General features: G+C 68.1%; 56 protein-coding genes and 1 tRNA gene (1 of these 57 cut by a window edge). 23 read left to right on the top strand and 34 right to left on the bottom strand.

Going from position 1 to position 55495, the window contains the following annotated elements; genetic code table 11:
* The 3 genes in view from ABIB15_RS07060 to ABIB15_RS07050 are tightly spaced (at most 38 nt apart) and all read left to right on the top strand, a layout consistent with a single transcriptional unit that may run on beyond the window.
* Positions 1–993 carry the 3' portion of an ABC transporter permease gene (locus ABIB15_RS07060; RefSeq protein WP_354476381.1) on the top strand. Its footprint begins 303 nt before the window's first position, so the window shows 993 of its 1296 coding nt (coding positions 304–1296); the start codon falls outside the window, past its left edge; its stop codon occupies positions 991–993.
* Positions 994–1031: 38 nt separating this feature from the next.
* Positions 1032–2093, top strand: a complete 1062-nt coding sequence (locus ABIB15_RS07055; protein ID WP_354476379.1) for an FUSC family protein — start codon at positions 1032–1034, stop codon at positions 2091–2093.
* Positions 2086–3036, top strand: coding sequence for an alpha/beta fold hydrolase (locus ABIB15_RS07050; RefSeq protein WP_354476377.1), 951 nt, complete (start codon positions 2086–2088; stop codon positions 3034–3036). The genes ABIB15_RS07055 and ABIB15_RS07050 overlap by 8 nt, the downstream gene beginning before the upstream one ends.
* A gap of 9 nt (positions 3037–3045) precedes the next feature.
* On the opposite strand, the gene ABIB15_RS07045 is transcribed toward ABIB15_RS07050, so the two are convergent.
* A complete protein-coding gene (locus ABIB15_RS07045; protein WP_354476375.1) occupies positions 3046–3450 on the bottom strand; it encodes a hypothetical protein in 405 nt (134 codons plus the stop codon).
* A gap of 154 nt (positions 3451–3604) precedes the next feature.
* Here ABIB15_RS07045 and ABIB15_RS07040 point away from each other — a divergent pair, with 154 nt between their 5' ends.
* Together ABIB15_RS07040 and ABIB15_RS07035 are read left to right on the top strand one after the other, a co-directional pair.
* Positions 3605–4582, top strand: coding sequence for an NAD(P)H-quinone oxidoreductase (locus tag ABIB15_RS07040; protein WP_354476373.1), 978 nt, complete (start codon positions 3605–3607; stop codon positions 4580–4582).
* A 136-nt stretch (positions 4583–4718) separates the two neighbouring features.
* Positions 4719–5549 (top strand): UbiA family prenyltransferase, encoded by an 831-nt coding sequence (locus ABIB15_RS07035; RefSeq protein WP_354476371.1) that lies wholly within the window; start codon positions 4719–4721, stop codon positions 5547–5549.
* Here the strand turns inward: ABIB15_RS07035 and ABIB15_RS07030 are convergent.
* Positions 5463–6914 carry an MFS transporter gene (locus ABIB15_RS07030; protein WP_354476369.1) on the bottom strand — a complete coding sequence of 484 codons (1452 nt, stop codon included), beginning with the start codon at positions 6912–6914 and terminating at the stop codon, positions 5463–5465. The two genes, ABIB15_RS07035 and ABIB15_RS07030, sit on opposite strands and share 87 nt — an antisense overlap.
* A 152-nt stretch (positions 6915–7066) precedes the next feature.
* On the opposite strand from ABIB15_RS07030, the gene ABIB15_RS07025 reads away from it, so the two are divergent.
* Positions 7067–7660 carry a sulfite oxidase-like oxidoreductase gene (locus tag ABIB15_RS07025; RefSeq protein ID WP_354476367.1) on the top strand — a complete coding sequence of 198 codons (594 nt, stop codon included), beginning with the start codon at positions 7067–7069 and terminating at the stop codon, positions 7658–7660.
* A complete protein-coding gene (locus ABIB15_RS07020; protein WP_354476365.1) occupies positions 7657–8388 on the top strand; it encodes an FAD-binding oxidoreductase in 732 nt (243 codons plus the stop codon). Before ABIB15_RS07025 ends, ABIB15_RS07020 begins: the two co-directional genes overlap by 4 nt.
* A gap of 3 nt (positions 8389–8391) precedes the next feature.
* Here ABIB15_RS07020 and ABIB15_RS07015 read toward each other — a convergent pair whose 3' ends face one another.
* The 3 genes from ABIB15_RS07015 to ABIB15_RS07005 are packed head-to-tail and all read right to left on the bottom strand — an operon-like array spanning position 8392 to position 12039.
* Positions 8392–9009 (bottom strand): flavin reductase family protein, encoded by a 618-nt coding sequence (locus ABIB15_RS07015; protein ID WP_354476363.1) that lies wholly within the window; start codon positions 9007–9009, stop codon positions 8392–8394.
* 23 nt (positions 9010–9032) lie between these two features.
* Entirely contained in the window at positions 9033–11546 is a 2514-nt protein-coding gene (locus ABIB15_RS07010) for a DEAD/DEAH box helicase (RefSeq protein WP_354476361.1), read from the bottom strand.
* Positions 11539–12039, bottom strand: coding sequence for a nucleoside hydrolase (locus ABIB15_RS07005; protein WP_354476359.1), 501 nt, complete (start codon positions 12037–12039; stop codon positions 11539–11541). The genes ABIB15_RS07010 and ABIB15_RS07005 overlap by 8 nt, the downstream gene beginning before the upstream one ends.
* 99 nt (positions 12040–12138) lie before the next feature.
* Between ABIB15_RS07005 and ABIB15_RS07000 the strand changes: the two genes are divergently transcribed.
* On the top strand, positions 12139–13620 hold the full coding sequence (locus tag ABIB15_RS07000) for an SDR family NAD(P)-dependent oxidoreductase (RefSeq protein WP_354476357.1): 1482 nt from the start codon (positions 12139–12141) through the stop codon (positions 13618–13620).
* Positions 13621–13635: 15 nt separating this feature from the next.
* Here the strand turns inward: ABIB15_RS07000 and ABIB15_RS06995 are convergent, their stop codons facing one another.
* Positions 13636–14016 carry a hypothetical protein gene (locus tag ABIB15_RS06995; protein WP_354476355.1) on the bottom strand — a complete coding sequence of 127 codons (381 nt, stop codon included), beginning with the start codon at positions 14014–14016 and terminating at the stop codon, positions 13636–13638.
* A 140-nt stretch (positions 14017–14156) separates the two neighbouring features.
* On the opposite strand from ABIB15_RS06995, the gene ABIB15_RS06990 reads away from it, so the two are divergent.
* The 3 genes from ABIB15_RS06990 (at position 14157) to ABIB15_RS06980 (ending at position 15289) form a co-directional block, all read left to right on the top strand.
* Positions 14157–14480, top strand: coding sequence for a DUF7882 family protein (locus ABIB15_RS06990; RefSeq protein ID WP_354476353.1), 324 nt, complete (start codon positions 14157–14159; stop codon positions 14478–14480).
* A gap of 32 nt (positions 14481–14512) precedes the next feature.
* Positions 14513–14884, top strand: a complete 372-nt coding sequence (locus tag ABIB15_RS06985) for a hypothetical protein (RefSeq protein ID WP_354476351.1) — start codon at positions 14513–14515, stop codon at positions 14882–14884.
* A 198-nt stretch (positions 14885–15082) separates the two neighbouring features.
* Entirely contained in the window at positions 15083–15289 is a 207-nt protein-coding gene (locus ABIB15_RS06980) for a hypothetical protein (protein WP_354476349.1), read from the top strand.
* A gap of 115 nt (positions 15290–15404) precedes the next feature.
* Here the strand turns inward: ABIB15_RS06980 and ABIB15_RS06975 are convergent.
* The 12 genes from ABIB15_RS06975 to ABIB15_RS06920 all read right to left on the bottom strand — a co-directional run bounded on the left by ABIB15_RS06975 (position 15405) and on the right by ABIB15_RS06920 (position 24977).
* Positions 15405–15478, bottom strand: a tRNA-Ala gene (locus tag ABIB15_RS06975).
* A 404-nt stretch (positions 15479–15882) separates the two neighbouring features.
* Complete coding sequence (locus ABIB15_RS06970) at positions 15883–16866, bottom strand: hypothetical protein (protein WP_354476347.1); 984 nt, start codon at positions 16864–16866, stop codon at positions 15883–15885.
* A 5-nt stretch (positions 16867–16871) separates the two neighbouring features.
* Positions 16872–17258, bottom strand: a complete 387-nt coding sequence (gene rsfS / locus ABIB15_RS06965; protein WP_354476345.1) for a ribosome silencing factor — start codon at positions 17256–17258, stop codon at positions 16872–16874.
* A 35-nt stretch (positions 17259–17293) separates the two neighbouring features.
* On the bottom strand, positions 17294–18940 hold the full coding sequence (locus tag ABIB15_RS06960; RefSeq protein WP_354476343.1) for a hypothetical protein: 1647 nt from the start codon (positions 18938–18940) through the stop codon (positions 17294–17296).
* Positions 18937–19539, bottom strand: a complete 603-nt coding sequence (gene nadD, locus ABIB15_RS06955; RefSeq protein WP_354476341.1) for a nicotinate-nucleotide adenylyltransferase — start codon at positions 19537–19539, stop codon at positions 18937–18939. The genes ABIB15_RS06960 and nadD overlap by 4 nt, the downstream gene beginning before the upstream one ends.
* Before the next feature lie 12 nt (positions 19540–19551).
* Positions 19552–19746, bottom strand: a complete 195-nt coding sequence (locus ABIB15_RS06950; protein WP_354476339.1) for a hypothetical protein — start codon at positions 19744–19746, stop codon at positions 19552–19554.
* Between the two features lie 60 nt (positions 19747–19806).
* Entirely contained in the window at positions 19807–21090 is a 1284-nt protein-coding gene (locus tag ABIB15_RS06945; RefSeq protein ID WP_354476337.1) for a glutamate-5-semialdehyde dehydrogenase, read from the bottom strand.
* A gap of 49 nt (positions 21091–21139) precedes the next feature.
* Positions 21140–21958, bottom strand: a complete 819-nt coding sequence (gene proB / locus ABIB15_RS06940) for a glutamate 5-kinase (RefSeq protein ID WP_354476335.1) — start codon at positions 21956–21958, stop codon at positions 21140–21142.
* Between the two features lie 8 nt (positions 21959–21966).
* Complete coding sequence (obgE, locus tag ABIB15_RS06935) at positions 21967–23520, bottom strand: GTPase ObgE (RefSeq protein ID WP_354476333.1); 1554 nt, start codon at positions 23518–23520, stop codon at positions 21967–21969.
* Between the two features lie 141 nt (positions 23521–23661).
* Complete coding sequence (gene rpmA, locus ABIB15_RS06930) at positions 23662–23931, bottom strand: 50S ribosomal protein L27 (RefSeq protein ID WP_354476331.1); 270 nt, start codon at positions 23929–23931, stop codon at positions 23662–23664.
* Between the two features lie 30 nt (positions 23932–23961).
* Positions 23962–24270: a 50S ribosomal protein L21 gene (gene rplU, locus ABIB15_RS06925; RefSeq protein ID WP_354476329.1), complete on the bottom strand. Its 309-nt coding sequence runs from the start codon at positions 24268–24270 to the stop codon at positions 23962–23964.
* 161 nt (positions 24271–24431) lie between these two features.
* Positions 24432–24977: a hypothetical protein gene (locus ABIB15_RS06920; protein WP_354476327.1), complete on the bottom strand. Its 546-nt coding sequence runs from the start codon at positions 24975–24977 to the stop codon at positions 24432–24434.
* Positions 24978–25009: 32 nt separating this feature from the next.
* Between ABIB15_RS06920 and ABIB15_RS06915 the strand changes: the two genes are divergently transcribed.
* The gene (locus ABIB15_RS06915; RefSeq protein ID WP_354476325.1) at positions 25010–25285 is read left to right on the top strand and encodes a DUF4031 domain-containing protein; all 276 of its coding nucleotides are present in this window, start codon (positions 25010–25012) and stop codon (positions 25283–25285) included.
* A 5-nt stretch (positions 25286–25290) separates the two neighbouring features.
* On the opposite strand, the gene ABIB15_RS06910 is transcribed toward ABIB15_RS06915, so the two are convergent.
* The 5 genes from ABIB15_RS06910 to ABIB15_RS06890 all read right to left on the bottom strand — a co-directional run bounded on the left by ABIB15_RS06910 (position 25291) and on the right by ABIB15_RS06890 (position 31373).
* Positions 25291–26160 carry a WD40 repeat domain-containing protein gene (locus ABIB15_RS06910; RefSeq protein ID WP_354476323.1) on the bottom strand — a complete coding sequence of 290 codons (870 nt, stop codon included), beginning with the start codon at positions 26158–26160 and terminating at the stop codon, positions 25291–25293.
* 43 nt (positions 26161–26203) lie between these two features.
* Entirely contained in the window at positions 26204–26698 is a 495-nt protein-coding gene (locus ABIB15_RS06905; RefSeq protein WP_354476322.1) for a hypothetical protein, read from the bottom strand.
* Positions 26623–27459, bottom strand: a complete 837-nt coding sequence (locus ABIB15_RS06900) for a TIGR03943 family putative permease subunit (RefSeq protein WP_354476320.1) — start codon at positions 27457–27459, stop codon at positions 26623–26625. The genes ABIB15_RS06905 and ABIB15_RS06900 overlap by 76 nt, the downstream gene beginning before the upstream one ends.
* Positions 27449–28282 (bottom strand): permease, encoded by an 834-nt coding sequence (locus tag ABIB15_RS06895; protein ID WP_354476318.1) that lies wholly within the window; start codon positions 28280–28282, stop codon positions 27449–27451. The genes ABIB15_RS06900 and ABIB15_RS06895 overlap by 11 nt, the downstream gene beginning before the upstream one ends.
* A 265-nt stretch (positions 28283–28547) precedes the next feature.
* The gene (locus ABIB15_RS06890) at positions 28548–31373 is read right to left on the bottom strand and encodes an Rne/Rng family ribonuclease (protein ID WP_354476316.1); all 2826 of its coding nucleotides are present in this window, start codon (positions 31371–31373) and stop codon (positions 28548–28550) included.
* 380 nt (positions 31374–31753) lie between these two features.
* On the opposite strand from ABIB15_RS06890, the gene ABIB15_RS06885 reads away from it, so the two are divergent.
* Positions 31754–32353, top strand: coding sequence for a vitamin K epoxide reductase family protein (locus ABIB15_RS06885; RefSeq protein WP_354476314.1), 600 nt, complete (start codon positions 31754–31756; stop codon positions 32351–32353).
* On the opposite strand, the gene ndk is transcribed toward ABIB15_RS06885, so the two are convergent.
* Genes ndk through ileS form a run of 4 tightly spaced genes read right to left on the bottom strand, consistent with a single transcriptional unit; the run spans position 32350 to position 37865 of the window.
* Positions 32350–32769, bottom strand: coding sequence for a nucleoside-diphosphate kinase (gene ndk, locus ABIB15_RS06880; RefSeq protein WP_354476312.1), 420 nt, complete (start codon positions 32767–32769; stop codon positions 32350–32352). The two genes, ABIB15_RS06885 and ndk, sit on opposite strands and share 4 nt — an antisense overlap.
* Positions 32766–33179 (bottom strand): DUF4233 domain-containing protein, encoded by a 414-nt coding sequence (locus ABIB15_RS06875; protein ID WP_354476310.1) that lies wholly within the window; start codon positions 33177–33179, stop codon positions 32766–32768. The genes ndk and ABIB15_RS06875 overlap by 4 nt, the downstream gene beginning before the upstream one ends.
* Entirely contained in the window at positions 33176–34567 is a 1392-nt protein-coding gene (locus ABIB15_RS06870; RefSeq protein WP_354476308.1) for a bifunctional folylpolyglutamate synthase/dihydrofolate synthase, read from the bottom strand. The genes ABIB15_RS06875 and ABIB15_RS06870 overlap by 4 nt, the downstream gene beginning before the upstream one ends.
* The gene (gene ileS, locus ABIB15_RS06865) at positions 34560–37865 is read right to left on the bottom strand and encodes an isoleucine--tRNA ligase (protein WP_354476306.1); all 3306 of its coding nucleotides are present in this window, start codon (positions 37863–37865) and stop codon (positions 34560–34562) included. The genes ABIB15_RS06870 and ileS overlap by 8 nt, the downstream gene beginning before the upstream one ends.
* A gap of 665 nt (positions 37866–38530) precedes the next feature.
* Here ileS and ABIB15_RS06860 point away from each other — a divergent pair.
* The 6 genes from ABIB15_RS06860 (at position 38531) to ABIB15_RS06835 (ending at position 43835) form a co-directional block, all read left to right on the top strand.
* On the top strand, positions 38531–39805 hold the full coding sequence (locus ABIB15_RS06860; protein ID WP_354476304.1) for a quaternary amine ABC transporter ATP-binding protein: 1275 nt from the start codon (positions 38531–38533) through the stop codon (positions 39803–39805).
* Entirely contained in the window at positions 39805–40737 is a 933-nt protein-coding gene (locus ABIB15_RS06855) for an ABC transporter permease (RefSeq protein ID WP_354476599.1), read from the top strand. Before ABIB15_RS06860 ends, ABIB15_RS06855 begins: the two co-directional genes overlap by 1 nt.
* A 42-nt stretch (positions 40738–40779) precedes the next feature.
* Complete coding sequence (locus ABIB15_RS06850) at positions 40780–41676, top strand: glycine betaine ABC transporter substrate-binding protein (RefSeq protein ID WP_354476302.1); 897 nt, start codon at positions 40780–40782, stop codon at positions 41674–41676.
* A gap of 129 nt (positions 41677–41805) precedes the next feature.
* Positions 41806–42153, top strand: a complete 348-nt coding sequence (locus ABIB15_RS06845; protein WP_354476300.1) for a hypothetical protein — start codon at positions 41806–41808, stop codon at positions 42151–42153.
* Positions 42104–43387 (top strand): phosphotransferase, encoded by a 1284-nt coding sequence (locus tag ABIB15_RS06840; RefSeq protein ID WP_354476298.1) that lies wholly within the window; start codon positions 42104–42106, stop codon positions 43385–43387. Before ABIB15_RS06845 ends, ABIB15_RS06840 begins: the two co-directional genes overlap by 50 nt.
* A complete protein-coding gene (locus ABIB15_RS06835) occupies positions 43374–43835 on the top strand; it encodes a hypothetical protein (RefSeq protein WP_354476296.1) in 462 nt (153 codons plus the stop codon). The genes ABIB15_RS06840 and ABIB15_RS06835 overlap by 14 nt, the downstream gene beginning before the upstream one ends.
* Positions 43836–43911: 76 nt before the next feature.
* On the opposite strand, the gene ABIB15_RS06830 is transcribed toward ABIB15_RS06835, so the two are convergent.
* Genes ABIB15_RS06830 through ABIB15_RS06800 form a run of 7 tightly spaced genes read right to left on the bottom strand, consistent with a single transcriptional unit; the run spans position 43912 to position 52406 of the window.
* Entirely contained in the window at positions 43912–44568 is a 657-nt protein-coding gene (locus tag ABIB15_RS06830; RefSeq protein WP_354476294.1) for a response regulator transcription factor, read from the bottom strand.
* Positions 44565–46076, bottom strand: a complete 1512-nt coding sequence (locus ABIB15_RS06825; protein WP_354476292.1) for a sensor histidine kinase — start codon at positions 46074–46076, stop codon at positions 44565–44567. Before ABIB15_RS06825 ends, ABIB15_RS06830 begins: the two co-directional genes overlap by 4 nt.
* Before the next feature lie 52 nt (positions 46077–46128).
* The gene (locus ABIB15_RS06820; protein ID WP_354476290.1) at positions 46129–47397 is read right to left on the bottom strand and encodes an APC family permease; all 1269 of its coding nucleotides are present in this window, start codon (positions 47395–47397) and stop codon (positions 46129–46131) included.
* The gene (locus tag ABIB15_RS06815; RefSeq protein ID WP_354476288.1) at positions 47397–48959 is read right to left on the bottom strand and encodes a dipeptide ABC transporter ATP-binding protein; all 1563 of its coding nucleotides are present in this window, start codon (positions 48957–48959) and stop codon (positions 47397–47399) included. Before ABIB15_RS06815 ends, ABIB15_RS06820 begins: the two co-directional genes overlap by 1 nt.
* Positions 48956–49801: an ABC transporter permease gene (locus ABIB15_RS06810; protein WP_354476286.1), complete on the bottom strand. Its 846-nt coding sequence runs from the start codon at positions 49799–49801 to the stop codon at positions 48956–48958. The genes ABIB15_RS06815 and ABIB15_RS06810 overlap by 4 nt, the downstream gene beginning before the upstream one ends.
* Positions 49798–50766 carry an ABC transporter permease gene (locus tag ABIB15_RS06805; RefSeq protein ID WP_354476284.1) on the bottom strand — a complete coding sequence of 323 codons (969 nt, stop codon included), beginning with the start codon at positions 50764–50766 and terminating at the stop codon, positions 49798–49800. Before ABIB15_RS06805 ends, ABIB15_RS06810 begins: the two co-directional genes overlap by 4 nt.
* Positions 50763–52406, bottom strand: a complete 1644-nt coding sequence (locus ABIB15_RS06800) for an ABC transporter substrate-binding protein (protein WP_354476283.1) — start codon at positions 52404–52406, stop codon at positions 50763–50765. The genes ABIB15_RS06805 and ABIB15_RS06800 overlap by 4 nt, the downstream gene beginning before the upstream one ends.
* A 79-nt stretch (positions 52407–52485) precedes the next feature.
* Between ABIB15_RS06800 and ABIB15_RS06795 the strand changes: the two genes are divergently transcribed.
* The 4 genes from ABIB15_RS06795 to ABIB15_RS06780 all read left to right on the top strand — a co-directional run bounded on the left by ABIB15_RS06795 (position 52486) and on the right by ABIB15_RS06780 (position 55294).
* Entirely contained in the window at positions 52486–53109 is a 624-nt protein-coding gene (locus tag ABIB15_RS06795) for a TetR/AcrR family transcriptional regulator (protein WP_354476281.1), read from the top strand.
* 100 nt (positions 53110–53209) lie between these two features.
* Positions 53210–54103: a hypothetical protein gene (locus ABIB15_RS06790; RefSeq protein WP_354476279.1), complete on the top strand. Its 894-nt coding sequence runs from the start codon at positions 53210–53212 to the stop codon at positions 54101–54103.
* Positions 54104–54125: 22 nt separating this feature from the next.
* On the top strand, positions 54126–54947 hold the full coding sequence (locus tag ABIB15_RS06785) for a hypothetical protein (RefSeq protein WP_354476277.1): 822 nt from the start codon (positions 54126–54128) through the stop codon (positions 54945–54947).
* Positions 54948–55039: 92 nt separating this feature from the next.
* Positions 55040–55294 carry a hypothetical protein gene (locus ABIB15_RS06780; protein ID WP_354476275.1) on the top strand — a complete coding sequence of 85 codons (255 nt, stop codon included), beginning with the start codon at positions 55040–55042 and terminating at the stop codon, positions 55292–55294.
* Positions 55295–55495 lie beyond the last annotated feature (201 nt).

Raw genomic sequence — 55495 nt, 5'->3', positions numbered from 1 at the left:
CTGTCCGACGCGGACATCGACGAGATCCGTGCGGTCGAGGGGATAACGGATGCCCAGCCCCTCGTGTCCGTCCGGCCGGACTTCGTCGAGTGGCGGGACAACGGCCGGTTCCAGCTCTCGATCAGCCCGTTCAGTGCCGGGGTGACCCTCGACCTCGCCGCGGGGAGCGGCTTCGACCAGTCCAGCACGGAGTTCGAGATCGTGCTCCCGACGAGCTACGTCGACACGCTCGGCTTCGCGAGCGACGACGCGTCGGTGAACGAGATCGTGCAGATCGGCGTGACGGATGCCGTCGGCGAGCAGCACCTGATCGACGCCACCGTGGTCGGCATCCAGAATCCGACCCTCGTCGGCACGGGGGCCAGCACCAACACTGCGCTGACGACCGCGCTGTTCGATGCCCAGCGCACCGGGCTCCCCGAGCAGGCGTCGACCGAGTACGCCAGCGCGACGGCGAGATTCGACGCCGACGCCAGCGACGAGGATATCCAGGCGATCAAGGACCGCCTCGTGGATGCCGGCTTCGCCGGAACCACCGTCGCCGACCAGATCGGCACCTTCCAGAGCGTCGTCGACGGCATCATCCTCGTGCTCAACGCGTTCGCCGTGATCGCGCTCATCGCGGCCGGCTTCGGCATCATCAACACCCTGCTGATGAGCGTCCAGGAGCGGACGCGCGAGATCGGGCTGATGAAGGCGATGGGAATGAGCGGGGCACGCATCTTCGCCCTGTTCAGCACGGAGGCCGTATTCATCGGGTTCCTCGGCAGCGCGATCGGCGCGGGCGTCGCCATCGCGGTCGGGTCCGTGGTGAGCTCGGTGCTTGCCGAGGGCTTCCTGTCCGGGCTCGCCGGCCTGCAGATCCTCACGTTCGCACCGGCATCCATCGCCAGCGTCTTCGCGCTCGTGATGGGGATCGCGTTCCTCGCGAGCACCCTGCCCGCGTCTCGCGCGGCGCGGCAGAGCCCCATCGACTCCCTCCGCTACGAGTGAGCCACGGGCGCCCAGCCGCACGGCACTAGCCTGAGGGGATGCGCCAGCTTGCCTCGCTTCGCGCCTCGGCGCGCAGCCCGCTGCTCCAGGTGCTCAAGACCTCGGTCGCCGCCGTCTCGGCGTGGTTGTTGTCGAACCTGCTCCTGCAGCAGCCCCTGCCGATCTTCGCCGCCATTGCGGCGCTCCTCGTTGTGCAGCCCAGCGTCAACCAGTCACTCGCGAAGGGAATCGAGCGAAGCATCGGCGTGATCCTCGGGGTCGTGATCGCGTACTCCGCTGGCCTCGCATTCGGCAACGCGAGCTGGGTGGTTCTCGCTGTGATCGTCGTGTCGCTGCTCGTCGCCTGGGCACTCAAACTGACGCCCGGTTCGTCCAACCAGATCCCGATCAGTGCCATGCTCGTCCTCGTGATCGGAGCGCAGACCCCCGAGTACTCGATCGAACGGATCCTCGAGACGATCATCGGCGCCGTCGCGGGCCTCGTCATCAACGCGCTGATCGTTCCGCCCGTGCTCGTCGCGCCAGCGCGGCTCGCCGTCGGACGTTTGGAGGCGAGCGTCGCCTCGTCGCTGCAACGCCTGTCGGCCGCCCTGCGCTCCCCCGTCGACTCGTCCGAGCTCGAACTGATGATGACGGCGGCACGGGAGCTGCGACCGCTGCAGGCGAAGGCCGCGGGTGAACTGGACCGCGCCGAGGAGAGCCTCACCTTCAACCCGCGCGGCTCGCGGCACACGATCACGATCGAGCAGGACCGAGCTCTCCTCCTCCGGCTCTCCACCCTCGTTACACGAACTATCGGCATGACCCGGGCGGTTCGCGACAACTACGACCCGGCGCTCGTCGAGGATGCGACCGTCTCCCGCATCGCGCTCGAGCTCGACCGCGCGGCCCACGACGTGCGCCTCATGGCCGGCAGCGTCGGCGGCGCGAGGCAGGCGGGCGCACCGAGCGAACCCGCCCCGATCACCGCGGAGGTCCCCGCACTGACGGCCCCGCTCGTGATCTCCAGCCCGAACCCGCGCAATTGGATCCTCGTCGGATCGCTGCTGGAAGACCTTCGCCGAGTGCGCGAAGAGATCATCGGCGGACCGGATGCCTGAGCTCGCAGCATCCGCAGTGCACACCTACGCGCCGTACCGGGTCATCAGCGATCCCGCGATACTGGGGCTCATCGAGACGCGGGTGGAGGGCGAGCACGGCCACACCGTCGCCCGGCACCGTTCCGTGCGGACGTCCGTGCGGGCCACGATCTTCCTGCACGGCGCAGCGGGAGCGTGGACCACGTTCACTCCCCTGCTGCAGGCCGCGGCGGCCGACGGCATCCAGATCGAGAACCCGGTGCTGCTCGACCTGCCCGGGTGGGGCGAGGGCGCCCTCTTCCCCGGCGCGGACGACCTGACCGTCGACTCGTTCGGCGCCTTCGTGAAAGATACCGTCGAGGGCCTCGGTTTCACCGAGTGGGACATCGTCGGGCACTCGTTGGGCGGCTCCATCGCGATGCACATGGCCGCCGCGTACCCCGACCGGGTGCTCTCGGTCGGCATGGTGTCCGGCACCACATTCTCGGTTATTCGCAGTATCGATCACCCCTTCGCGAACTTCCGGGAGCTGCCCGCGTTCGTGATGCTCTGGCGCATCCTGCAGCTGCTCACGATCCTGGGGCGCACCGGCCGTGGCATCGTCCTCGGGCTCGGCGCGACCCCGGTTGCCCGGCTGCTGTTCACGCCGCTGTTCCGGCACGGGTACCGGGTGCACCGATCCGCCACCGACGCGACCGTGCTCGATCTGCATCCGCGGTCCTTCACGGGGGCCGCCACCGCGACGGCGGGCTACGACGCGCACCACTGGTGGGGGCGCATCACCTGCCCGGTGATCGCGCTCAAGGGCGACCGGGACATTTTCGTCACCGGCGCCGACTTCGAGGAACTCGCGCGAGTGGTGCCGACCAGCCGGCGTACTGTGCTGGAGGACTGCGGCCACTTCGGAATCATTGAGCGTCCGCACGCGGTGCTCACCGCTCTCGGCTACACCGGGCAGTTCTGACCGCGACGATCAGGGCCGGTCGAGCCAGGTGAGGCTCGCGAAGTCTTCGGCCGTGAGGCCCAGTGCCGTGGCCGAGTGCGCGACAAGAGAGCGCGCATCGCCGATCTCGATCCCGTCCCGCACAAAGACATCGAGACCGTGCGGGACGGAGCGGGAACCGGTCAGGCGCAGCACGAGGATATCTCGGTCGGCGCTGGAGCCCACGACGCTCCAGTGGCGTCGGCGCAGCCTCCTCCGGCCGAGCCCGCGGCGCACGAAACCGCTGCCGTTCCAGCGGTCGACCCCGAGGCGGTGCTCGCGCTGCCCACCGGACGAATTCCACGACACGTCATCACTGAGCACGAGCGGAGCATCCGAGATCAGCTCGAAGGCGATTACGGGGGCGACGCGCTCGCTCGACAGCCACTGCGGCATATTTGTGGCACGAACCTGCCAGGTGCCCAGAAGCAGAGACTGGAGCTGCTGCGAATCCCTGGGCGCGCTGCCTCTGCGGCCCCGCTCCCGCGCTCCGAACATATCCCCAGTCACAGTGCCAACCTAGCGCTGGGCGGTCGCGTACCGTGGAGACATGAGGGCGATTGTCATATCGGCTATCGGCGGTCCCGATGTGCTAGGGGAGCGTGAGCTACCCGACCCGGAGCCGCGGTCCGGCGAGGTGCTCATCGCCGTCGCGGCGGCCGGAGTCAACCGGGCCGATATGGTCCAGCGGCAGGGCTACTACCCTCCCCCGCCGGGTGCGCCGGATTGGCCGGGCCTCGAGGTGTCCGGCACGATCGTCCGGCTCGGATCCGGTGTCGCGGGTTGGAAGGTCGGCGACCGTGTCTGCGCACTGCTCGCGGGCGGCGGCTACGCGTCACTCGCCGTCGCGTCCGCGCACCAGCTCCTGTCTGTGCCGGAGTCGGTCAACCTGGTCGACGCGGCGGCATTGCCCGAGGCGCTGGCGACGGTCTGGAGCAACGTATTCCTGCTCGGCGGGCTCCGGGCAGGCGAGACGCTGCTCATCCACGGCGGATCGAGCGGCATCGGCACGATGGCCATCCAGCTCGCGCGGGCGTTCGGCTGCCGTGTCGCCGTGACCGCCGGGTCTGCGGCGAAGCTCGCCGCCTGCGAACAGCTCGGTGCAGACATTCTCATCGACTACACCACTGAGGATTTCGTCGACTCGATCGAGCGCGCGACGGATGGCGCGGGAGCCGACGTGATCCTCGACCCGATCGGCGGCGCCTATCTGGACCGCAACGTGCGCGCGCTCGCCCGCCACGGCAGAATCATGCTGATCGGAAACCAGAGCGGCGTGCCCGCCGAATTCGCGATCGGACGACTGATGGCCAGGTGGGGCAGCATCCACGCCACCAGCCTGCGCGCCCGGCCCGAGGCGGAGAAGGACGAGATCATCGCGAGCGTGCGGGAGAACGTCTGGCCACTCGTCGCGGCGCGGCAGGTCGTGCCCATCGTCGACCGCCGCTTCTCACTAGCGGATGCCCGGCTCGCGCACGAGCGCCTCGAGTCGTCGGCGCACATTGGCAAGCTGCTGCTGCTGCCCTAGCGGCTCCGGAGGCGACTCCGGACGCGACACAAGCGGGCAACTCGCGGATGGACTCACGAGCGTCCCCGGCGTCACGACCTTGAGGCGCACCAGGATCCTGACGGGCGCGGCCCACCGCACGACCTAGCATGGGCCAATGCCCACCACCGCGGTCGCGCTCCTTCGCTCGACCCACCCCGGCCCGGCCGTCGCCGTCACGCTCATTGCGATCGTGCTCGCCGCGGGAGTCGGCCTCGACGGATGGCGGCTGGCGCTCCTCGGAGTCGCCTTCGCCGCGAATCAGGCCTCCGTTGGGCTGTCCAACGACTGGATCGACGCCGAGCGCGACATCGCGGTGGGCCGCACCGACAAGCCGGTCGCACTGGGCTGGGTCAGTGCCGGCACCGTGCGGGGCATGGCGATAGCGACCGCCGTCGTCGCGGTCGCCGCCACGGCGCCACTCGGCTGGCGCGCGACCGTCGCCCATACCGCGTTCATCGCCTCGGCGTGGAGCTACAACGCCTGGCTCAAGCGCACAGCGTTCTCGGTGCTCCCCTACATCGTGAGCTTCGGGCTGCTCCCCGCCGTCGTCACCCTCTCGCTGCCGGAGCCGTCCTGGGCAGCCGCGTGGGCGTTGGGGCTCGGCGCGCTGCTCGGAGTCGCCGCGCACTTCGCCAACGTGCTGCCCGACCTCGATGACGATCGGGCGACCGGAGTACGCGGGCTCCCCCATCGCCTCGGACCGCGGCGCACCGGCATCGGCACCTTTGCGGCGCTGCTCGCCGCATCCGTGCTCGCTCTCGTGGGCCCGGGCGAGGTCGGAGTGGCTCAGTGGATCGGGTTCACCGCGACCGTGCTGATCGCCGCGATCGGCATCGCGCTCGTGCTCACGAGGGAGCCGTCACGTCTTCTCTTCCAGCTGATCATCGCCGCGGCGCTCATGAATGTCGTTCTCTTGGCCACCGCCGGCGCGAGCCTGCTCGCCTGACCCGGCAGCAGCACCGTCGGCCGGGGGAATGTTGCGGATGCCAATCGCCGACACCACCCCGCCGGCCATCAGCAGCACCGCCGTGACGACCAGCCCGCGCTGGAAGCCCCCGAGGTCGAGGTCGCTGCCGACGATCACGCCGAGCATCGCGATCGCGATAAGTCCCGCAATCCGGGCGAGGGCATTGTTCACGGCCGAGCCGATTCCGGCCTGCCGCGAGCTGATCGACCCGAGCACCGCGGCTGTGAGGGGCGCCACCGTGATCGTGAGCCCGAGGCCGAACACGGCGATACCGGGCAGCACCGCCGTGAGATAGTCGGCGGATGCGTCGATTCGCAGCAGGAGCAGGAATCCGACGCCGCCCAGAATCGGGCCGACAGTCATGAAGAGCCTCGGTCCGAATCGGCCGGCGAGTGAGCCGAAGAGCGGCGACAGAGCGATGTTCACCACCGTCACCGGGAGCAGTGCGGCGCCGGCGAGGGTCGCCGAGTAGCCGGCCGACTCCTGGAGGAAGACCGCGAGCACGAAGGTTCCCAGCGACAGGGCTCCGTAGATGAGAACGGTCGCGACGTTGCCCACCGCGAAGTTGCGAACCCGGAACAGACCCAGCGGCATCATCGGAGCCGGCGCGACGCGCTGCCGAACGATGAATCCGCCGAACGCGAGAACGCCGATGGCGAGCGGCACCCAGATGATCGGGCTGGCGAGACCGTAGGTGGCCTGCTCAATCAGCGCGAACACGGGCAGGCCAAGCCCGACGACGCCCAGAATCGCGCCGAGGTAGTCGATCGGCACCTCCCGCATCCGCTCGTCCCGCTCGCCCAGCAGAGCGAGCAGCCAGAGAGTCACGAGAATCGGCAGCACGTTGATGGCGAACACGAGCCGCCAGGATGCGAGGTCGACGAAGAGTCCGCCGAGCACCGGCCCGACCAGGAAGGCGGCGCTCGTCCAGGCCGTCCAGAGCCCGATGGCCGTGCCCTGCGCCGGCCCCCGGAAGGTGGAGAGGATGAGCGCGAGGGAGCTCGGCACGAGAAGCGCCCCGGAGACCCCTTGGAGAGCCCGCGCGACGATGAGGAACTCGCCGCTCGGCGCAAGAGCGCACAGGAGGGAGGTGATCCCGAAGCCGATGAGCCCGACTCGGAGCACCAGGATGCGCCCGAATACGTCGGACATCGACCCCGCGAGCAGCATGAGCGACCCGAGCGTGATGAGGTAGGCATCGACGACCCACTGCTGCAGCGACAGGCCGCCCCCGAGCTCGGCGGTGATCGCCGGGAGGGCGACGTTGATGACCGAACCGTCGAGGAATGCGACAAAGGAGGCAAGCACGGCGATCGCCAACACGAGTCGTTCGGAGCGGGTCACAGCGGCGCCGCGGGTGCTGTACCAGTCATCAGGCCAGCCTAGACGCGTCGCCAACCCTCCCACCAGCTTGAGCGCGTCTCTCCATCCGCCCGTGTTTCTATAGGCTGGTGCAGCACACTTCGCCACCGGGGCGAGTCGAGCAAGGAGGGCACGTGGGCATCTTCTCGCCCGGGTTCGGAGGCAAGCGGCGATCGGATGTGCCGGGCCTTCCTCCCGGCCAGTACCTCACCGAGAGCTTCCCGGTGCTCTCCGCCGGTGCGACGCCGCGCGTGTCGCTCGACGAGTGGGAGTTCTCGATCTCGACCGAGACGGGTGCGCGGCACCGCTGGTCGTGGCAGGAGTTCATGGCGCTCCCGATCGAGGATGTGACGACCGACATCCACTGCGTCACGAGCTGGTCGAAATTCGGCACCGGCTGGCGCGGCGTCTCCCTCGACACCCTGTTCGCCGACGTCGAGACGACGGCGGAGTTCTCGATGGCGTACTCCTACGGCGGCTACACCACGAACGTTCCGCTCGCCGACCTGCGAGGTGGCAAGGCCTGGGTGGCGTTCGAGTTCGACGGCGCCCCCCTCGAGCCGCAGCACGGCGGTCCGGCGCGCTTGCTGGTGCCGCACCTCTACTTCTGGAAGAGCGCCAAGTGGGTGCACGGCCTCAACCTCCTCACCGCGGACGAGCCGGGATTCTGGGAGCAGAACGGATACCACATGCGCGGCGACCCGTTCCTCGAGCAGCGCTATTGGTGAGCTGGGCGCCCGCGCGCGTCGTGTCGGTGCGGCGGGAGACGAGTGAGTCCAGAACCATCGGGCTCGACATCGAGGGATGGCCGGGGCACGTCGCGGGCCAGCACGTCGACGTGCGGCTGACGGCCGACGACGGCTACACGGCCGTGCGGTCCTATTCGATCTCCTCCTCCGCTCCGTCGGGGCGACTCGAGATCACCGTCGACCGCCTCGATGACGGGGAAGTGTCCCCGTACCTGGTCGACGAGCTGAGTGCCGGCGACCGCATCGAGATCCGCGGTCCGTCCGGCGGCTGGTTCGTCTGGCGGCCGGAGACGGATCCCGTTCCCCCGCCGCGCGCGCTGCAGCTCATCGGCGGCGGCTCCGGCATCGTGCCGCTCATGTCGATGATCCGCACCCACGCCGAGACCGCGAGCGTCACGCCGTTCCGGCTGCTCTACTCGGTGCGCTCCCCCGCCCTCGCGCTGTACCGCGAGGAACTGCTGCTGCTCGAGCGGGACGACGACGCCCTCGAGGTCGCCTGGGCCTACAGCCGTGAGACCCCAGAGGTCTGGTCAGCGCCACCGGCGCGCCTCGACCGCGATCGGACGGTCGCGGCCGCGTTCCCGCCGTCGATCGGCGCCGAGGTCTACGTGTGCGGGGCGTCACCGTTCGTCGAGTCGGTCACGCAGTGGCTTGTCGAGGCGGGCCACCTCGCGGACCACATCAAGACCGAGCGCTACGGCGGCTGAGAGTCAGGCGCCGGGGTCGAGCTTCGAGTCCTCGCTGAGGACGTGCCACGTGCGGTTGTGGTAGACGAGAGGGCGCAGCCTCTCGGCATCCGCCTCCGGGCTTCCGCGCTCCGGCGTGCGCGCCTCGAGCGCCTCGACGGCGAGCACGGTCGAGCCACCGGCCTCCATGCGGTCGACGACGCGCCCCCTGATCCAGACGGGCGCAGCGGTGAAGTACGGTTCGCCCGTCGGCAGGCGGGACCAGATCGAGGTGTCGGCGAACCGGTCGACGCCGCTCGTGGCGCCGAGGAGCGCGAGGTCGAGCTGCGCTGCGGTGAGCAGGTGCACGACGACCGTGTCGGCCCGCATGAGAGTCGGGGTGCTCGACGATAGGGCAGAGAGGGAGAACACCAGGAGCGGCGGTTCGGCACTCACCGAGAACACCGACGTCGCGGTCAGGGCGACCGGGCCGTCTCCGGCATCCGCGGTGATAAGGGCGACGCCGGCCGGATGCGTACGGAAGGCAGCCTTGAACTCCTCCGGCCCGAGCACGCTCTGGCCGTCGTCGAGCACGTGGATACGGCCCGTCGCCACTCCGACCGCGTCCACCTCGCGCGGCCCCGTTGAATCTCGGCGTTCCATCCTGGCTCCTTCGTCCCGTCCGGTCACGACATCCCGACCGACGTGACCCTGACTACTGCAACGCCTGCCGCGTTGGATTCTTCCAGATCCACGATCGCCGTGATCGACCAGTCGTGGTCGCCCTCGGGATCGGCGAGGATCTGCCGCACCGTCCACTCGGACGGCCCCTCCTCGACCACGAGCATCGCCGACCCGCGAGCGTCGCTGTGCGTGCCGATCTGATCGTGCAGGTCGAAATAGGGGTCGAGCGCGTCGGCCCAGGCGTCCGCGTCGAATCCGGATGCCGCATCGAGCTCGCCGAGATCGTCCCAGCGTTCGAGCGCGGCGAGCTGCACCCGCCGGAACATCTCGTTGCGCACCAGCACCCGGAAGGCGCGCGCGTTACCGGTGACGCCCTTGGGCGTCGGCGGGAGCACGGGCAGGTCGGGGTCGGCCCCGGGCACCAGGCTCGTCATCGCCTCCCATTCATCGAGCAGGCTCGAGTCGACCTGCCGCACGAGCTCGCCGAGCCACTCGATGATGTCGATGAGCTCCTCGGTCTTCACCTCGTTCGGGATCGTCTGGCGCGCGGCCCGGTAGGCGTCGGACAGGTAACGCAGCACGAGCCCCTCTGACCGGGCGAGCTTGTAGAAGTTGATGTAGTCGACGAAGGTCATCGCCCGCTCGTAGAGATCCCGGACGACCGACTTCGGGCTGAGCTCGAAGTCGCCGATCCACGGCTGCGACCGGCTGTAGGTGTGGAAGGCCTCGCCGAGCAGCTCCTCGAGCGGTTTCGGATGCGTGATCGACTCGAGCAGCTCCATCCGCTGGTCGTACTCGATGCCCTCGGCCTTCATTGCGGCGACGGCCTCGCCGCGGGCGATGAACTGCTGCTGCGAAATGACGGGGCGCGGGTCGTCGAGGGTGGATTCGAGCACGGAGATCATGTCGAGCGCGTAGGTCGGCGAGTCCTGCTCGAGGAGGTCGAAGACCGCAAGCGCGAACGGCGACAGCGGCTGGTTGAGGGCGAAGTTCGGCTGCAGGTCGACCGTGAGGCGGATGCTGGCCTGCCCGCCGATGCCGCCGCCGACCTGCTCGACGATCTCGGCCGTGCGGAGCGTGCGGTAGATCGCGAGGGCCTGGCGGGCCAGGGCGAGCTGGCGCTTGTACGGTTCGTGGTTGTCGAAGATGAGGTCGCGTGCGATCTGGAACGAGTCGCCGCCGCGGCCGATGATGTTGAGCAGCATCGAGTGGGTGACCTGCATGCTCGAGGTGAGCGTCTCCGGGTCCGCCGCGATGAGACGCTGGAAGCTCGGCTCACCCCACGAGACGAACCCCTCCGGGGCCTTCTTGCGCACGACGCGCTTGAGCTTCTTGGCGTCGTCGCCGGCCCGCGCGACCAGCCGCGCGTTCTCCACCTCGTGGTCCGGCGCCTGGCCCGACACCGTGCCGGCGGTGTCGAATCCCGCCCGGCCCGCGCGCCCGGCAACCTGGTGGAACTCGCGTGCGCTGAGCTGCCGCATCCGGGTTCCGTCGAACTTCGTCAGCGCGGTGAGCAGCACGGTGCGGATGGGCACGTTGATCCCGACGCCGAGAGTGTCGGTGCCGCAGATCACGCGCAGCAGACCCTGCTGGGCGAGTTGCTCGACGAGCCGGCGGTACTTCGGCAGCATCCCGGCGTGGTGCACGCCGATCCCCGCTCGCACGAGCCGGCCGAGGGTCTTGCCGAAGCTCGTCGTGAACCGGAATCCGCCGATCTCCTCTGCGATTCGGTCTCGCTGCTCGCGTGTGGCGACCTTGATGCTGGTGAGCGCTTGGGCGCGCTCGAGCGCCGCCGCCTGCGAGAAGTGCACGATGTAGATTGGCGCCTGTCCCGTCGACATGAGCTCCTCGACGGTCTCCTGCACCGGCGTCGTCTCGTAGTGGTAGTGCAACGGAACGGGCCGCTCGACCCCGGTGATGACGGCCGTGTCGCGATCGGTGCGCGCGCTGAGGTCGGACGAGAGCCAGCTGACGTCGCCGAGCGTCGCCGACATCAGCACGAACTGCACGCGCGGCAGGGTGAGCAGCGGAACCTGCCAGGCCCAGCCGCGCTGCGGGTCCGAGTAGAAGTGGAACTCGTCCATGACGACCTGGTCGACATCGCTGTCTGCGCCGTGGCGCAGCGCCAGGTTGGCGAGGATCTCTGCGGTGCAGCAGATGATCCGGGCGTCGGGGTTGACCGACGAGTCGCCCGTCACCATGCCCACGTTCTCCGCGCCGAACACGTCAACGAGGGCGAAGAACTTCTCGGAGACAAGCGCCTTGATCGGCGCCGTGTAGTAGCTGCGCTTGCCGTCGGCGAGGGCGGCGAAGTGGGCCCCGATGGCGACGAGCGACTTGCCGGTGCCGGTGGGGGTGCTGAGGATGACGTTCGCTCCGGAGACGATCTCTATGAGGGCCTCCGACTGGGCCGGGTAGAGGTCGAGCCCTCGCTCGCCCGCCCACTCCTCGAATGCCGCGTAGACGGCATCCGGATCATAGGTTCCCGGCGCCCGGGCGAGCAGCGGCTCAGTCATTCGCGTGCCCGTCGGCGGTGAGCTGCCAAGCGTCGTGCACGTAGTCCCAGAACCCGGCGACGTCGAGCTCGACCGGCACGATCGCGTTGGGTGCCCGGGCGGCGAAATCGACGACTGTCATGCCGGAGGTGAACTGCCCGCGGGTCTCGACCTCGACCCGCGCGGGCCGCGACCGGAACAGCTCGGGCCGCGCGATATCGGCGACGGCGCAGACGTCGTGCACGGCGTGCCGGTCGGATGCGGGAATCGTCGGCGCGGGCAGGCGCAGGTTGCCGAGTCCGGCCTCGCCGTGAACGTGGGCAGCGTTCTCGGCAGTCCGCATGAGGGGGTCGGCGACCCCCGCGGCGATCGGCACATCGACGAAGCCGAGGTGCTCCCGCAGGGCACGCGCACTGCTGGTGGTGCTCGCGAGGTCGACGTTTCCGCCCACGGTCGTGACGGCGACGAGCTCGAGGCCGGGATCGCAGTCGAGCAGGAGCTTCGTTCTGGTCATGTGTCCACCGTGCCACAGTCCCGTGCCCGCATCGCGCCACTGCCTGGCTGCTGCCCGGCGCCCGGCCAGGAAGGCACGGGCGGACGGGTACAATTCACTGTGACTTCGGAGACTGAAACGACGCCCTGGACGCCGGGCGGAATCGACCCCCGTGACCTCGCCCTCACCCTGAGCGTGCTCGCCCAGCTTGACAGCCTCGACGAGGAGCACCCCGATTTCATCGCCATCCGGCGGGCGACAGCACGGATGTTCAAGTCGGTGAAGAAGAACCGCCGGCTGGAGAAGCGGGCGGTCATCGCCGACGCCGACCGCGCCGTCGTCGCCGCGACGGCGACGGGCGCGCCGGACCGCATCGACGACGAGACGCGCGGCATCCCGCTCGCCGTCACGACTGGCGCGGTGACACCGGGCGTGCTCATCAAGTCGCGTCCGTGCTACATCTGCAAGCAGCGTTACACGCAGGTCGACTCCTTCTACCACCAGCTGTGCCCGGACTGCGCGGCTCTCAGCCATGCGAAGCGGGATGCCCGCACCGACCTGTCCGGGCGGTCAGCGCTACTGACCGGTGGGCGAGCCAAAATCGGCATGCACATTGCCCTGCGCCTGCTGCGGGATGGCGCCCACACGACCATCACCACGCGGTTCCCGCGCGATGCCGTGCGCCGCTTCTCGGGCCTGCCCGATTCCGCGGACTGGCTGCACCGGCTGCGGATCGTCGGAATCGACCTGCGTGACCCGGCCCAGGTCATCGGACTGACCGACTCGATGATCGCGGCCGGCCCGCTCGACATCCTCATCAACAACGCGGCCCAGACGGTGCGCCGGTCCCCCGGCTCGTACGCGCCCCTTGCCGAGGCAGAGGCCTCGCCGCTCCCCGACGGCGACCTGCCCGAACTGCTGACCTTCGGTCACACCAACGACGCCCACCCCCAGGCGCTGGCCGCGTCGGTCGGCGCGCATCCGATCCTCTCCGGCGCCGGCGGCCTGAGCGCCGCCGACCTCACCTCGCTGGCCATGGCGGCCGGATCATCGTCGCTTGAGCGGCTCGCCGCCGGCACCGCGATCGACGCCGGCGGCCTCGTGCCCGACCACCACGACACCAACAGCTGGACCCAGTTCGTCGATGGGGTCGACCCGCTCGAGATGCTCGAGGTGCAACTGGCAAACGTCACCGCGCCGTTCCTGCTCGTGAGCCGCCTTCGCCCCGCGATGGCCGCCGCGGACGCGGGCCGCAAGTATGTGGTGAACGTCTCGGCGATGGAGGGGCAGTTCGGGCGTGGGTACAAGGGCCCCGGCCACCCTCATACGAACATGGCGAAGGCCGCCCTGAACATGCTCACCCGCACGAGTTCCAAGGAGATGTTCGAGACCGACGGCATTCTGATGACGAGCGTCGACACCGGTTGGATCACCGACGAGCGGCCGCACCCGACGAAAGTGCGCCTCGCCGAGGAAGGGTTTCACGCCCCGCTCGACCTCGTCGACGGCGCCGCACGGGTGTACGACCCGATCGTGCAGGGCGAGCTGGGAAACGACCAGTACGGCGTGTTCCTCAAGGACTACAAGCCAGCAGCCTGGTGATCAGTACCGGGCAGCTCACGAGCCCGGGACGAACAATGCGACGATCAACGCGACGAAGATGAGCACGAACAGCGCCGGCGTCAGGATCCGCACGAGGTTGACCCACGGGCCGGCGGCGATCACCGCGGTGCCAAGCGCGCTCGTGGCGCCCAGCCGCTTGAGGTCGGCAGCGACGGCACCACCCTCATTGGCCGACGCGATCTGCGCGGCCGCACCGAGGATGCCCGTCGCGAGCAGGATGCCGGCAGCGGCGAGCCGCACCGCGAGAGAAGCGTCGGCGAGTCCGAACTGCAGGAGCGCGATCGTCGACGTGAGGAGAAAGATCGGCCCGAGCTGGGCGGAGATGATGTGGCGCCGCGCGACCGCCCAGTGTGCGATGAGGTCCTGCTCGGTCATGTGGTGTCCCTTGTCCCGTCGTGGCAGCGGTGTCGATTACTGCTCCAGCGTACGATGTTCTTATTGACGGAGAACGTCAACACGTCGAGGTGTGCCTCTCGAACGGAAAGGTTCTCTCGTGCGCCACGAAAGGGCAACAGATGGGCAAACTCTTGTACGGCATGTCGGGTGTGGAGATCGGCTTCGACGACCGGGTCCTCGCACATCTTCAAGTCGTCATCGGAGCGAAGCTGCGACGCGGTGAGAGCTTCTACTTCTCCTGGCGGGACGACCCCAACGTGGGTGACGGCCGGAGCACCATCTGGCTGAGCGACTCGATCCCGCTCTATTTCAAGTACAGCGGTGGAAAGATGCCGGCCCTCAACCGTGAATGGGTCGAGACCCTCGTGGCATCCTCGAACAGCGGGCAGGGCCTGCAGCTGAGTTCGGAGATCCGACCTGGTGGAGAAGTAGCCGGAAGCTGACTCTCAGACGACGAAACGAAGGGTTTTCTCACATGAAACGAATCTTCTATGCGGGTGGATCTGTCGTCACGGGTGATCGCACCGCCGATGTGGTGCTCCGATATGCCCAGGCGCTCGCGCAGCGTGAGGCCTCGGATGTCATCGACATCCCGATCTTCGCGGAGGGAGGAACCTCCGGCCGGGCACAGCTGCTCATCGGCCCCTCCAGCCAGCTGCTCATCGCGACGGAAGTCCCCCGTCACACCGAGTTCGACGACGATACGTTCCTGCAGCAGATCGAGGACAAGATGGAGTCGCTCCTGCGACCGAAGGGTCAGCCGATCCTCGAGGACGACTTCGGCGGTGCCGACGAGGGCACGGCCGATTCAGACCTTCCCGGATTCGAGCGGCCGGGCGGTAGCTGATCGGTTCGATCACGACGAGTCTTCATCCGCAGGTTGCGGACATCGAATTCCATCCGCTCGAGTCGGCACCATGCACATCGCTTGACGACGTGGCGCACTATTTCACAGCGATTGGCTCGACCTGATCGCAAACCAGCCGTTTCGAGCAACCGGGGAGTACCCTAGATCCCGGAGGCGCCCTCTCGGCAGGGGGACACAATGGGCGAAGCGATGAACAAGGAATTGAATTCCGCGACACGGGATCCGCTCCGTGCGGCTGGGCTTCCCCTCCCCCACACAGAAAGGCGTCCCGATATCCGTGCCGCGCATCGACTTCACGGGTTGATGATCGCCGTGGGATCCAGTCTCGTGCTGTGGGGCGCAATCGTCGCTGTCGTGTGGCTGGTCGGTATCGCGCTCACCTGACCTCACGCAGGAAGGCGGCGTTCCAGGGCATCGAGGCCGGTCGACGGTTGTGTGAGTGGACCAGTCGGAGGTGTGAAAAACCCCCGGAAGCGGGAAGCTTCCGGGGGTTTGAGTGTGGATCCAAGGGGATTCGAACCCCTGACCCCCTGCATGCCATGCAGGTGCGCTACCGGGCTGCGCCATGGACCCATATCGCCCTCCCGGATAGAAGCTCCGAGAAGGCAACTCCGTCAGATTACTACACTTCTGCGGCGACGCGAACTCGCTGCAGCCCCGGGCGCGTCGCCCCCGACGCGGCTGGCCGCACTGTTCACTTTCATTATTCAGGAGTGGGCGGCCGGTCGGCCTTGCTATCGCGGGGCCAACCGGCCCGGCGACTTTCATCATTCAGGAGTGGATGGCCAGGCGACTACCGATGATCACAACCGGTCGCACGATGGCCCCGCATACGCGGCAAAATCATGACGGATCAGCCGCAATTGCGGACGAAGATCGGGCGGGTGGATGCTGCTTATGCCAGTACTCCTGAATGTTGAAAGGGAATGCCGCGCGGGGGCGGCAGCAGAGTCCTGAATGATGAAAGCGGGCAGCGCTCACCCGGCGCTCGGGTGCTCGCCGGGAAGAGCAACTCGGGCACGCAGCGCCCGCATCGCCCGGATGGCCGACCGCAGTTCCTGCAGGTGATGCTGGGGCAGGAATTGCTGGGTGAGGGCGCCGAGATCGCTCGCCACGGCGTCCACCCCGATCGTCTCGACGGCGAGGCCGTGATCGACTCCGAGGAGCTCGACAGCGCCCGCGGCCTGGTAGGGCACGTAAATGGGAGTGGTGACCACGAGAACCGACCGCTCGGTCGGGGAGCGGCGATGTGCAGCCCAGAAACGGAAGGTGTCAGCGGTGTTCGCGCGGCGCGCCCAGGGCTCGGACGAGGGCGCGGCAACCACGCTGAGTCGGACGCCCCCGGCGGACCAGGAGTACTCGCACCACGATGCGTGGGGCTTGGCGGCGACGCTGCGGTCAACGACCGGGTCCCCCAGCGGCCCGAAGGCCTGTCGCATCCCCGCAAGCATCGCGAAGACCTCGTCGCCGCCGACCACGCCCAGCGCCGCGGCAAGGGCATGCTCGTCGCCCCCGAACGAGCGGAAGCCGCCAAGGAAGACGATGTTGCTCACGGAGAGCCCGCCCTCGACCAGCCGGGCGACGAATCGTGGCTTGACGATGCCGGCGCGCACCATGCCGCCGGTCAGAAGCACGGTGTCGTAGTGCGGTCGCGTGGGCCGCTCAATGCCGGCGAGCCCGAGCCGCGGGACCTCCTCGACCACAAGCGCGCTCTGCGTGGTGGACAGCCCCGCGTCAGGGGCGAGGTTTCGCTCCCGGCCGCGCCGGAAATCCCAGTGCGCGGCCGAAAACGTGTCGAGATAGTCGAGGAGCTCCCGGCCTTCGTGGTCGCCGGTTGTGCCACCGAACGACTCGACGAGTCGGGCCATGGCCAGGCTGCCGGCCCACCTGTCGATCGCGGCCCGCGCACGGACGGCGTCATCCGGCGCGCCTCGCCACGTCGGCAGCTCGACGGCCGACACGCAGCTCAGTCGGCCTCTGGCGCGTCGATCTTCGTCGGCAGCTCGATCGGGATGACGGGACAGTCCTTCCACAGGCGCTCGAGCGAGTAGTACATCCGGTCCTCCTCGTGGAAGACGTGCACGACCAGGTCACCGAAATCGAGGAGGATCCAACGCCCCTCGGCCCTGCCCTCTCGGCGGAGTGGCTTCGACCCGCTCTCGATGAGCTGGTCTTCGATCTCGCTCGCGATTGCGACGACGTTGCGCTCGTTGCGCCCGGTCGCGATAAGGAAAATATCGGTCAGCGGCAGCGGGCCGGACACGTCGAGGGCAACGAGGTCCTCAGCCTGCTTGGAGTCGGCTGCGGCGGCGGCGCGCTGCAGAAGCTGGATGGCGTGGGTAGATGCGGTCACAGGGTCCTATCGGAGAAACGGCGGTAGCCGCGGGGTTAGAAGACGTTGAAGATGAAGCCGGCCACAACGACGCCGGCGGCGACGAGCAGGGCGCTTCCGCCGGTGATACCAGCGATGAGGGGCAGGCGGGACTTCCGCGGTGCGGGAGCCTCGATCACCCCACGCGTGGAGGAGTTGCTGCTGACGGCCCGGATCGCCCGCACGGGGGCGGACTCCGAGACGGCGTCCTCCCTGTCGCTCTCGTCGATCAGGGCGTCGACATCGGGATGATCGAAGAGGGCCGGATGCGCGCCCGTCGACCCGAACGAACGCGGCAGGTCGATTGAGCCGGTCACCATGATCTCGCCCGTTGCGGTGACGGCGGTGAGGAGGCGGTCGCCGGATGACGGCGCCGACGGCAGCACGAGTGCGTGAGTCGTGATCGCCCCGGTGGCGTGACCGACGTTGCGGCTGAGCATAGCCTCGTTGGACTGGCTTGCATCATCGAGCGCCGCCTGGGTCGACCAGTGGCCGTAGGGGGCAGCATCCGGAGCCGGCTCGACACCGCGACCACCATCGTGCTCGAGTAGCGGCGGCGCGACGTTGACCGGCCGTGCCTCCGACGACGGCGCCAGGAAGAGCGCGTCGAACGGGCTCAAGCTCTCCGGCTGCGGTCCGGCCTGCGGCTGCGCCTCGAACCTCTCGGGCGCATCGGGTTCGATGAGCGCATGGACGGTGTCGAAATCTGACCCGGTCGCGTCGGCCGTCGTCCCGTCGATCGGTACGTCGATCGGAACGCCGAGAGGTACGGGAGTGGAGATCACGGTGTCGCCGTCGAACCCATCGGACTCGACCTGCCCGTCGGCACCATCGGCCGCCTCGGCGCCATCGACCTCGATGATCGTGGCCTCGCTGATCGTCGCTTCGTCGATGATCGCACTCGCGAGGGCCTGCTCGGCGACGATGACGTCGACAGGGATGCGTTCGTGCTCAGGCTCTGTGTGCTCGGCGGTGGACTGCTCCTCAACCGGCTGCTCGATGACAGACTCCGGGTCGGCCGCATCAAGCTCGGCGTCCGGCGGTGCATCGTGCTCGGCATCCGCCGTAACGGACACCTCCTCGGCGATCTGGCCGTCGTCGTCCCGGGGGAGGTCGATCACCGGGATGGATCCGGTCAGCGCGAGGGCACCGTTTGCGTCGCGCACGACATTTGGCGCCTCCTGGCCGGCGGCCTCGGCGCGCTGGCGAAGTTCACGAAGGGCGCGCCTGGTCATCGTGTACTCGGGGGCCGCGAGCTCAGTCGGCAGGGCGGCCCGCTCGGGCTCCCCGATCGTGCCGGCCGGGTCCTCCGGCGGGCTCCAGGGATCCTGCGGGGCGCCCGCTGTGATCGGCGCGAAAACGGCCCGTCGGATGTCCGGGCGGTAGTCGCGTGCGCGATACCCGGCGGGGTTATCTTCGCCGGGCGCGTCGGCGCCGCGTGAGGGAGCCGTCTCGGCATCCGACTCGACAGCCGACCGGGCATTCGACCCGGGCGCGGGCGTCTCGGCGGACGGGTCCCATTGCACGCGTCGACCGGCAGACCTGCGCGGCGGGTTCTCCCCCGCGGCGCTCTCGTCGGCGATGGCGCTCTCGTCTGTGTCGGTTGGCGAGTTTTCTCGCACCTGACGTCGGCTGAGCGGCGGCTGGTCGTGCCACACTGTCATGTCGTGCTCCGATACAAATGGTGTTTGGAGATGTACTGAACGACACCGTCTGGGACCAAGTACCACACTGGGAATCCCCGGCTGACCCGGCTTCGGCAATCGGTCGACGAGATTGCCAGCGCGGGCACCTCGAGCAAGCTTACGTCCTGCTCGGGTAATCCGGAAACGGAGAGCGGATGTCCCGGCCGGGTCACAGCTACGAAGTGCGCCAGTTCGAACAGTTCGACGGCGTCCTTCCAGTCGATGATCTGCGCGACAGCGTCCGCGCCGGAGATGAAGAACAGGTCTGCGTCCGGCCGTTCGGCGCGAAGGTCACGCAGGGTGTCGATCGTGTAGGTCGGCCCGATCCGGTCGATGTCGACGCGGCTGACAGTGAACGACGGGTTGGATGCCGTCGCGATCACGGTCATGAGATAGCGGTGCTCACTCGCCGTGACGCCGGTCTTCTGGTAGGGCACCCCGGTCGGCACGAACACAACCTCATCGAGGTTGAAGTGCTGTCGAACCTCGCTGGCGGCCGACAGGTGGCCGTTGTGAATGGGATCGAACGTACCACCCATGACCCCGATCCTGGGGCGGGCAGCGGTGGAGTCGACCATCAGGCTTCTGGCCTAGTGGTGGTCGGCACCGTGACCGGCCTGCCCACCGGTCTTCTGGCTGTGCCGGTTAGCGACATCGCGGAAGCTCCAGACGACGATGGCCAAGGCGAGGAAGGCGATCGCCGCGATCGCCGCGAAGACGAGGGCGGGAAAGGGAAGCGAGGCCTCGGCCGTTTCGACGGCGAGGACGAGTGCGTGGACTGACATGGCGTTCTCCGTTCGGCGGCGACAGGGCCGCAGATCCCAGCGTACCGGGCACAGTCGCGACTAGCCGCGAACGTGCCCGGAACCGCGCACGATCCACTTCGTGCTGGTCAGTTCGCTGAGGCCCATCGGGCCTCGCGCGTGCAGCTTCTGGGTGGAGATGCCCACTTCGGCGCCGAATCCGAATTCCCCGCCATCCGTGAACCGGGTGGAGGCGTTGACCATCACCACGGCCGAATCAACCTCGGCCAGGAAGCGTTCGGCGCTCCCCACATCGTTCGTGACGATGGATTCGGTGTGGTGGGTCGAATACCGGCGGATGTGCTCGATCGCGGCGTCGAGGTCGTCGACGATGCGCACCGACACGTCGAGTGACATGTATTCGGTGCTCCAGTCCTCCTCGGTCGCAGGCGTCGCGTCCGCGAACAGGTCGAGGGTGGCCGCGTCACCGTGCACGGTGACCCCGGATGCCCGCAACCGGCCGAGGACGGGCGGGAGCAGCCGGGCCGCCGACGCCCGGTGGACCAGGATCGTCTCGAGCGCGTTGCAGACGCTCGGGCGCTGCACCTTCGCGTTGTGGGTGATCGCGACCGCCCACTCCTCGTCGGCCGATTCGTCAAGGAACACGTGGACGACCCCCGCGCCGGTCTCGATGACGGGCACCTTCGACTCCAGCACGACCGTGCTGATCAGGCTCGCACTCCCCCGCGGGATGAGCACATCGACGAGGCCCCTGGCCTGCATCAGCTCCCTGGCGCCCTCCCGGCCGAACTCGTCGATGGTCTGCACTGAGTCCGCGGGGAGACCGACCGACGCGATCGCCTCCTGGATGAGCTCGACGAGAACCCGGTTCGTGTTCTCGGCGGCACTGCCGCCCCGAAGCACGGCGGCATTGCCGCTCTTCAGCGCGAGCGAGGCGATGTCGACGGTCACATTGGGCCGCGCCTCGTAGATGGCACCAACCACGCCGAAGGGAACGCGGACTTCGCTGATGCGGAGGCCGTTGGGCAGGGTGCGACCCCGAACCAACTCGCCGACCGGATCGGCGATCGCGGCGATCTCGCCGACGGCGGCGGCGAGTGCGGCGAGGCGACCCTCGTCGAGGCGGAGGCGATCCTGCAGTGCGACGCTCAACCCGTTCGATCGGCCGTTCTCGAGGTCGCGTTCGTTCGCCGGGATGATGCGCTCGGCTCCCGTCGCGACGGCCGCCGCGATGGCGAGAAGGGCGGCGTTCTTGAGGTCGGCGGTCGCGGTGGCGAGAGTGATCGACGCCTCGCGCGCGGCGACCAGCTTGTCTGTGAGGGTTCGCACGGTGAGCGTTCGAGCGGAAACGGCGGTCTCAGTCATACCGACATCGTAGGGCGTTCCGAGTCCCCCGGCCCCGTGGCGTTGCGCCTCAGTGGCGCGGTGGAGCCGGGTCGAACCACGTGCCGATCTCGGCCCCGTCGAGGGCCGCGGCCACCTGCGTTGTCGCGGCGAGAAGCACCGGCGTACCGGATGCTGCCGCGAGGGTTGCCGCGGCCACCTTCGTGCCTGCTCCCCCGGTTCCGACGCCGGCGGACCCGATATCGCCGAATTCGACGCTCGCGAGGTCCTCCCCGAACGCGACGTGGTGAATGGGTCGGGCTCCGGCCGTGCCAGGAGGCCTGGTGTACAGCGCGTCGACATCCGACAGCAGCAGCAGCAGGTCGGCGTGCACGAGCTGGGCGACGAGCGACGCGAGCCGGTCGTTGTCGCCGAAGCGGATCTCGTGTGTCGCGACGGTGTCGTTCTCGTTGACGATCGGCAGGATACGCAGGCCGAGTAGGCGTTCCATCGCGCGCTGCGCGTTGCTGCGGTGCACGGGGTTCTCGAGGTCGCCGGCGGTGAGGAGCACCTGCCCGGCCACGATCTCGTACCGGTCGAGGCTGTCCTGGTAACGGTAGATCAGCACGTTCTGTCCGACGGCGGCGGCGGCCTGCTGGGTCGCAAGGTCGGTGGGGCGGGAGTCGAGCCGCAGGTACGGGATGCCCGTGGCGATAGCTCCGGACGACACGAGCACGACATCCGATCCGCGCCCGTGCGCGGTCGCGAGCGCGTCGACGAGTGGGCCGATCTGGCCTGCATTGGCGCCGCTGATCGAGGAGGAGCCGACCTTGACGACGATTCGCCCGGCTCGGGGTATCTCGGCGCGCGAGGCGATCCGTCCAGTGATGAGCGGGAGCTGCTCGGACATCGTGCGGCTCAGTCTTGATTCGTGGCGCCGTTGTCAGGGGCACTCTGGCGGTCGACCTCGAATCCCTCGTCATCGTTCCACATCCCCGCGTTGCGTTCGCGCATCAGCTCGTCCCGCGCGGCAGTCTTGGCGTCCATGCGCTCCAGGTAGGTCTCGCGGCGACGGCCGTGGGTCGCGCGCTGCGCTTCGGAGAGGCGCGGGTCGCTGCCACGCGGGGCGGTGGCGAGCTCGGCTGTGGAACTCAGGGTCGGCTCCCAGTCGAAGACATGGCCATCCTTGCCGATGATGACGGTGGAGCCGGCGACGGCGCCCGACTTGAACAGCTCATTCTCGACGCCGAGCTTCGCGAGGCGGTCGGCGAGGTACCCGATGGCCTCGTCGTTAGTGAAGTCGGTCTGCGCGACCCAGCGTTCGGGCTTCTCCCCGACGACGCGGTAGATGTTTCCGCCGGAACCTCCCTCGACCTTGATCACGAAGTTCGATTCGTTCACCGCGCGCGGGCGGATGACGATGCGGGGCTTCTCCGGCTCGGCGGCCTTTGCCGCGCGTCCGTGGGCCACGAGCTCGCCGAGAGCGAAGGAGAGCTGGCGCAGGCCCTCATGGCTGACCGTGGAGATGTCGAACACGCGGTAGCCCCGCGCCTCGAGGTCCGGTCGTACCAGCTCGGCGAGCTCTCTCGCCTCTGGCACGTCGATCTTGTTGAGCGCGATGAGCTGGGGGCGCTCGAGAAGCGGCAGCTGACCCTCGGGCACCGGATAGGCGGCGAGCTCGCCAAGGATGATGTCGAGGTCGCTAAGCGGGTCGCGGCCGGGTTCGAGCGTGGCGCAGTCGAGCACGTGCAGCAGAGCCGTACAGCGCTCGACGTGACGGAGGAACTCGAGCCCCAGCCCCTTGCCCTCGCTCGCGCCCTCGATCAGGCCCGGAACATCGGCAACGGTATAGCGGGTGTCGCCGGACTCGACGACGCCGAGGTTCGGGTGCAGCGTGGTGAACGGGTAGTCCGCGATCTTCGGCTTCGCCGCAGAGATGGCCGCAACGAGGCTCGACTTTCCCGCGGACGGATAACCGACAAGGGCGATGTCGGCGACGACCTTCAGCTCGAGGAGCACGTCGCCGTCCCACCCGGGCGTTCCGAGGAGGGCGAAACCAGGGGCCTTCCGCTTGGTCGAGGCGAGTGACGCATTGCCCAGCCCACCCTGACCGGCAAGGGCGACGACGAAGCGCATACCGGGCTCGACCATGTCGATGAGCTCGCCGCCGTCGGTGGACTTGACGACCGTGCCGACGGGAACGGGGAGGATCATGTCCTCGCCGTGGTAGCCGGCGCGGTGGTCGCCCATGCCGGGGCCGCCGTGCGGGGACGTGCGATGCGGTGCACGGTGGTAGCCAAGCAGCGTGGTCGTCTGTGTGTCGCTGACGAGGATGATGTCGCCGCCGTCGCCGCCGTTGCCGCCGTCGGGCCCGGCGAGGGGCTTGAACTTCTCCCGCTTGACCGAGACGCAGCCGTTTCCGCCGTGTCCTGCCTTGAGGTGCAGCGTGACCTGGTCAACGAAGGTAGCCATGATCGTGCTCCCTTCGTGCCGAGCTCTGCGGCGATTGTGGTGGCGCGGGCCTGCGTGGCCGCGCCGTACCGGTTGGGTTAAACAGTGAAAGCGAGCCGAAGCTCGCCCTCACTCTGGCTGCCGTGGCAGCCCGTGCACAAACTACGCGGAGGCCGCGACTGGTGCCTGGACGATGTTGACGACCTTGCGGCCGCCCTTTGCGCCGAACTCGACCGAACCGGCCGAGAGGGCGAACAGAGTGTCGTCCTTGCCACGGCCGACGTTCACGCCGGGGTGGAAGTGCGTGCCGCGCTGGCGGACGATGATCTCGCCCGACTTGACGACCTGGCCGCCGAAGCGCTTGACGCCGAGGTACTGCGCGTTGGAATCGCGACCGTTACGAGTGGAGCTTGCGCCCTTTTTGTGTGCCATGAGTGTTCAGCCCCTGCTTTGTAGGAAAAGTTACTTGATGCTGGTGATCTTGACGCGCGTCAGTTCGGAGCGGTGGCCCTTGCGAACTTTGTAACCCGTCTTGTTCTTGAACTTCTGGATGACGATCTTCGGGCCGCGGAGGTCGGTGATGACCTCGGCGGTCACCGTGACCTTCGCCAGCTCGGACGCGTCATGCGTGATCGCGTCTCCGTCGACGAGCAGCACGGGGGCCAGCTCGATGTTGCCGTCTTTATCGGCCTTGATTCGGTCGAGGACGACAATCGTGCCAACCTCTACCTTTTCTTGACGACCACCGGCGCGCACAACTGCGTAAACCACTTGGAACCCTAACTATTTGGATCTGACACACATCAGACAGAAAGATCATCGGCGCGCAATGCGGGCTTAGCCCAGCTCGCGCCAAGGGTCAACAGTACGCGAACAAACCATGCAGGGTCAAACCTGACCGGCCGCGTGTTGCTGTGAGTTCGGAACGGCGCTCACAGGTCGAGCATTCCGGACACGTCGTAGTCGCGGGTGTGCTCGCGCAGCCAGAGCCATAGCAGCACCCCGGAGAGCAGGATGAGGGGGGTCGTCTCGACAAAGGCGAGGCCGGCGCGCTGCACCCCGGAGAACGCGGCGGAGCCGAACGCGAAGAGGGCGAACTCTGCCGTCTCCGAATCGAACAGGCGTCCCACCGTCTCGACGCCGCCCACCACGAGCCAGACGAATGCGACGAGGGCAGCGCCGATCCCCGAGGCCAGCAGCGCGCGGCTCAGGACATGGGCGAGGCGCAGCTCGGCGCCAATGGGGGCGAGCTGCCAGAGGCTGAGGAACAGCCCGACCGAGAGCGGGAGGCTGCCCGTGAGTGCGGTCACCGACTCCTGTCCGACGACGAGCGGAAGGAAGGAGCTCGATCCGGCCGGTACCGTCGCGAGGGAGATGAGCGTGGAAAGCACCTGCTGCGCCAGGATCGTGCCGAAGACGATCAGGGCGGTCACTGCCGCGACAACGAGTCCCCGTCTGCCGAACTTCACCCGCGCCATCCGTTCCGCTTCCCCGTGCCTAGAATCGCCCCATGACAGTGCTCATCGACCAGCCTATGTGGCCTGCCCACAACACGCTGTGGTCGCACCTGGTGAGCGATGCGTCGCTCGAGGAGTTGCACGACTTCGCGGCCCGCTGCGGGATCCCCGCACGTGGATTCGACCGGGACCACTACGACGTGCCCGCCGAGCGTTACGACGCGCTCGTCGCGGCGGGGGCAGTGCCGGTCTCGAACCGCGAACTCGTGCTGCGGCTGCGCTCCAGCGGCCTTCGCGTCTCGCAGGCTGAGCGTCGCGGCACCGCCTGAACCGGCTACCATTCGACCCCGAAGCCGTCGACACTGCGAACGATCGCTCCCGTCGCGATGTCGACGAGGACGGACGAGATCGATGTCGACCTCGGGTCGACGGCATAGGCGTCGGGCACGCTCGTCGACACGTTCGGGATGACGGTGATGGCGACGTACTGGCCGTTCGGCGACACGGTGAAACCCTCGATTCTGCCTTGGCCATCGGGGCTCTCGTAGAGAATTAGCACGATCTCGCCGTCAGTGAAGACGACGAAGCTCGCGAATCTGCCGGTCTCCTCGTCGAGGATCGCGACCTGCTGCACAGTCCCTTGCGCGTTGCCGAGAAGTTCGATCTCCCCGCCGAACGTCGGGATGCCGTCGATCGGAGGGGTCGGCAGCCGCCGCTCGTCTCCGGTGGCCAGCGATAGAGCGATGGCGCCGTAGATGTCCGCGACGACAACCTCGGTGCCGTCGGGCGCCACCGCGATCAGGTCGGTATAGCTGCCGAGCGGCGTCGCGGGGGCGCCGTCGGTGAGGTCGAGTTGCAGGATGGTGCCGTCGACCGTGCGGGCGACGGCCGCGCCTCCAGTCGGGAGGAAGCTCCAATCGAGCACTTCGAGGGGTGCGCCGTCGAGGCCGGGCACGGGAGCGGCATCCGGGGGGCCCTCGAGGTCGACGGTGAACAGCGTGCCGGTGTACTCCGTGGCGTCCCGGTCGAGGCTCGTCACTGTGAATGCGAGGATCCCCGAATCCGGACCGGAGCCGATCGCGTCAATGGTCACATTGCACGGCACCCCGAGCGATTGCACCGCGCCGTCGGCGAGGCTGACGACCGAGAGTGAACCGGCGCCGTCCTCGTCGACGGTCACGACGGCGACCGCACCAGGGAACATCGCGAAATCCTGGATGCGCTCGGCCTCGAAGATGGTCTCCCGCTCATCGCCACTGACGCCGGTGCCGACGATGCGGTCGCGCTGCCCCGGCCGCGCTGGATCGGCCCGATCGAGGTAGGTGAATGCCTCGGTGGCCGTCGTGAACTCGTGCCGGAACTCGGCCTCGCGGTCCTGGTACCGACTCGTGACCCCCCGTCACCGTCACCGTGACGGTGTAGTCAGTGTCGAAGGAGAGCAGGCCCGTGAACTGGATCTGGATGATGTCGTTCTCCACCGACACGGTGAACGGCGCTGCCGGGGAGATCTCGACCTGCTCGGGGTCGACTTCGGACAACGCCTGGTTTGCGAACAGCCTGAGCTGCTGGCTGGGGGCAGTGACCACGCGCTCCGGGTCGACGATCGCGCTCTGCAGCTTGGGGCCCTGCACGAAGCTGAGGGCGACCAGCACGGCACACACGGCGATCAGCGAGACCACGATGGTGGTGAGCGCACGGCGGAAGAAGTCGCCGCCGGGCAGGCCCGGCGAGAAAACGCCCACCAGTACAGGTACGGTTCGGTCGGCTGCTCGGTCACGATGATGTCGGCGGGGACGAGCACGATCGGCTGTGTGCTCTGGCGGCTCGGATTCGCGCCGAATCCGCCCTCGACCGCGACCCACTCGTCGACGGCGAACGTGCCTTCCCAGTTCTCGAGGTACACCAACACCCCCACCGGTTGCGCGTCGACCGCGCAGCAGGTGATCACGAACCGGGAGAGGTAGAACATGTTCTCCGGGTCGTCCGGGTGGCGCGCGATGAAGCCCACGACGGAGGCGGGTTTGCCATCGTAGAACGCGACATCGCTTGTCTGGCGGAGGAGGGACGCCCAGTCGAGCACCGAGAACGAGGCGACCGCGGCATCCGTCGCCGAGGAGACGTCGTCGACGCTCGCACCGTCGGTGCGCACCCCGGTGCTGTTGATGACCCGTTGGTCGGCGGTCGCCGACGACAACGTGGCCGGAGGAAGGATCATGAGCGTCGCGGCGAGCGTGAGAGTGGCCGCGGTCGCAATGCCCGCCAGCACGGCGCCGGTGCCGGAGGGCCGCCCGTCGTGGTCATGGGATGCGCGCGGCAGGAAGCTGGCGGCGACGAGGGCGAGTCCGATAACGGCCATGATGACCGTGAAGAGCACGTAGCGGGGATGGATGTAGCGGATCAGCTGACCAGTCGCGGCGAGCCAAATACTCACGACAATCGACACCGTCATGAGGGCGAGGCCCTGCCACCGCCAGATTCCCGAGATGATCGCGCTACGCCACATAATTCACCACCAGTCCGATCGCCGCGCTGACCAGCGCCACAACGAGGTTCAGCTGCACGAGGGTTCTCGTCGTGAACGTCGTGCGCATCATCGCGAGCATCTTGATGCCGACGATGGGGCCGAAGACGAGGAAGGTCACGATCGATCCCGGCATAAACGTACTGGCGAACGGCAGGATAAAGAACGCGTCGACGTTGGAGCGGACCGAGATCACGAAGGCGAGCACCATCATCGCCAGAACCGACCACAGCGGATTGCTGCCTGGGTTCACGAGCACGGCGCGGGGCACAAGCACCTGCACAAGTCCGGCGAGCGGTGCGCCGATGAACAGCGCGGGCATGATCACCCCGGTCTCACGCACGAACAGTTCGATGCTCTTCTGGGCCTTCGTCTGGCGCTGCTGGTGCGGGTCGGGCACGGCGCACTCGGCCACAAAACGATCGGTGAGGAGGCTGTCCTGGTCGGGATGCCTGCTGTACGGCCACCCGATGAGGTTCGCGATCGTGAATCCGCCGAGGAGGCGAGCGACGAGGATGCCGTCGTCGAAGCCGAAGGCTTGATGGGTGGTGATGATGGTGATGGGGTTGAGGATCGGGGCGGCCAACAGGAACGTCATCGACTCTGAGACAGTGAATCCCTTGGCGATCATTCCCCGCGCGAGCGGCAGGTTGCCGCACTCGCAGACCGGCAGGAACATGCCGAGGAACGATACGACGACGCGGCGCAGAGTCGCGTTCTTCGGCAGGATCTTCACGATCCACCGGTCGGGAACCCAGACCTGCACGATGATCGAGACGACGATACCGAGCAGAACGAAGGGCAACTACTCGATGATCACGCTGTAGGTGAGCGTCAGCAGGTCCTGTGCCGCGCCCGGCAGAGTCGGGCCGTCGATCCGGGTCGTGAACGCGCGCACCGCGAACAGCGACGCTATCCCCAGAACCCGACGAGAAGGCCGACGATCGTGCCCGGGCCGATGCCCCGTGGGCTGGACGTCCCTCCGGCGCTTCGTCTAGCCCTGATCGCCCCTTCTGCCACGCGGCAACCCTGGACGCTCGCTGGCGCCGTCTGCCGCCGCGACGAGCGAGCTACTTCCGGGACCCGTCCGCCGGCGCCGACACGGTGCCGGCGGAGGATGCGCGGCGCGAGGTGCGCACGCGCCCCTGTCCGGCCTGTCGGGGCTCAGGAAGAGCGTCGAGCACCGAGTCGAGAATCTGCTCCGCGTCGTGGGTCGAGATTTTGCGTGGGGCGCGCGTCTGCCTCTTGAGCGGCAGGTCGAAGATCGCGACCGGAGCCTCTGCGGGTGCCTCGACGCGGACCGGCGCATCGACCTCGACGGGCGCCTCCGGCTCGGCCTGCGGCGCGGCTGCCTGCTCGCCTACCTGCTCAGCGGGCTGCGCGGCCGCCTGCTCGGCTGTCTGCTCGGCGGCCGCGACAGGTACAAGCTCAGACCTGGCGTGAGCATCGACATGGGTGAGGATCGTCGACGTCGCGATCTTCGCGAGTGCGTTACGCGCGTCCTCCGTAATCGCGTGCGTTCCCGTCCCAGACTTCGGCGCCGACGGAGGGGTGGACCCTCCTCCGTTGCCGCCCTTGCGGCCGCGGCGGCCGGTCTCCGGCTGCGGCGACTGGCGGTGTTTGGTGGCCGGGTCGTGGTGGATGACAACTCCGCGGCCCGCGCAGACCTCACAGTTTTCGCTGAACGACTCGATGAGTCCGAGCCCGAGCTTCTTGCGGGTCATCTGCACGAGTCCGAGCGACGTGACCTCGGCGACCTGGTGTTTGGTGCGGTCACGGCTGAGGCACTCGACGAGGCGACGCAGCACGAGGTCGCGATTCGACTCGAGCACCATATCGATGAAGTCGACAACGATGATCCCGCCGATGTCGCGCAACCGCAGCTGCCGGACAAGTTCCTCTGCTGCCTCGAGGTTGTTCATCGTGACGGTCTCTTCGAGGTTGCCCCCTGAGCCGACGAACTTGCCGGTGTTGACGTCGACGACGGTCATCGCCTCGGTGCGGTCGATGACGAGCGACCCGCCCGACGGGAGCCACACCTTGCGATCGAGCGCCTTCTCGATCTGCTCCGAGATGCGGTGCGCGTCGAACGAGTCGGTCTCGGACTCGTAGCGCTCGATGCGGTCGACGAGGTCGGGTGCGACCTGGGCGAGGTAGCTCGAAATCGTCTCCTCGGCATCCTGACCATCTATGACGAGCTTCTGGAAGTCTTCGTTGAAGACGTCCCTGACGATCTTGACGAGCAGGTCGGGCTCGCTGTGCAGCAGGGCCGGCGCCTGGGCCTTCTCGACGCTCTCGCTGATGCGCGCCCACTGCGAAGTGAGCCGGTTGACATCGAGGGTGAGCTGTTCGTCGGTCGCTCCCTCGGCCGCGGTGCGAACGATCACGCCGACGTTGTCGGGAAGGACCTCCTTGAGGATCTTCTTCAAGCGGGCTCGCTCGGTATCGGGCAGCTTGCGGCTGATCCCGTTCATGGAACCGTTCGGCACATAGACGAGGTAGCGGCCGGGAAGGGAGACCTGGCTTGTCAGGCGGGCGCCCTTGTGGCCGATCGGGTCCTTGGTGACCTGCACGAGCACCTTGTCACCCGGCTTGAGAGCGAGCTCGATGCGACGGGCCTGGCTTCCGCCGGACGAGTTCTCCAGTGCGGCGGCATCCCAGTCGACCTCACCGGAGTACAGCACGGCGTTGCGGCCACGGCCGATGTCGACGAATGCGGCCTCCATGCTCGGGAGCACGTTCTGTACCCGGCCGAGGTAGACATTGCCGATGAGGCTCGCCTCCTGCGCCTTCGCGACGTAGTGCTCGGAGAGCACGCCGTCTTCGAGCACGCCGATCTGGATGCGGCCGAACTTGGCCCGCACGACCATGACCCGGTCGACGCTTTCCCTGCGGGCGAGGAACTCGGCCTCGGTGATGACCGGGCGGCGGCGTCCGGCGTCGCGGCCGTCGCGGCGGCGCTGCTTCTTGGCCTCGAGGCGCGTGGAGCCCTTGATGCGCTGTGGTTCGGTGATCGGTTCCGGCTGCGGACGTGGGGTGCGCACCTTGACGACGGTGTTGCGCGGGTTGGAGCTGCCGGTGTCTCGGTCCTCTTCGCCGGAGCGGCGGCGCGAGCGGCGGCGAACGGTGGTCTGGTCGTCGTCGGTGCCATCGCCCGTGCCGTCGGCGCGCGGCTCTCCCCGGGAGTCGCTGCGCGTGTCGCTGCGGTTGTCGCGATCGTTGCCGCCACGGTTGTCGCGCGGCTGCTGGCGCGGCGTGTAGGCCGGCAGATCGGGTGCCTGGAACAGGAGCGAGGTCGAGGGGCGCGCGGGTGCGGCAGGGGCCTCCAGCTCGGTGGACTGCTCGATGGACGGCTCGGTCGGCTTCGTTGCGAGATCCTGGGCCGGCTGCTGGGTGATGTCGTCGGCGGCATCTTCTGCCGCCTTCGCCTTCGCCGCGCGGCTCGCCGCGGTGGATCGGGGCGCGTTCGACTTCGCTGCGGGCTGGCGCGTGCGAGGCACCGAGACGGCTTCCACCAGCGGGGCCTCATCGGTGGGGCTCTCGGTGGGGCTCTCGGTGGGTGCCGAGTCGGCCGGTGCGCCCGCGGATGCACTGCTCGCGCGACGTGAACGGGGTGCGCGCTGCGTCACGGGCGTTTCAGCGGCCGGCTGCTCGATGGCCGGCTGCTCAGCAACAGGCTGCTCGATGGCCGGCTGCCCAGCGACAGGCTGCTCCACAACAGGCTGCTCCACAACAGGCTGCGCCGCGGCAGGCAGGTTCCGCTGCGGGGCAGCATCCGGAGCCGGCGCCGCCGACTGCTCTGCGGGGATCAAGTCGGCGCTCCTGACGCGCCGGGAGCCGAAGAGTCCCTTGCGCTTGCGCGGTGTCTCGTCGGTGTTTTCGTTGTATTCCACCATTACTGGTGCACTCCTAGCCCGCTCCGGTCAGCCGCGCTGCCCGTCGGGTACTCTCTCGAGCGCTCACTGGCGCTGGCCAGCTCCCGCAAATTCTTATCGGTTGCGCCATCAGCCAGGTGCCTCGAACCGTGCGAACACGCTCGGTTGTCGTAGTGCAGGTACCCCGGATACGTGACCCGGGATCATCTGGCCCTGATGGCGATCGTCTTTGGTCTCACTGAACGGAACTGGCTATCCGACGCTGCACTTAATGGAGCGGTCCGGTTTGATGCCCGGAAAGCTTTCTTTGGCGTCGATCCGAGCGCGGCTCGGACGACTACCCCAAATTATCGCACGCACCCGCAATTTCTGCCGCATTTACCCCGTGCAATAATCCGGGAGTGACGCCCACAGCTCGAACCAGCCGCCCCATCCCTCTCGCGATTTTCCTGGTTTTCGCCGGGGCGATCGGGTTCATCGCGGCGTTTGCGCTGACACTGGAGAAGTTCGACGGTCTCGTCAATCCGGGCCAGGCGGCCGGCTGTGACTTCAGTGTGCTGGTGCAGTGCACCAAGAATCTGGAGTCTGCCCAGGGGTCCACGTTCGGGTTCCCGAATCCGCTCATCGGGCTTGCCGGTTTCACGGCGGTCATCGCCGTCGGCGTCGGGGTGTTGGCGGGCGCGCGCTTCGCCCGCTGGTTCTGGGGGCTGTTCAATCTCGGCCTGCTCGGGGCGTTGGCCTTTGTCGTGTACCTGATCAGCACCAGCATCTACTACCTGGGCACATTGTGCCCGTGGTGCATGATCGTCTGGTCTGTCACGATTCCGTCGTTCATCGCGGTGACCCTCTACAACGCGAAGTCGGGCGTGATCCCCCTGCCGGGCAGGCTCAGGCGTGCCCTGGGCGGGGCCTACGCGTGGACACCCTTCATCGCCCTGCTCTGCTACATCGCCGTCGCGGTACTGGCCCAGTTGCGCCTTGACGTGATCCGATACCTCTAGTCGAACCAGAGGGCCAGTTCGCGCTCGGCGGACTCCGGGGAGTCGGAGCCATGCACGAGGTTCTGCTGTACGGCGAGGCCCCAGTCGCGGCCCAGATCGCCACGGATCGTGCCTGCGGCGGCGGTGGTCGGGTCAGTCGTTCCGGCGAGTACGCGGAAGCCCTCGATGACGCGGTTTCCCGCGATGCGGATCGCCACGGACGGCCCGCTCTCCATGAACTCGAGAAGGGGCTCGTAGAACGGTTTGCCAAAGTGCTCTTCGTAGTGCGTGCCGAGTCGGCCGCGGTCGGCCTCGACGAGCTTGATGTCGACGAGCTTGTAGCCCTTCGCCTCGATGCGCCGCAGGATCTCTCCCGTGAGGTTGCGCACGACTCCGTCGGGCTTGATCAGAACGAGTGTTTCTTCGACATGGGTCATGGGGCTTCCTTTGCGTCGGTGGTGGGGTTTTCGGTGGTGTCGTCGGGGAAAAGCGCGGCGTTTCGGGTGTCGAGTCGCCGGCCGGTGATGAAGCAGTAGGTCCAGAGGGCCACGAAGATCGCGCCGATCCCGAACATCAGCGGCTCGAGCAGGCCGGTGAGAATGATGACGATCTGCATGAGCCAGCCGACCCAGACCGCCCACTCGAAGCGCATGACGCGCCCGAGGGCAAGGAGGATCAGGAACAGCACTCCCCCGCCGATGAACGCCGCAGCGGGAGGCAGCGCGTCGAGCGCGAACACCACGAGGGTCAGGAAGAAGACCAGCAGCGCTTCGAGCAGGAGCACGATCGAGAGCAGCGACTCGGTGGCCGATCGGCGCCGTGGCACCCGTCGTTCGCGGCGGCTCACCTCTTCCAGCCCTCGCGATCGGCGATGGCGATCGCATCACCGACGAGGGTGATCGACCCGGTGACGAGCACAGCCCGCTTGGCCGCTCCTGAGGCCCAATCGCGTGCGCTCGTGAGCGCCTCCTCGGCGTCGGCGAAGACCTCGTACGATTCGGGGCCGGCGACCTCGCGCACGATCTCGCCCAGCTCGTCCTCGTCGATGGCGCGAGCGGAGCTCGACCGGGTGACGTGGAAACGGCTCGCGATGGGGGTCAGCGCCGCGATGATGCCGGCGGCATCCTTCTCGTCGAGCGCCGCAACAACGATGCAGACCTCGTCGAAGGTGAAGTACGTCGCCACCGCGGAGGCGAGCGCGCCCGCCCCGTCGGGGTTGTGCGCAGCATCCACGAGCACACTGGGCTCGACCCCGACAACCTGCAGCCGTCCCGGTGAGGTCGCGGTGCCGATGCCCTCGGCAAGCACGTCTCCGACGAGCATCTGGGTACCACCACCGAGGAACGATTCGACCGCGGCGATCGCAACTGCGGCGTTCTGGGCCTGGTGGTCGCCGAACAGCGGCAGGAAGAGATCACGGTAGGTGCCGGCGAGACCCTTGACGCTGATCACCTGGCCGCCCACTGCGACGGAGTTGTCGATCAGACCGAACTCCTCGCCCTGGGCGACGACCGTGGACTCTGTCAGCTCGGCCGCGTGCCGGAGCACCGCGAGGGCGTCGGGCTGCTGCACTGCGGTGACGACGCTCGCGAGGGGCTTGATGATGCCCGACTTGGTCTTGGCGATCTCGAGAACGGTGTTGCCGAGCCGTGCGGTGTGGTCGAGCGAGATCGGGGTGAACACCGCGACCTGGCCGTCGCCGACGTTGGTAGAGTCCCACTCGCCACCCATGCCGACCTCGATCACGGCGACGTCCACCGGCGCATCCGCGAAGCACGCGAATGCAAGCGCGGTGAGCGCCTCGAAATAGGTGAGCGCGAGCTCGCCCGCCTCGATGAGCTCGTTGTCGACCATCGCGAGGTACGGGGCGATGTCGTCCCAGTTGGCGACGAACGCCTCGTTCGAGATCGGCTCACCGTCGATGACGATGCGCTCGTTGACGCGCACGAGATGGGGACTGATCATGAGTCCCGTTCGGAGCCCGTAGGCACGCAGAATGCTCTCGGTGATGCGGCTCGTGCTCGTCTTGCCGTTCGTTCCCGTGATGTGGATGATCGGGTAGGTGCGCTGCGGGTCCCCAAGCAGCTCGAGCACCTTCCGGGTCGGCGCGAGCCGCGGCTGCGGGTTGGCCTCACCGACGCGGGCCAGCAGCTCGCCGTAGACACGGTCGGCCGGCGCCTGGAAGAGCGCGTCGTTGCTCAGTTCAGGATCTTCTGCGTCGCGGTTCTTAGACATCGACACCCCTTCCATGCACCGACAGCTCGATGACGATTGCTTCGTTGTTGGAGTACCGCTCGGCGGGCACTGTGGCCCGGTACGCACCTGCGGCGCCGGCGATGGCGGCGGCGGCGTCGAGTTCGACGGGAGCGTGCCACGAGGTGGCGAGTGTGGACGCGAGCGTTTCCTCGCCGATCATGCTCTCATAGGCCCGGCTTCCGGCCCATTCCGACTCGGAGCCGAATACCAGCCTCAGATCGATCCGGTCGCTCACCTTGAGACCGGCGGCCTTGCGGGTGTCCTGGATCGCGCGCACGAGGTCGCGTGCGAGGCCCTCCGCTTCGAGCTCCGGTGTCGTCGCGGTGTCGAGAAGCACGAATCCGCCGCGGGGCAGGAACTCGATCGCCTTCGAGTCATCCGCCGCCTGCAGTTCGAGTTCGAACTCCCCCGGAAGCAGCTCGATTCCGCCGACGACGACTCCGCCGTCGGTCCGCTGCCAGTCACCGGACTTCGACGCTCTGATCACGGCCTGCACGTTCTTGCCGATCCGCGGGCCGACGACCCGGGAGTTGACACTGAGGCGCTTCGTGATTCCAAACTCACCGAGGCTCGACTCCTCGAGCACGCGCAGCGAGACCTTCTTCACATTGAGCTCGTCGCGCAGGATGTCGGAGAAGTCGGCGAGTCCGTCGATCGAATCGGCGACGACCGTGAGCTCGGCGAGCGGAAGCCGCACGCGCTTGCCGGTCGCCTTGCGCAGGGCGAGCGCCGAGGAGGCGATCTCCCGAACCCGGTCCATCGCGTCGACCAGCGCGGCGTCAGCGGGGAACGCCTCAGCGTCCGGCCAGTCGGTGAGGTGCACGCTGCGTCCGCCGGTGAGGCCCTGCCAGATCTCCTCCCCGATAAGCGGGATGAGGGGGGCGGCGACGCGGGTCACGGTCTCGAGCACGGTGTAGAGCGTGTCGAACGCGTCCCGGTCGTCGCCGGCCCAGAACCGGTCGCGGCTGCGGCGCACGTACCAGTTGGTGAGCACATCGGCGAAGTCGCGCAGGGTCGCCGTAGCTGCCGGACTGTCGAGGGCCTCCAGCTGCGCCTCAACCTCCTGGATGAGCAAGCGGGTCTTCGCGAGCAGGTACTGGTCGAGCACATCTTTCGAGTCGGTGCGCCAGGTTGCGTCGTACCCGGCGGCGTTCGCGTAGAGGGTGAAGAAGTACCACGTGTTCCAGACCGGCAGGATGAATTGCCGCACGGATTCGCGGATTCCCTCCTCCGTGACGACGAGGTTGCCGCCGCGGATAACCGAGCTCGACATGAGGAACCAACGCATGGCGTCTGCTCCGTCACGGTCGAAGACCTCGCTGACGTTGGGGTAGTTGTTGAGGCTCTTCGACATCTTCTGGCCGTCGGAACCGAGCACGATGCCGTGGCTCACGACATTGCTGAACGCGGGGCGGTCGAAGAGCGCGGTCGACAGGGCGTGCAGGGTGTAGAACCAGCCGCGCGTCTGGCCGATGTACTCGACGATGAAGTCGGCCGGGTTGTGGTTCTCGAACCAGTCCTGGTTCTCGAACGGGTAGTGCACCTGAGCGAACGGCATCGAGCCGGAGTCAAACCAGACGTCGAGAACATCCTCGATGCGGCGCATCGTCGATGCGCCGGTCGGGTCGTCCGGATTAGGGCGGGTGAGTTCGTCGATGTAGGGACGGTGCAGGTCCGTCGGACGCACCCCGAAATCCGCCTCGAGCTCGTCGAGCGAGCCGTAGACGTCGATGCGGGGGTACGCGGGATCGTCGCTCTTCCACACGGGGATGGGCGATCCCCAGTAGCGATTGCGCGAGATCGACCAGTCGCGGGCATTGCCGATCCACTTTCCGAACTGGCCGTGCTTGACATTCTCGGGCACCCAGTTGATCTGCTCGTTGAGCTCGCCCATCCGGTCCCGGAACTGCGTTACGCGCACGAACCAGCTCGAGACGGCCTTGTAGATGAGCGGATTGCGGCAGCGCCAGCAGTGCGGGTAGCTGTGCTCGTAGCTGGCCAGGCGCAGCAGGCGCCCGCCCGTGCGCAGCAGCTGGATGAGTGTCTTGTTGGCCTCGAAAACCTGAAGGCCCGCGACTTCTTCGATCTGCGGCAGGAACTTGCCGCCGTCGTCGACCGAGATGATGACGGGGATGCCGGCAGCGGCGCACACGACTTGGTCGTCCTCGCCGTAGGCGGGCGCCTGGTGCACGATGCCGGTGCCCTCGCCCGTCGCGACGTAGTCTGCGACGAGTATCTGCCAGGCGTTGTCGGTGCCCCACTCCTCGGTGTCGGCGTAGTAGTCCCACAGCCGGTCGTACGTGACGCCGTCGAGCTCGTGGCCGAGCACAGTCGACGTGACGGCGGCGCGAGCGTCCTCGATCGAGGCGTAGCCGAGGTCCTTGAGGTAGGCGCCGATCGTGTCGCTCGCGAGCAGGTAGGAGGCGACGCCCTCAGCCGACCCGTCGCCGGCGCCGAGTGGGCCGCTCGCGATCACGGAGTATTCGATGTCGGGCCCGACGGCGAGGGCGGCGTTGGTGGGCAGCGTCCATGGTGTCGTCGTCCAGGCGAGGGCTCGCACGGCCGTGAGGCCGAGCGCCTCTGCCTTGACGCCGTCGAGCGGGAAGGTGACGGTGACGGACTGGTCCTGGCGCATCTTGTAGACGTCATCGTCCATGCGCAGTTCGTGGTTCGACAGCGGGGTCTGGTCGTGCCAGCAGTACGGCAGAACCCGGAATCCCTCGTAGGCGAGTCCCTTGTCGTGGAGCTGCTTGAAGGCCCAGATGACGGATTCCATGAAGGTGACGTCGAGGGTCTTATAGTCGTTCTCGAAGTCGACCCAGCGAGCCTGCCGCGTGACGTACTCCTCCCACTCTCCGGTGTACTCCAGTACCGACTTGCGGGCGACATCGTTGAAAGCGGCAATGCCCATCTCGTCGATCTGGTGCTTCTCGGTGATGCCGAGCTGACGCATAGCCTCGAGCTCGGCGGGCAGCCCGTGGGTGTCCCAGCCGAATCGGCGGTGCACCTGCAGCCCGCGCATTGTCTGGAACCTCGGGAACAGGTCTTTCGCGTACCCGGTGAGGAGATGTCCGTAGTGGGGCAGGCCGTTGGCGAACGGCGGTCCGTCATAGAAGGTCCACTCGCGGCAACCCTCGCGGTTCTCGATCGAGGCGCGGAAGGTCTCGTCGCCCTTCCAGAAGGCGAGGATGCCGCGCTCGATCGCCGGAAAGTTCGGCGACGGCGAGACCGCTCGCGCCGCACCGGCATCCGGGCCAGATCCCTTGGGGTAGTTCATGTCTCTCCTCGGCAGGCTTGGTGCACAGTGGGCCTGTGCTGCACGAGGACGATCTCCCGGTCGTCAGACCGGAATTTCGCGGTACCACCCCGCTTGCCCCACGAGAAGTGGAACCGCTCATTTCGTTGGCGTTGACGGGCCAGACCCGCTCGGTTCTACTCGGCCCAATCCCGGGGGATTCGGCCGTTCTTCCGAGGACTCCCCGGTGATGGCCGGATCGTTGTCGATGTGTCGATTCTAGCCGGATGCTCGGCCAGCTCATAACAAACGCACAACGGTCACCACCTCCCCGATCACTGCCAGCGCGGCGATACGACGCTGTCTACCCCCGGGAATCCGCGGGCGCAACAGGCGGGATAAATGCCTTCGTATCGAACCGGACGTTAGACTAGTCCACGAACTCTTCAGCACCCCACACCAAGGCCGCGGCCCAGAACACTCCCGAAACGGAGATTTTCTGAGGCGTATGGTCGCGAAATCACGCAGCCCTTTGGCTGTTCTGCACAAGTCTTGCTCGCCGCTGGCACCCTGTGTCGCCGCTTGAGTAGCCACTCGCACTGTTGATTCCGACCCGTCCACGACAGCACAGCCACGTCGCGGGATACCCCTGCGTGCGTGCGCTTAAGGAAAACGTGAGCACCACTGCCTCAGTTTCAGTCAAGAATTTGTACAAGATCTTCGGGCGGCGTCCGAAGGATGCCGTCAAAAAGCTTCAGGACGGCGTGAGCCGCTCCGAGTTGGGGCCGCACGAGACCGCCGCGGTCATCGACGCCTCATTCGACGTGAAGAAAGGCGAGATCTTCGTCGTGATGGGCCTGTCCGGTTCGGGCAAGTCGACCCTCATCCGCACCCTCAACGGTCTGCTGGATCCGACGAGCGGATCCGTGACTGTCAACGGAATCGACATCTCCGACGTGCCGGCCGCGAAGCTCCGCGAGGTGCGCCAGAAGAATGTCTCGATGGTGTTCCAGCACTTCGCGCTCTTTCCCCACCGCACCGTTCTCGACAACGCGGCCTACGGCCTCGAGGTGCAGGGCGTTCCCCTCGCTGAGCGCCTCGAACGCGCCCGCAAGATCGTGAGCATCGTCGGGCTCGACGGCTGGGCGGACAAATACCCGTCCGAGCTCTCCGGCGGCATGCAGCAGCGCGTCGGACTCGCTCGCGCGCTCGCCACCGAGACCGACATCCTGCTCATGGACGAGGCGTTCTCGGCGCTCGACCCGCTCATCCGACGCGAGATGCAGGAGCAGCTGCTCGAACTGCAGGCCGAGCTCGGCAAGACGATCATCTTCATCACGCACGACCTCAACGAGGCTATGTTCCTCGGCGATCGCATTGCCGTCATGCGCGACGGCCGCATCGTGCAGATCGGAACCCCAGAGGACATCCTCACCGATCCGGCGAACGACTACGTCGCCCAGTTCGTCCAGGACGTCGACCGTGCCCGCGTGCTCACCGCCGCAACGGTCATGGAGCCGGCGCGCGCCGTCGTACCGCTCAGCGCCGGACCGCGCGGTGCACTGCGGGTCATGCGCGACCTGCAGGCCGGCGCCGCATTCGTGCTCGGCCGCGACCGCACGCTGCTCGGCGTCGTGAGTGACCGGCATGTGATGCGACAGGTCAAGAGCAACGAGACCGACCTCTCCCTGGTCATCAATGAGGAGCACGCGTCGGTGCCGGCGGATGCTGCGCTCGTCGACCTGTTCGAGCTCGCCGTCGAGAGCCCGCTGCCCATCGCCGTCATCGACGACAAGCGTCGCCTGCTCGGTGTAATCCCCCGGGTCACCCTGCTCGCCGCACTCGGGAACGTGCCGACGAACACGACTCCCATCAACATCATCGAGCCCGTGTCGATCATTCCGGATTCTGAGCTCGACGCCATGCTGGCCAGCCCCGAACTCACCCCTGCCGCAGCATCAACCGAGGGGACCCTCGCATGATCACCGACTTCCGCCTGCCCCTCGGCGACATTGTCTCCGACGGCATCGATGTGCTGACCGAAAGCCTTCGCCCCCTCTTCGACCTCATCAGGCTCGTGCTCGTCTCGCTGTACGAGGCGGTCGAGTTCGTGCTGCTCAGTCCGCCGTTCTGGGCGATCATCATCATCGCGGCCGCACTCGCCTACTTCGTGAAGGGGTGGAAATTCGCCGTCGGCACCATCGTGGGCCTTCTCGTCATCGTCGGTGTAAATCAATGGGAGAACTCGATGGCGAGCCTCGCGCTCGTTCTCGTGGCGAGCGCGATCGCTATCGCGATCAGCGTGCCCCTCGGCATCGTTGCGGCGCGGTCGAATCGCGCCTCGGCGACCATTCGGCCGATTCTCGACTTCCTGCAGACCATGCCCGCGTTCGTGTACCTCGTGCCGGCACTGATCCTGTTCCGGGTCGGCGTCGTACCCGGTATTGTCGCCACGATTGTCTTCGCCATGGCGCCCGGCGTTCGGTTCACGGAGCTCGGCATCCGAGGGGTCGACAAGGAGGTCGTCGAGGCCGGCCACGCCTTCGGCTCGTCGCCGTGGCGCATCCTGCGCCAGATCCAGCTGCCCCTCGCGATGCCCACGATCATGGCCGGCATCAACCAGGTCATCATGCTCTCGCTCTCGATGGTGGTCATCGCCGGACTCGTCGGCGGCGGCGGACTCGGCAGCGATGTCGTGCAGGCACTCAGCCGCATCGATGTGGCTCTCGGCTTTGAGGCAGGACTGTCGGTCGTGATCATTGCGATCTACCTCGACCGGCTCACGGCAGCGCTGAGCGGCAAGCGACGCACAATGTGGACGCCGTGGCGCACAAAGGCATCCCCTGTCGAGGCGGCACCCACCCCCGCGCCCGCCGCCGCGACCAAGGACGCCCCCGTCGGCGCTTCCCTCTAGAACTTCCCCGTCAACACAGCAACAGCAACAGGAAAGGCAACAATGAAGAAGTCCATCAAGACCGCTTTCGCATTTGCGGGAGCTGCAGGACTCATCGCCCTCGCCGGGTGCTCCACTGACGCCGATGCATCGAGCCTCGAGAACGGTGATGCCCAAGACGTCACGATCGCCGTGTTCAACGGCTGGCCCGAGGGCGAAGCCGTCAGCTACCTCTGGGCCGCCGTGCTCGAGGAAGAGGGCTACAACGTCGAGCTCGAGTACGCGGATGTCGCGGCCGGTTTCGTCGGACTCTCCTCCGGCGACTACGACCTCAACATGGATGTGTGGCTGCCCGGCACCCACGCGGAGTATGTCGAGGAGTACGGCGACGACATCGTCGACGTCGGCACCTGGAACACTGACGCGACGCTCAGCATCGCCGTGAACGAGGATGCCCCGATCGACTCGCTCTCTGAGCTTGCCGAGAACGGCGACCTCTTCGACAACCGGATCATCGGCATTGAGCCGGGCGCGGGCCTCACGAAGATCACCGAGGAGAACGTCATCCCGACGTACGAGCTCGACGAGTTCGAGTTCCCGACCTCCTCCACCGCCGCGATGCTCACTGAGCTCAAGGCCGCGACGGATGCCGGCGAAAACATCGCCGTCACTCTGTGGCACCCGCACTGGGCCTATGACGCGTTCCCGATCAAGGACCTCACCGACCCGGAGGGCGCCCTGGGCGACGCCGAGGGCCTTCACACGTTCTCGCGCACCGGTTTCGGCGACGACTACCCCACGCTGAACGGCTGGCTCGAAAACTTCGAGATGGAGACCGCACCGCTCGACTCCCTGCAGAACAAGATGTTCGGCACCGGAGCGGACGCCAGCGAGTACGAGGAAATCGTGCAGACCTGGATCGACGAGAACCAGGAATGGGTCGACGGCCTCACCGCCTGATTCCCGTTCGATAAGTGAAATGGTCGTCCGCTTCGCGGGCGGCCATTTTTCGTTGAAGCGAGACGCCACCCCCATGAGAAGCCTCTCATCTTCGGCACCGACGGGAGCGTGGCCGGGCAGGATGGGAGCATGAACCGCTCGGTGCTGGGTACCGCGGCGATCCTTGTGGTCGCCCTGCTCACCGGGGTGCTCATCGGCGGGGTGGTGGCCTCTGGAGCACTGTCGGCGGACCGGGTCGGAGAGGTGCAGCAGATCGCGCCCATCGTCGTGCCGCCGGCGCCGGCCCCTGAACCGCCGGCATCCGACCCAGTTCAGCCGCCGCCCGCGGAGGTGACTGCCCCCGCGCCGCAGCCCGTCACACCACAGCCCGTCACACCACAGCCGCCGTCGGTCATCGACGACGATGATGAGCCCGACGAGGACGACGATGAATTTGATGACGTCGACGATGACGACGACCCCGATGACGACGACTGACGACTGGGGCGGCGCACTCGAGGCAGTCGCCGCCTCGCTCGGGCTCACGCTCATCGCCTCACGACAGTTCCATTCCGAGGCGACGGGCGAGGGATTCACCACCGGGCACGAGGTCGACGTCGAGGCGGCGGACGGCAGCCGCGAGACTCAGATCGTCTACGCCGCGAGCCACCCACGCGGCCGGGAACGGCCCGGCGTGCTCCGGCTGCGAGACGACGACAGCGGGCAGAGAATCGATATCTGGCTCTACCCCCGCGACCCCCGGCTTCCGGCCCTCGCCGCGGCAGTCTTCCCAGCGGCCGCCGGTGTGCTGCTCGAGCGTCTCGGACTCGACGCGACGGGGCTCGCTCTCGAGATCGTCGCCTACCGGCCGGGTAAACGCGCCGTCGTGCGCATGACGACCGCAACCGGCATCCTCTACCTCAAAGTCGTCAAGCCCGAGGCCGTAGATCTCATCCGCTCCCGGCACGAGCTGTGGCAGCGCCATGGTCTCCCTGTGCCGGGCGTGCGCGCCTCCGCATCCGACGGCATCGTCGTCCTCGACACCCTCCCCGGGGCCCCGGCCATCGGAATCCTTCCAGGGATTGCCGCCGGCGATGCCTTCCTCGACGCCCTCGACCGACTCGTCGCCCGCATCAACTCGGTGCCGAGCGAGACCGCGGCGCGTGCGTCGCTCGTCGCCCGACTGGACTGGTACCGACGACGCCTCGAGGTCATCGCCCCCGACAGCCGCGCCGACCTCGAGCGCACTCGCGAGCTCATCGCCGAGCACTATGCCCGAGGAGGGCCCCCGCCCTCCATCACGGTGCACGGCGACCTCCACCTCGGCCAGGTCTTCGTCGACCCGGTGAACCCGACGGAGATCGTGGGGGTGCTCGACATCGACACGGCCGGCCTCGGGGATCCCACAGATGACGCGGCCGCTCTCGTCGCGCACCTGCTTGTGACGGCGGAGCACCGCGACGGAGTCGGCGAACCCGGGCTCGCCGAGACGGCACGATCGCTCGCCGATCGGTCACGGCGCCGCTGGGCCCGCGGGGACGATCCCGGATTCGCCGCGCGAGCGACCGCCATCACCGCGACCCACCTGCTCGGCCATGCCCTCTCCGGCTCGGTGTCGGTGCCGACGGCGGTGCGGCTCTCCGCCGCCGTATTCGCAGACTTTGCCGCCTCAGAAGATGAGAGTGCTCTCACGACTGCCTCTCATTCGTCTCACACCGATGCAGAAACATAGAACCATCACCAGCACCAACGACAAGGAGAATCACATGGACAGCAGGAAGAAGTGGGTAGCAGTCGGAGCCGCATCCGTGCTGGGTCTCGGCCTCCTCGCCGGCGGTGCCGTGGCTCAGGCCAGTGAGATGTCGATCAGCGACCGCTCGGGCGACCAGGTGGGCACCGGCATTACGCGCATCGACGATCGCGTGAACGAGTCACCCGTTCTCGTCCCGTCGAACAGTGTCTCGGCCACGAGCACGACCTCGCCCGTGTCTGCGCAGTCTGCCGTCTCACCCGTCTCGGCCCCGTCGCCCGTCTCGGCCCCGTCACCCGTCTCCCCCGTGTCGGCGCCGTCGCCCGCGTCGCCCGTGAGCGCCGTCTCGCCCGCGTCACCCGTGTCGGTCCAGTCCGCCGCGTCGCCCGTCTCGGCCCCGTCGGCCGCGTCGCCCGCGTCGAGCGACTAGCCCGCACGACCCAGCGCCCGGCCCTTCGGGGGGCCGGGCGCTGCGTCGTTTGTGCGAAGTGCAACCGACGCGTCGCTCAGCGCAGCCGATACCCCATGCCGCGCACCGTCTCGATCCGCTCGGCACCGAACTTGGCCCGCAGGTAGCGCACGTACACGTCGACGACGTTGGAGCCGGGGTCGAAGTCGAACCCCCAGACGCGGCTGAGCAGTTGTTCGCGGCTCAGCACCTGGTCGGGGTAGCGCAAGAACTCCTCGGCGAGGGCGAACTCCCGCGCGGACAGGTCGACGCTGCGCTCGCCGACCATCGCCCGCCGCGTGCGGATGTCGAGCGCGAGGTCGCCGTGGCTCAGCTCAGCGGTGACGACCTGGCCGGCGTCCCTCAGTCGCACCCGGATGCGCGCGAGGAGCTCGTCGAACTTGAACGGCTTGGCGAGGTAGTCGTTGGCACCGGCGTCGAGTCCGGTGACCGTGTCGGCCACCGCGGTACGGGCGGTGAGCATGATCACCGGCAACGACGCGTCCTGCGTCCGGAGCCGCCGCAGCACCTCGAAGCCGTCGAACCCGGGGAGCCCGACGTCGAGCAGCACGAGGTCGTAGCTTCCGGTGAGGGCGTGACTCAGGGCGTCCGGGCCGCTGGTCACGATCGACGCCGAGTAGCCGGCGGCGCGCAGGCCCTTGCCGACGAAGAGGGAGATGCGTTCCTCGTCCTCCGCAATCAGGATGCTGCTCATGGCTCGTCCGTCTCCTCACGCTGAGAACTGCCGACCAGGGGCACGACAATTCCGAACCGTGAACCGGCCGGCGAGGTCGACAGGCTGACCCGCCCGCCGTGGGCCGCTGCGATGGCCTTGACGATCGGCAGCCCGAGTCCCGACCCCTGGATACCGCGCCCGGCGTCGACCCGCCCGAAGCGTTCGAAGATGCGGTCCTCGCTGCCCGGCGGAATCCCCGGCCCCTCGTCGGCGACCCAGAACTCTACGGCGTCGGCCGAGTCGTGGTCGAGCGGGGAGTAGTGGGCCGTGCTGCCGATCTCGATGCGGGTGCCCACCGCGGAGTACTTGGCGGCGTTGTCGACGAGATGCAGCCAGGCCTGGGTAATGCGTGCGGGGTCGATCGCTGCGCTCAACTGGACCGCCTCCCCCAGCACCCACTCGTGCCCGGGCATGCCCGTCGCCTTCGCGAAGACGTCGGTAGTGAGGTCGGCGAGGTCGGTGGCGATGCGCGCCCGCACAGTGTTCTGGCTCTCGGCCAGCGACTCGATGTCGTCGACGAGGCCGACCATGCGGTCGAGTTCGTCGATCGCGAGGGCGCGGGTGGATGCCACCTCCGCGGCGTCGGCGGGATCCAGCAACTCGAGGTGGCCGCGCAGGATCGTGATCGGAGTCTTGAGTTCATGGCACACGTCGTCGAGCAGCTGGCGCTGGCTCGTCAGGGCGTTATCGAGCCGGTCGAGCATGTCGTTGACGGTGCCGGTGAGGTCGGAGATGTCGTCGTTGCCGACGACAGGGATGCGTTCGTTACGCTCGCTCGCCGTGATGCGGGATGCTGCTGCACGAAGTTGCCGGATGGGGCGCAGCAACCGGCCGGCGACGAACCAGCCGACAAGGCCGACGGCGGCGAGGGAACCCGCCGCGACCAACGAGTAGGTCGTGAACGCGCGGGTGAGCTCGCGCAGTTCCGCCCCCATATCGATCGCCGTGAGGTAGACGCCCTGCTGAGCGTCGCCCTCCACCGATATCGGAGCGGCGATGTAGCGCAGCTGCCCGAGCGGCGAGACTGCGGTGCCGAGGCGGACCGTGCCGTCGGTGACCTCCGCGGCGACGCGGGAGACGAGCGACGGGTCCTCCTCGAGGTGGAAGTCGATCTCGACGCCGGGCACGAACGTTGCGGCGCCGTCGATGAGCCCGAGCGAACTCTCATTGCGGTCGGGGACCACGCGGGCGAGCACCGCCTCGAGCGCTTCGGTCGTCGTCGCGAAGCCCGGCGCGCCCGGAGCTGCGGCGACGGTGTCGTCAGCGACGGTCGCCGAGGTCTCCCCCGTCACAACGAACCGGGCGGACTCGACCCTCGACAGCAGCCGCTCGTCGATGTCGAGGAGGGTGCGTTCCCGCTGAAGAAGGAACGCGCTCGCGCCGGCGAGAGTCATCCCGACGGCCGTGACGAGCAGGATCGAGGTGAGGATGCGCGAGCGGACAGACCATCGCCGAAGGCGAAGCCGTCCCTTCCCGATGCCGCGCATCACTCCAGTATGGCGAGCGTCCCACGGCGGGCCGGCGTTCATGAGAGCACTCTCACGATCGTGCAGCGCGCCGCACCGAGGCGATCCGATAGGCCGCGCCCAGCACGAGCACTCCGGTGCCGACGGCAACCCCGACCGGCGGCAGGGTCACGACGAGGATCACGCACGACGCCGCCCCGAGAAGCTGCAGCGCGCGCGGGTAGCGCCGCTCAGCCGCGGGCTGCCGGAACGCGGCGACATTCGCGACAAAGTAATAGAGCAGCACCCCGAACGAGGAGAATCCGATCGCCCCGCGGAGGTCGACGGTGAGCACGAGCAGGCTCACGACGACGGCGAGCACGACCTCGGCGCGGTGCGGGACCGCGAATTTCGGATGCACGGAGGCGAGCCAGCGCGGAAGGTCGCCCTCCCTCGCCATCGCGAGGGTCGTCCGGCCGATTCCCGCGATCAGAGCGAGCAGGGCACCGAGGGACGCCGCCGCAGCTCCCAGCCGCACGAGAGGGGCTGCCCAGTCCCATCCGCTCGCGCGAACGGTGTCGGCGAGCGGCGCCGCCGAGGAGGCCACTCCGTCGGGGCCGAGCACGCCGAGCAGTGTAACGGCGACAAGTGCATAGACGACGACCGTGACGGCCAGCGCGATCACGATGGCGCGTGGGATGGTGCGCTCCGGGTTGCGTACCTCTTCACCCATCGTGGCGATGCGCGCGTAGCCGGCAAACGCGAAGAACAGCAGGCCGGCCGACTGCAGGATCCCGTACCCGCCGCCCGCGAGCAGCCCGCCCGGGTCGGCCTGCTGCGCGAACCCCGCAGGGCCGCCGATCACGCTGCCGCCGGCGGCCACCGCGGCGGCGAGGGCGATAAGAACGACGACCACGATCGCGCGGGTGAGCGCGGCTGTGCGCGTCACCCCGCGGTAGTTGACGGCGGCGAGTCCGACGACGGCGGCGACCGCGACCGGCCTCTCCCACCCGGTCGGCGCGGCGTAGAAGGCGAAGGTGAGCGCCATTGCCGCGCAACTCGCGGTCTTGCCGATCACGAAACTCCAGCCGGCGAAAAACCCCCACCACGGCGTAAGCACCCGGCGCCCGTACACGTAGGTGCCACCCGACTCGGGGTAGACGGCGGCGAGCTGCGCCGATGCGAGCGCGTTGCATACTGCGACGACAGCGGCGACGGCCAACCCGACCAGCAGCCCGTTTCCCGCCGCGTGCGCTGCGGGGGTGAACGCGGCGAAGACGCCGGCGCCGATCATCGACCCCAGGCCGATGAACACGGCGTCGGCGAGGCCGAGCTTCCGCGCGAGGGAGGGGCGGCTCGTCATCAGGGCAGGATACGGCGCGCAGGTAACGAGTCGAGCAATTCCCGCGTGAACGGATGGCTCGGGTTCGCCAGAACCGCGCTCGCCTCGCCGCTTTCGACGACAACGCCGTCCCGCACCACGAGCACCGTGTCACTCAGCTGGGCGATCACGGCGAGGTCGTGGGAGATGACCACGAGCGAGAGCCCGGTGCTCCCTTGCAGGTTCTCGAGCAGCGCGAGCACCTGCGCCTGCACCTGCACGTCCAGCGCCGAGACGGGCTCGTCGCACACGAGGATGCTCGGCCGCCGGGCGAGTGCCCGCGCGATCGCGACCCGCTGTCGCTGCCCTCCCGAGAGCTCGTGGCCGCGCCGCCCGAGGTGCTCCGCCGAGAGTCCGACCTGCTCGAGCAGCTCGAGGATGCGCGCCGGGCGGTCGACGCGCGCGTCCGTGATGGCGACGGCCTCAGCGAGGATGCGCCGCACCGTATACCGCGGGTCGAACGACGACGCCGGGTCCTGCTCGATGAGCTGGATGCCGCCGCGCATCCGCCGCCGGGTGGACTCGGCAAGCGAGCTCCATGGCCCGCCGCGGAGCAGCACCTCGCCGGAGTCCGGTGGTTCGATCGCGAGGAGCAGCCGGGCCAGGGTGCTCTTGCCAGAACCTGATTCCCCCACGATGCCGAGCGTCGTGCCGGCCCGGAGCTGGAGCGACACGTCGTCGAGGGCCACCGTTGTGGCGCGGCCCGGCGCGGGGTAGCGCTTGACCAGGGAACGCGCAGCGAGCACGATCTCGCCCCCACCGCGTGTCACGGCGTGACCGGTGGGTGAGGCGTCGAGCAATGCCCGCGAATACGGATGCGTGGGGTTCGCGAGCAGGTCGGCAGCCGCGGCGATTTCGACGATGCGGCCGTGCTGCATGACCGCGATGCGGTCGGCGATCTGCGCGACGAGGGAGAGGTCGTGGCTCACGAGCAGCAGCGCGAGCCCCGACTCCTTGAGGCTGCTGAGCAGATCCAGCACCTTGGACTGCACGGTCGCGTCGAGCGCCGTCGTCGGCTCGTCGGCGACCAGCAGCACGGGTGCGGCCGCGAGGGCGGAGGCGATCAGGGCGCGCTGACGCAGCCCACCGGAGAGCTCGTGCGGGTACTGCCGGGCGCGCGTCTCGGGGGTCGGGACCGCGACGTCCTCCAGCATCCGGAGCACCCCCGCGGCGACCTCGGAGCGCGAGAGCCCGCCCTCGTGCACCTCGATCGGCTCTGCGATCTCGCTCCCGATCCGGCGCATCGGGTCGAGAGAGACGAGGGCGTCCTGGCTGACAAGGCCGACCAGGCGCCCGCGGACGGAGCGCCACTCGGCGTCGGTGTACGCCGACACGTCCACGCCCGCGACCACGAGCTCGTCGGTGCTGATGTCGGCGCCGTCGGGAGCGAGCCCGAGCAGGGTGCGCGCGGTGATCGTCTTTCCCGATCCGGATTCCCCGACGATCGCGAGGCACTCGCCGGCCGCGATGGCGAAGCTCACCCCGTCGACGACGATTCTCTGCCCGAACCGCACCCGCAGGTTGCGCACCGAGACGAAGCTCATGCCGCTCTCCCCTCTCCCGGTGCCCGCAGGTACCGGCCGAGCACGCTCGCCGAGATCACCGTGACGGTGACGACAAGGCCGGGGAACACCGCGATCCACCAGGCGGTGCCGAGGAAGTTGCGTCCCTCTGAGAGGATGAGGCCCCACTCTGGTGTTGGCGGCTGCGGTCCGAGCCCGAGAAAGCTGAGGCCGGCGGCCGACGCGATCGCGGTTCCGAAGCCGATCGTCGCCATCACCAGCAGCGGGCCGAGGGTGTTGGGCACCACGTGGCGCAGCACGCTGCGCCATCTGGGCACACCGAGGATCAGGGCGGCGCGCACGTAGCCGGAGCGCCGAACGGTGAAGGTCTGCACCCTCGCGACCCGCGCGTAGACCGGAACGGCCGCGAGCGAGATCGCAATGACGAGGCTTGCCGGGCCCGGGCCGAGAATCGCGATGACCAGCAGCGCGAGCAGGAACTCGGGGAACGACATGAGCACCTCGATCACGCGTGAGATCGCGCCGTCGATCAGACGTGGCGCGAGCCCCGCGAGGGTCCCGACCAGTAGCCCCGCTGTCATCGCGATCGTCGTGGCGAGAACCCCGATCGCGAGGGAGAAGCGTGCGCCGTAGACGACGCGCGCGAAGACATCCCTCCCGGTCTGGTCGGTGCCGAACGGATGCTCGATGCTCGGCGCCCGCAGTGCCTGCAGCACCTGGGTCTGGATGGGATCGGCGCTCGTGAACAGCGCGGGTGCCGCTGCCGCGACGACGAGAACGAGCAGGAACGCGGATGCCGCGATCGCGCCGGCGAGACCGGCTCGCGGCGGCCGGAGGCGGGTCCTGCCGAGCAGCACCGTCATGTTGCCAAGTTCCGGGTACGCAGGCGCGGGTCGATCCACCGGTAGAGCACATCGACGGCGAGGTTGATGAGCGCGAAGGTCACTGCGGCGAGCAGGATGATGCCGAGCACCACGGGGAGGTCGCGGTCGATGATCGCGCGAAGGGTGACCCGCCCGAGTCCCGGCCGAGCGAAGACCGTCTCGACCAGCACGGCACCGCCGATGAGGGTGCCGACAAGGTAGCCGACGAGGGTGACGCTGTCGGCCGCAGCGTGCCTCAGGGTGTGCCGGAGCAGCAGGCGGCGGCCGTCGATCCCACGGGCGATGGCAGTCGTCGCAAACGGTCGCGCCGCCGCGGCATCCAGCCCCTGCCGGAGAACCTGGCTGATGACTCCGGCGACCGGCAGGGCGAGGGTCAGTGCGGGAAGCACGAGCGCGCGCAGGCTCCCGGTCTCGGCGATGGGGAACCAGCGCAGCTGGAAGACGAAAACGGCGATGAGCACGAGGCCCGTCCAGAAGGTGGGTGAAGAGACAGCGGTGAGCTCGACGAGCGACACGACGCGGGTGGAGCGGCGTCCGCGTGCGGCGAGTGTCGCGAGCGCGGCGAGCGAGAGAGCGAAGACGAAGGCCAGCAGGGTGAGCTGCAGGGTCGCCGGCAGTTGCTCGCCGATCACCGACGAGACGGGTTGCCGTAGCTGGTACGACTCGCCGAGGTCACCCGTCGCGAGGCGCCCGAGGTACTGCAGGTAGCGGGCGAGCGGCGGGTCGTTGAGCCCCCAGTCCGCTCGGATCTGCGCCTTCACCTGCTCGCTGACCTGCGCCTGGACGCCCAGCATGACCTCGACCGGATCACCGGGGATGAGGGTGAGGGCGAGGAACCCGGCCGTCGCCGCGCCCCAGACCACGAGGAGGAGCCCGCCGAGGCGTCCGAGAAGCCAGCGCGCTGACGCTGCGGGGACTCGACGCTTCGACGGACCCTGCCTCACGACCCCTGGACCTGGACGCCGTAGAACAGCGGTCGGCCGTACAGGTCGAAGGTGAGCCCGGTTACCGAGTCGCTGAAGGCCGTGATCATCGACGGCACGTACAGCGGTACGATCGCGACGTTTTCGGCGTTCCACTGCTGAAGCTCGGTGTAGAGGGCGGCGCGCTGGGCCGGATCACTCGTCGCGACGGCATCCTCCAGCAGGGTGTCGATGGCGGGGTCGCTCACGCCCGACGCGTTCTGGAACCCGTCGGTGTGCAGATGGCTGCGCAGCAGGTCGGCGTCGACGCCGGAGAAGCCCCAGTCGGTGATGTCGAACGTCTTGGGTCCGTACTGCTCGTTGTAGGCGGCCGGTTCGAGTGCCTCGCGAACGATCTCGAAGCCGATCCCCTTGAGGTCGGACTGGATCACGTCGGCCAGGCTCGCGCGGTCGTCCGGGATGGGCGTGTACGCGATCCAGCGGGCGCTCAGCCGTTCGCCGTCCTTCGTGCGGTAGCCCTCTCCATCCCGCTCGGTCCAGCCTGCCTCGTCGAGGAGTGCGTTCGCGCGGTCGACGTCGACGGCTGGGCGCTGCTCGAGCGAGCTGTCGTACGAGTCGGGGGTCGTCGGGCCCAGGATGCTCCAGGCGCGCGGGTACTGGCCGAAGAAGATGCCATCGACCGCGTCCTGCGGGTCGAATCCGAGCTGGAACGCCTGGCGCACCTTCACATCGGCGAACACGCCGTTGTTCTGGTTGAGATAGAGCGAGTAGGGCAGCCCGGGCAGCTCGACCGAGTTGACGGTGATGTCGTCGCCGAGGCTTCCCACTGTGCTCGGGGTCACGTTGCCAGCCACCTGCACCTCGCCGCTCGTCAGCGCTCCCGTGCGCACCGAGGGCTCCGGCAGGATCCGCACGACGAGTTCGTCGAGGTCGCTCGCGCCGCTGTGCTCTGCGCCCTCGGGCGCCCAGTCGTAGTCGGGGTTCGCCGTGTAGACGATCTTCTGGTCGGGCGTGTACTCGCTCAGCACGAACGGGCCGGTGCCGACGGAGATGCCGGGGCCGCCTGTCTTGAGCTCGTCGGCCTTCTCGTCGAGGACCGCGGGCGAGTAGAAGCCGAGCAGGGAGGTGCTGACGGCCTGCAGGAACGGCGCGTAGGGGGTGGCGAAGTCGAAGCGGACGGTGAATTCGTCGACGGCCTCGGCGCCGAGGTAGGAGCCGCCGTCCTCGCTGTAGCCGATCATGCTCGCGGCCTGGGCCGATGCGGTCTCCGGCGCGGTGACGTGCTCGAAGTTGGCGACGACCGCGTCGGCGTTGAACGGCTCGCCGTCGTGGAAGGTGACGTCTTCGCGCAGGGTGAACTCGTACTGCAGTTCGTCGTCGGAGATCGTCCACGACTCGGCGAGCCACGGCTGGAAGCTTCCGTCGAGGTCCTGCGCGACGAGCGAGTCGAAGACCGCCCGCTGCACGAGCGCGCTCACGTCGAGCTGGCTCGAGTGCGGGTCCATGTGTCCTGCGCTGAGGTTCGCTCCCTCGATCGCATAGGTGAGCGACTGCTGGTCGCCCTCACCGCCTGCCGCGGTGCATCCCGCCAGCATTCCGGCGATCGCGAGGCCGGCAACGGCCCCTGCTGTTCTGAGCGAGCGTGGGGGGCGAGCGGGCATGCGTGTATCTCTATTCTCTTGCTGGGTGTCCCACCATCCTACAATAACTGGACTCGGTCTATTAAAGAGGGGCAGCCAGATGACGAACACCCGCGGCCGGCCCCATGCATCCTCCTGCGAGATGCTTCAGGAGGCCGCATTCGAACTGTTCCTCGAGAACGGTTACGCTGGCACCACCGTCACCCAGATCACCCAGCGTGCTGGCGTCAGCCGGGCGACGTTCTTCAACTACTTCTCGGCGAAGAGCGACGTGTTCTGGATCGACCTCGACGACGTGCTCGCGCGCCTGCCGCACGGCCTCGCCACGACGGATGCGCGCGCGCCGGTCATGCAGGCGATGTGCTCGGCAATCGTTTCGGCCAGCGCGAGCCTGGGACCGTCCAAGGTGCCGTGGGCGCTCACCCACCTGTCAATGATCGGCGACATCGGCGAGCTCCAGTCGTCGGCGATGTCGAGGCTTGCGTGCCAGGCGCGCATTCTGACCGAGTTCATCACACGACGCATCGGGCGCGGTTCCGAGGCGGCGTTGATCGCGCGGGCGGCAAGCTTCGCGGCGATCGGAGCGGTCATCGCGGCCACCCAGGCGTGGGCGGACGCGAGCACGAAGAGGGGCGAACTCGGGCCCTATCTCACGGCCGCGCTGTCGCCGCTGTGCCACGGCGTTCAAGACGCCATCGACTCGATGCCGCAACGCGAATTGTGAGGTCCGGCCTTGCCCGCCTAGGCTGATCCCGGCCGCGGTAGTCCGTGGCCACCGTTGTATTCGCTCGCGGGATCGTCCGCGACGGTATCCGAGGGGCAGAATGACCAACGACACCCCGACCGAGCGGTTCGATCCCACCGGCAAGGGCAGCGGCGACAACCCGCCGGCCGCCGCCAAGCCGGTGGATGCCCACACCGAGGCGATCTCGAACGCGGACGTCGGCGATGGGGCGCCGACCGAGGCTTTCGATCACCGATCCACCGGCGCCGCAACAGCCCCACTCGGGACGGGCCTCTATAGCGCCACACCGTTCGGCGCGGACAAGCTCGGGGCTACCCAGCCGCTCGGTGCCACCCGACCCGATGACGCCACCCAGGTGCTCGGTGCCACTCCGCCCGATGACGCCACCCGTGTGCTCGGCGCCACTCCGCCGACCGTCGCCACGCAGGCGTTCACTCCCCCGACGCCCGCCGGCGGATATGGGGCGGCCGGGTTCGAAACTGCCCTTTTCGGCACGTCCGGGGCCGCGCAGCCGGCCACCGCGCCCGTTGAGGCCTCGCCGGTGGCTCCGTCCCATGCTGACGAGAAGTCCCGCGGCCCGCTCATTGCCCTCCTCATCATCGGTGCGGTCATCGCCGTCGCGGCGACCATGATCATCTTCACCCTGGTCACGCGTGCCGACGGGCCAGAGGTCACCCCGGGGCCGTCGGTGGCACCGAGCTCGACTCCTACTCCGACGCCGACGAGCACGCCGGAGCCCACGCCCGAGCCTGAACCTGCCCCTGCACCCGCGCCCGCGCCCGCTCCAGAACCCGAGCCTGCACCGGAACCCGCGCCGGAACCCGCGCCGGAGCCCGCTCCGGAGCCCGCTCCCGCTCCTGCCCCTGCCCCGGATCCAGCACCCGCGCCGGCACCCGCGCCCGCGCCCGCATCCGCGCCAGAGCCCGCACCCACACTTCCGATCGCTCCTGGCGGCGAAGAGACGACCGGCTAGTACCCCACCAACAAAGGCGGCCATGAGCGACGACACTCCGACCGATCGATTCGATCCGAACGCGCCCGATCCGAAGACCCCCGGCCCCAGCGCGGGCGGCACTTCGAACGATGACATGGGCGACGCCCCCACCCGCCGCCTGGATCAGGCTGACGCTGATGCGCCGACCGAGCGCTTCGCCGGGCCCGCCGGGGATGACACGCCCACCGAGCGTTTTGCCACATCGCCGGCCAGCGCCGAACCGGAGTTCCTCCCCCCTCCGCCCGGTCCCCGGGAGCCCCAGCCGGTGCTCGCGCCGCCAACGGAGACCAAGTCGCGGGGCCCGATGATCGCATTCTTCGTCATCGTCGCCGTGCTGCTCATCGCCCTCGCCATCCTGCTCTACAACCTCGCGACCCGAGACCCCGAAACCGCGCCCGCTCCGGTCGCCTCCCCCGACGCATCCGAGGTCCCGACCCCCACTCCAACTCCATCGGACACCGAGCCGCTGGCATCCCCGGAGCCCACGCCGGAACCGACGCCGAGCGAGGAGCCGGTCGAGGACCAAGGCGCGGCCTTCACGACGTTCTCCCCGGAGAGCGGCACGCCTGTCAGCTGCCCGGATGAGACCTCGTCGATTCCGCTGACCTTCGAGTGGACGAGCACGGGCGCCGAGTTGGCCTGGATCGGCGTCGGCACGACCGACGCGAAGGCCGAGCCGTTCGCCGAGGTCGACACCTCAGGGGTGTTCACCGACATCTCGTACCAGTGCGCCAACCCCAGCGAGATCTACACAGTGACCCTCGACGACGGGGCGGGAACGCTCACCCACGCCACGGTCACGCTCGAGCGCGCCCTGGGATAAATACAGTCGGCGACGGTCAGTCGTGGGTGAGGTTGCGACGCGTCGTATCAGTCTCCACAGTCTGAACCTCCTCTGGGCTTTGCCTATTGCCTTTGCGATCGGTACTTCCCGGCCTCGTACGATTCGAGCGGTGTGGCTTCAGCGAGTGCCTCGGCGCAGCGGCGGGCTTCGCCTCGCTACTGGCTCCGAACGATGTGGGAGGGGCGATCCTGGGCGCTCTGGCGATGTTCGGCGCTGTGATGCTGGTCCCATGGCTGCGGCGCGCCCGACTGCGCCTGGTGATCGCGCTCGTCGTCGGCGTCGTGATGTTCCTGTACTGCATTGGAGCTACCCTCTTCTTCCAATGACCCGGCGTGTGGCCCGCGAGTTCATCGCCGAGTACGCGGTTGCTCCCCGCGATAGACGCGCGCGCCGCCTTCTCGTCCCCAGCGCGTTCTGTTGGCGGGGTTTGCACCGTTTTCGCGGGGTCGGGCGGGAATGTCGGTGGTCTGTCGGTGGTCGGGTGTTGGCTGTGGGCATGAGCGGAATCCGGATGTCGGCGCGGGGTC

It is taken from the genome of Marisediminicola sp. UYEF4 (assembly GCF_040546025.1).
Classification (GTDB): Bacteria; Actinomycetota; Actinomycetes; order Actinomycetales; family Microbacteriaceae; genus Marisediminicola.
This window is presented reverse-complemented; position numbering and strand designations above follow the sequence as displayed.

What these genes read in the sequence shown, in the direction of transcription:
- ABIB15_RS07055 (WP_354476379.1), top strand. Translation starts at nt 1,032, where the DNA reads ATGCGCCAGCTTGCCTCGCTTCGCGCCTCGGCGCGCAGCCCGCTGCTC.
- ABIB15_RS07050 (WP_354476377.1), top strand. Translation starts at nt 2,086, where the DNA reads ATGCCTGAGCTCGCAGCATCCGCAGTGCACACCTACGCGCCGTACCGG.
- ABIB15_RS07045 (WP_354476375.1), bottom strand. Translation starts at nt 3,450, where the DNA reads ATGCCGCAGTGGCTGTCGAGCGAGCGCGTCGCCCCCGTAATCGCCTTC.
- ABIB15_RS07040 (WP_354476373.1), top strand. Translation starts at nt 3,605, where the DNA reads ATGAGGGCGATTGTCATATCGGCTATCGGCGGTCCCGATGTGCTAGGG.
- ABIB15_RS07035 (WP_354476371.1), top strand. Translation starts at nt 4,719, where the DNA reads ATGCCCACCACCGCGGTCGCGCTCCTTCGCTCGACCCACCCCGGCCCG.
- ABIB15_RS07015 (WP_354476363.1), bottom strand. Translation starts at nt 9,009, where the DNA reads ATGGAACGCCGAGATTCAACGGGGCCGCGCGAGGTGGACGCGGTCGGA.
- ABIB15_RS07010 (WP_354476361.1), bottom strand. Translation starts at nt 11,546, where the DNA reads ATGACTGAGCCGCTGCTCGCCCGGGCGCCGGGAACCTATGATCCGGAT.
- ABIB15_RS07005 (WP_354476359.1), bottom strand. Translation starts at nt 12,039, where the DNA reads ATGACCAGAACGAAGCTCCTGCTCGACTGCGATCCCGGCCTCGAGCTC.
- ABIB15_RS06995 (WP_354476355.1), bottom strand. Translation starts at nt 14,016, where the DNA reads ATGACCGAGCAGGACCTCATCGCACACTGGGCGGTCGCGCGGCGCCAC.
- ABIB15_RS06990 (WP_354476353.1), top strand. Translation starts at nt 14,157, where the DNA reads ATGGGCAAACTCTTGTACGGCATGTCGGGTGTGGAGATCGGCTTCGAC.
- ABIB15_RS06985 (WP_354476351.1), top strand. Translation starts at nt 14,513, where the DNA reads ATGAAACGAATCTTCTATGCGGGTGGATCTGTCGTCACGGGTGATCGC.
- ABIB15_RS06980 (WP_354476349.1), top strand. Translation starts at nt 15,083, where the DNA reads ATGGGCGAAGCGATGAACAAGGAATTGAATTCCGCGACACGGGATCCG.
- ABIB15_RS06960 (WP_354476343.1), bottom strand. Translation starts at nt 18,940, where the DNA reads ATGACAGTGTGGCACGACCAGCCGCCGCTCAGCCGACGTCAGGTGCGA.
- nadD (WP_354476341.1), bottom strand. Translation starts at nt 19,539, where the DNA reads ATGGTCGACTCCACCGCTGCCCGCCCCAGGATCGGGGTCATGGGTGGT.
- ABIB15_RS06950 (WP_354476339.1), bottom strand. Translation starts at nt 19,746, where the DNA reads ATGTCAGTCCACGCACTCGTCCTCGCCGTCGAAACGGCCGAGGCCTCG.
- ABIB15_RS06945 (WP_354476337.1), bottom strand. Translation starts at nt 21,090, where the DNA reads ATGACTGAGACCGCCGTTTCCGCTCGAACGCTCACCGTGCGAACCCTC.
- proB (WP_354476335.1), bottom strand. Translation starts at nt 21,958, where the DNA reads ATGTCCGAGCAGCTCCCGCTCATCACTGGACGGATCGCCTCGCGCGCC.
- obgE (WP_354476333.1), bottom strand. Translation starts at nt 23,520, where the DNA reads ATGGCTACCTTCGTTGACCAGGTCACGCTGCACCTCAAGGCAGGACAC.
- rpmA (WP_354476331.1), bottom strand. Translation starts at nt 23,931, where the DNA reads ATGGCACACAAAAAGGGCGCAAGCTCCACTCGTAACGGTCGCGATTCC.
- ABIB15_RS06920 (WP_354476327.1), bottom strand. Translation starts at nt 24,977, where the DNA reads ATGGCGCGGGTGAAGTTCGGCAGACGGGGACTCGTTGTCGCGGCAGTG.
- ABIB15_RS06915 (WP_354476325.1), top strand. Translation starts at nt 25,010, where the DNA reads ATGACAGTGCTCATCGACCAGCCTATGTGGCCTGCCCACAACACGCTG.
- ABIB15_RS06910 (WP_354476323.1), bottom strand. Translation starts at nt 26,160, where the DNA reads ATGTTCCCTGGTGCGGTCGCCGTCGTGACCGTCGACGAGGACGGCGCC.
- ABIB15_RS06900 (WP_354476320.1), bottom strand. Translation starts at nt 27,459, where the DNA reads ATGTGGCGTAGCGCGATCATCTCGGGAATCTGGCGGTGGCAGGGCCTC.
- ABIB15_RS06890 (WP_354476316.1), bottom strand. Translation starts at nt 31,373, where the DNA reads ATGGTGGAATACAACGAAAACACCGACGAGACACCGCGCAAGCGCAAG.
- ndk (WP_354476312.1), bottom strand. Translation starts at nt 32,769, where the DNA reads ATGACCCATGTCGAAGAAACACTCGTTCTGATCAAGCCCGACGGAGTC.
- ABIB15_RS06870 (WP_354476308.1), bottom strand. Translation starts at nt 34,567, where the DNA reads ATGTCTAAGAACCGCGACGCAGAAGATCCTGAACTGAGCAACGACGCG.
- ileS (WP_354476306.1), bottom strand. Translation starts at nt 37,865, where the DNA reads ATGAACTACCCCAAGGGATCTGGCCCGGATGCCGGTGCGGCGCGAGCG.
- ABIB15_RS06850 (WP_354476302.1), top strand. Translation starts at nt 40,780, where the DNA reads ATGAAGAAGTCCATCAAGACCGCTTTCGCATTTGCGGGAGCTGCAGGA.
- ABIB15_RS06845 (WP_354476300.1), top strand. Translation starts at nt 41,806, where the DNA reads ATGAACCGCTCGGTGCTGGGTACCGCGGCGATCCTTGTGGTCGCCCTG.
- ABIB15_RS06840 (WP_354476298.1), top strand. Translation starts at nt 42,104, where the DNA reads ATGAATTTGATGACGTCGACGATGACGACGACCCCGATGACGACGACT.
- ABIB15_RS06835 (WP_354476296.1), top strand. Translation starts at nt 43,374, where the DNA reads ATGCAGAAACATAGAACCATCACCAGCACCAACGACAAGGAGAATCAC.
- ABIB15_RS06830 (WP_354476294.1), bottom strand. Translation starts at nt 44,568, where the DNA reads ATGAGCAGCATCCTGATTGCGGAGGACGAGGAACGCATCTCCCTCTTC.
- ABIB15_RS06825 (WP_354476292.1), bottom strand. Translation starts at nt 46,076, where the DNA reads ATGCGCGGCATCGGGAAGGGACGGCTTCGCCTTCGGCGATGGTCTGTC.
- ABIB15_RS06820 (WP_354476290.1), bottom strand. Translation starts at nt 47,397, where the DNA reads ATGACGAGCCGCCCCTCCCTCGCGCGGAAGCTCGGCCTCGCCGACGCC.
- ABIB15_RS06815 (WP_354476288.1), bottom strand. Translation starts at nt 48,959, where the DNA reads ATGAGCTTCGTCTCGGTGCGCAACCTGCGGGTGCGGTTCGGGCAGAGA.
- ABIB15_RS06810 (WP_354476286.1), bottom strand. Translation starts at nt 49,801, where the DNA reads ATGACGGTGCTGCTCGGCAGGACCCGCCTCCGGCCGCCGCGAGCCGGT.
- ABIB15_RS06800 (WP_354476283.1), bottom strand. Translation starts at nt 52,406, where the DNA reads ATGCCCGCTCGCCCCCCACGCTCGCTCAGAACAGCAGGGGCCGTTGCC.
- ABIB15_RS06795 (WP_354476281.1), top strand. Translation starts at nt 52,486, where the DNA reads ATGACGAACACCCGCGGCCGGCCCCATGCATCCTCCTGCGAGATGCTT.
- ABIB15_RS06790 (WP_354476279.1), top strand. Translation starts at nt 53,210, where the DNA reads ATGACCAACGACACCCCGACCGAGCGGTTCGATCCCACCGGCAAGGGC.
- ABIB15_RS06785 (WP_354476277.1), top strand. Translation starts at nt 54,126, where the DNA reads ATGAGCGACGACACTCCGACCGATCGATTCGATCCGAACGCGCCCGAT.